Raw genomic sequence first — 56,274 nt, 5'->3', positions numbered from 1 at the left:
TCCGCTTGCCGCATCAATTCTTTGCGGCTAGGAAGGGAGGCCGATGCCTTGTACAAAATCATGTAATATTCGAATGATTGCTTGGCGGCAATATCGAGGCAAACGCCCTTGCCCCCGTGAAAAAGATGAAATCGCTGCACATCGTACGGCACTCCGTCGAGCCTTACTTGCGCGCTTCCGCGGGTCGCATACAAAAAAGCGTTGGCTGGCAGCCGATAGGCGAGCAGCTCTTCGCCGCTTTCCATGCTTCTATGTCGTATATCCATCACTTTGACGGAAGCCTGATTCCACAGCAACAGATGATCGTCCAGTTTCATTCGTTTCGCCTAGCCCCTTCCAACTCCAAGCTCAAGTCCATAATGCTCGTTGCTACTCATTATATTTGATAATAATTCTCAATTACAACGACTATTCTTATAAAAGGAGAAAAAAGATAGGGACCGTCAATGAAATGTCTACGTTGGAAGAGCGGATGACTTTGTTCGGGGAAGTATTCGGAATGCCTGAGCAAGCGAAGGAATTTATCGCACAGTATGAGACAAAACGCGAGGAATCATCTATGAAGATCTGGGGATGAAAGCTCCGGCCATGGTTGAAAAAGAGTTTTTCAACCGAGAGAATCCAAAATCGGAAGGCTACTATTCGCCGATTTCGCTGGAAGTGATTGGGGAATGCTTGTACGATACTTTTGTAAACGCACTGTTGGAACTGCCGGTTGCTCGGAAGTAATTTTTGCCTGTCTTTTGGAAAATAAATCCTGATTGTCAGATAGAAGAAAAAGCAAGCAGTGCCCGCTGTTTTGTTTGTAACCGCGGCTTGGCAGAGAGGGGGACAATCGCCTTTATCGTGTCAAGCCGCTTCTTGTGCGTTCACGCGACTGACTTGCATGTATTATGGATTGCTCAAACTCAACGCATATGGACGTTTCTCTTCACTCCAATACTTGCTAAACTTGCCTACATCATACATCAATTCAATTCATGAGGAGTGAAGAAAATGGATGGAGTGCGTTACAAGGTAAGAGAAGTGTTGGACAAGAGCAAGATTGAGGCATTTTTGCAGCAAGCGCGAATCGGGCATCTTGGCATGGTCGACGGACAGTTGCCGTATGTGGTTCCGCTCAATTTTGTTTGGACAAATGGGAAGCTTTACTTCCATGGAGCCACTGGCGGGAGACGCAATCAGGTGATGAGCGCGAATGCGGAGGTCTGTTTTACGGTTTGCGAGGAATACGGAACGATTACCGATCCGGTGCCAGCCAAGACGGACACAGCGTATATGAGTGTCATCGTTTTTGGCAAGGCAGAACCCGTCGCCGATCTGGATGAAGCGACACACATGCTGCAAGAAATGATTCATAAATACGTGCCTGGTTACTATAAACGGCCGTTGCCCAAGCAGCATGTAGACAAATACCGTTCAGCCGTATTCGGTGGCCCGGTGCAGGTGTATCGAATTGATCCACAGCACATCACCGCCAAAGAAAATCCAATAGAGGAAGAAAAAATGTTCAAACCGGGACTAACGGTGTGACTGGTATGAAAATCCAGCGATTTGTCGTTCAATTGATCGCGGCAATCTCGGAAAAGTAGGAGACAGAGGCTACTCTGCCCGGCGTGGGGGAACGCCTCATCCGAATCTTCATCAGAAAGAAGGCAGGGAAGATGGAAAATCTCGTTGCGGAGAATCTGCAAACTGTACGGCAGCAGATGAAAACGGCTTGCCAAGCCTCGGGACGCAAGCTTGAGGACGTGAAGCTGTTGTTGGCGACCAAAACCGTCCCGCTGGAAAAATTGCAATTAGCCATGCAAGCGGGGGAAACGCTGTTTGGAGAAAACAAAGCGCAGGAGCTGCGCGGCAAATTTCCGCTGATGGAGCAGTACAAGCAGGTGGAATGGCATTTTATCGGGCATTTGCAGACGAATAAAGTGAAGGACGTCGTCAAATATGTGACGCTCATCCATTCTGTGGACCGTCTGAAACTGGGGCAAGCTTTGCACCAGCAGCTCCTTAAAGAGAACAAGACGATGAACATACTGGTGCAAATCAACACGTCCTACGAAGAAAGCAAATTTGGTGCGCCACCGGAAGCAGCACTGGAACTGGTCGAGCAATTGGCGCAGTTTGAGACGCTAAACATAAAAGGCTTAATGACCATCGGAAAGCTGAATGCGACAAACGACGAGACCCGCCACTGTTTCCGACTATTAAAAAGGATTCAGACAGAGATCAGGGAGAAAAAGCTGCCGCGAGTCGAAATGGACATCCTGTCGATGGGAATGTCCGGCGATTTCACGGTAGCGATTGAAGAAGGGGCTACGATCATTCGCGTAGGAACGAAAGTGTTCGGCCAACGTTACTTGCCGGACAGTTATTACTGGAATGAACATGCGCGTCAGGACGACTAGGGGAAAACAGGCGGGGATGCTTGCGTCATAAAAGCATCCCCGCTAGACGTTTTATGCCTGCTGCAATGGCTCGTTCGTCTACTTTGGCAAAACCGAGGACAAAACCTTTCCGGTCGCTTTCCAAACAATACTTGCTGAGCGGATAAACCCGGATTCCTTGTTCGAGCGCCAGGTTCGTCGCGGCTTCTTCGGCAAACGATTGCTCGGCTTCAAGAAGCATGTGCAAGCCCGTTTCCACGCCGCTCAGTGTGAACTGTTCGCCAAGCCCCGTCGAGAGAATCGCTTTTGTCATAGCCTCGTGCCTGCGCCGATACACATTGCGAACTCGCCGCATATGGCGCATGAAATGACCGTGTTCGATAAAATGAGCAAGCGTCAATTGCTCCATGATCGGAAGATGGCGGTAGGTTAATTCCTGAACGCGAGCGAGCTGGCGAATGGCCGCTTTGGGACCAACGATGGCCGACAGGCGAATGCCGGGAGCGACCATTTTGGAAAAACTCATCATGTACAGCGTGTTTTGAGGTCGTTGACTGAACAAAGTTGGAAGCGGATCACCGCGATAGCGAAATTCACTGTCGTAATCATCTTCGACAATCCAGAACCGCCGCTCGGCAGCCATGCGCAACAATTGTTGCCTGCGAGGTTCCGACAAAATGACGCCAACCGCACACTGGTGCGACGGCGTAACAAACACAAGCTTGGACGCAGGGGGAACATGGTCGACGCAAAGTCCGTACTCGTCAACCGGAACGGGAACAACTTGCATACGCCGATACTTCATCGCCATCCAGGCAGCAGGGAAGCCGGGATCTTCTACCGAAACCGTCTCTCCTTCTTGCAAAAGCGCTTGCGCGATCAAATCGAGACTGTGCTGTGCGCCAGAGGTTAACAGGATTTGGTCGCTATCCACATGAACGCCCCGTTCGAGCGACAAATAGCGTTGAATTTGCTCCCGCAGCGGCAAAAATCCATAAGGATCGCCGTAAGCCCAACTGTCCAGGCTTGTTTCTGTGGTAGCCTGCAAAAAGGATTGCCGCCAATTTCTTTGAAAATGCTCATCCAAATACGGCTCGTGGGGAGTGAAATCGATCGCTATTTTTGGATTGTCTTTAGCGCCGAACCAACTGTGCAACTGGCCGACCGCATCGTTTAATAAAGGCAACTCGGGCGGAAAAAGCTCCGGGGGCGAAGCCTCCTCTGCCGGACGAGCTGCATAAATCCATTCGCTCACTCTCGTTCCGCCGCGGCGAGAGGTTACCGTGTAACCCCGGCTGTACAGCTCCTCGTAAACGATCTGTATCGTTGAACGGGAAACGCCAACCAATGGAGCAAGCTCGCGGGACGGGAGCAGCAGCTCGCCTGGCGGCCATTTTCCGGTTGTAATGTTATGAATCGCCTGATCCAAAAGTTGCTGCCAGATGGGCCGGGCGTCATCGCGGTTTACTTTTAGCATTTGTTCACCTTCGCGTGTTTGTACTGTTAGTATGGATTGCACGAGATGCTGGTTTATTGCTGAAAAGTGTCAATCCAATAATTGGTATACTAGCACGACAATCTTTGCTTTGGCAACACGGCAAGGCTATAGAAGAAACATAGCCGACTTTCCCCAACAGGAAGATCGGCTTTTGGAAGTTGGAGCCTCAAGCTGCTCCTGCTGGCGTACGTCTTGTGCCGCTCGGGAGTTGTGGTATAACTAGAAAAGAAGAACTGGCAGCGAAAGAGGTGACATTCCTTTTATGGAAGCAACCCTTCACGTTTGGAAAGAAGGCGGCATCATGCAGTGGGAAAGCACGCAGCCGTCCATCGAGATTACGTGCTTTGCGCCTACGATCCTCACTCCCATGACGGGCCGGATTCGCGTGAACGATGGCAAGAAAACGCTACAGCTGGAGTCGATGAGGATGCTGTTTTTGCGTCCGGGCGACTCGGTTACGTTGGTCCGGGACGGGGCGGAACTTCCGGCTGTCTGCCGCATTTGCTTCGAAAGCTATCGGTTGGCCCAGCACGATGACGACACCATTATGTACCGCAATGATCGCAGCGGTTTGCCAGCGAGCGGCTGGATCACCAACAAACTGCCGTATCGGGCAACTGTGCTCGTGAACGAACTCGTGCGTTTGCAGGCGAATCCGTCTGGGCATACGGCAAAAGCGGAGCGGCACCACCACCTTTTCAAAGAGCTGATGCAGCTCGTTTTGCACTATGAGACGACACCTGAGCTGGATTGGGAGCCTTCCATTCACAGGGCGATCACGTATATCGACGAGAACTACCGAAGCCCGATTACCCGTTCCGAGCTGGCGCGTCTGGCCGGGTTTCATACGAGCTATTTTTCCACGATGTTTGCCAAAAAGCTGGGTTGGGGCTATTCCGAATATTTGAATCGTGTACGGATTGACCGGGCTAAAGAGCACTTGCTGGCGTCGACCATGACGATCAACGAGATTGCCCTTGAAGTTGGCTACAGCAACGGCGAATATTTGAGCCGAAAATTCAAGCAGCTGACAGGCATGTCTCCCGGCGAGTTTCGCAGTCGTCCGGCCCCGAAAAAAATCGCGGCCTTTCAATTCGCAGGGGCCTTGCTGGCGCTCGGTGTCACGCCTGTAGCCACAGATGCCGAATTGGTGCGCGGCTCGCTCCTGTTGCAGGAGGAATTGCGCGATGTTCCGATCATCAAAGGAGCGTACGATGACGAACAGCTCGGCAAGCTGAAACCGGATCTCATTTTGGCGCCTACATACTTTTACCATACGCCGGGCCGGATGAAGCAATTGGAGAAGATCGCGCCTGTCCTCGCTCTGGAATGGGCCAAGCTGGACCCTCTGGCGGAAATGCAGCTGATCGGCAAGCTGATTGGCAGAGAATCGGAAGCACAGCAATGGCTGACAAAATATCAGGCACAAGTTGACGAAGCGAGACAAAGTCTGCGCGCATTGATTGACAGAGGGGAGACGGCAGCCGTCTATGAATGGCGTAGCGACGGCATCTTCATTTGGGACAAAACAGCTCGCGGAGCGTTTAACTTGTACGAAGCTCTTGGCATCCGCCCGCCTGAAACTGTGCGCCGCGATGTACTCGTGCCAGGAAAGCATCTTTGGATAACGGAAGACAGGCTGCCCGACTACATGGCAGACCATATGTTTGTGATCGATGCCCGCGACGACCAGAGTGACGAGGGAGAGCATGTATTGGCGAGCATGCATGGAAAGGGACGGGTGTACCGACTGTCCTTGAACGAATTTTGGAGCAGCGGCGGCATGGCATTGGAGCGGCAACTGCGCATCCAGACGAATTGCCTGATCGCTGGTGAGTCGGAGTGAACATTTATCCATAAAAAGCGGCAACATTATGAAATAGACGGCCTGTGGAAAAGCTTGCTATGATGAGTACGGATTTTAATGATAATGATTATCGTTATTGCTTTGATCTTTTCTCATTATGAAGCAAGAAGGGGCTGTGCAGGATGAACAGAACAAACGAGCGAGTATCCCGGCCGCTGATGAAATTGGCCATGTGGCTGCTGGTCATGACGGTGTTGCTGGCTGCATGCGGCGGTACCGCAGGAACAAATCCGCAACCGGAGGGGCAAAAAGACACGGCTGCTGCGTCTGACGAACCGAGCAAGCCAGCCACCCGAAAAATACAGACCGTCAACGGAGAAATCGAAATTCCCGCTGAGCCGAAGCGGATTGTCGCCCAAGGATATTTGGCTACGTTCCTGGCGCTTGGCGTCAAGCCTGTCGGAGCGCCGTTTTGGGATATCGATTCGCCGCACATCAAATCACAGACGGCTGGCATCGAGGATATCGGAACGATTGACGCCGGCAGCGTCGAGAAAATTTTGTCGCTCAATCCCGATCTGATCGTTACGTTGAGCGATGATCCCAAGCTGTATGAGCAGTTGAGCAAAATCGCGCCGACGATCGTCTTCGTCCATACGACCTTCAAAGACTCACGCGATCAAATTCGGGCGTTTGGCGAGATTTTAGGCAAGGAAAAAGAAGCCGAGGCGTGGATTGCCTCCTTCAACGACACCGTTGCCAAAGCCAAACAAAGAATCAAGGGAGTCGTCGACGAAAATGCGACCGTGGCGATCATGGGCGGGTTTGAAAAGCAGCTGGTCGTTTACGGGCAAGGTCTGTGGCGAGGAGCGGAAGCGATGTACAGGCACCTCGGACTGAAACGGCCGCCACAGGTGCAAAAATTCGTCGATGAGGGCAAGGAGAACATGACGATTTCGCTGGAGCAGGTCAAAGAGTTTTCGGGCGACTACCTGTTTGTCGAGTCTGGCAAGCAGGCGGGCCTTGACCCGGAGAGTCCGATCTGGAATACGCTGGACGTCGTCAAAAAAGGGCATGTCTACCAGATGGACACCGATTATTTTTGGCCGTACGACCCGATTGCTGTCCAAGCGCAAATCAATCTGATTGCCGATATGCTCGTGGAGGGCAAGCACAAATTATAAGCGCAACCCGTATTCACACAACCGCATCATAGTTCGCCAATCGGCTCGTGCCTTTTTCCAAAAGGACGGGCCGATTTGGCTATTCTGAAGTGTTTGCTCCCTGATGAGTGCCGCTGTTTCCGGAAGGGCGATCCGCGTCTGTCGCGCCAGAACAGCGGCGTTTTTGGAGAATTGTGCATGTCCCTTTAGGTTTCTGTGTATTTCCAATTGCGAGCGCCCTTGCTACACTAATTGTCGAGAATGATTATCAATTGGACTCGTCATGAAAGTGCTGCTGCTTTGAGGAAGACAAGGCGGGCAGCCATGGCAAAAGAAAGGGATGATCGGCAGCAGGGGAGCAAACGGAAAGCGCAAGGCCAGGTTTTCAATACAGGAATGAAACGATGCTGGAGGAACCGACATGAATAGATGGACAGGAATCATTTTTTCGCTAGTTTTGCTGATGGGAGTGCTGGCTGGCTGCGCTGGAGGGGGAACGGAGCAGACGCCTTCCGCGAGTTCTTCGTCAAAAGGCGAATGGCCAAGGACGATTACCGACGGTGCAGGTCATCAAGTGACGATCAAGGAGCAGCCGAAGCGCATTGCTGTGCTGCATCCTCTGTTCCTTGACTACTTTTTCGCATTGGACGTGCCGCCGATTGCCTCGGGCAGTGCAGAGAGTGCGCTGAAAGAATACGCGACCTTGCAGCCGTATGTGGGCAAGGCGGAGATTATCGATCTGGGCAGCGGCAAAGATTTGAACCTGGAAGCGATCATTGCGGCAAAGCCTGACCTGATTGTCAGCTTCAAAGGCCATGGCGATGCCCAGTACGACGATCTGTCGAAAATCGCGCCCTTCATTCAAATTGACTACAGTGACAAATGGGAAAACGCCACCATGCTGTGCGCACAGGCGATCGGAAAAGAACAATTGGGCGAACAGCTCGTCAAAGATACGAAAGAGAAGATCGCCAAAACAAAAGAGCGGCTGGGCGATCTGAAAACAAAAACGTTTGCCTTGCTGCGGGTGAGCAGCAAAAACGGTTTTACCGCCCAAGGGACGAAAAATACGGTTTACTACAACGAGACAGAAGGATTTGGCCTGAAAAAGCCAGATCAGTACCCGGAAGAGGGGGGCGAGCTTTCCCTGGAAGCCCTTGCGGAAATGAATCCCGACTACATCATCATTCAGCACAAGCTTGACGCTGCCCAAGCAGCCATCCAGGACAAGCAAGGATCGGCTGTATGGAACTCGTTGAAGGCAGTCAAAAACAACCAAGTTTTACTGTTTGATAACTCGTTGAATACAGGCAGCGTGCTGGCGATCCGCCTGGCTGCCGACAACTTTTCCAAGCTGGCGGGGAAATAGGCGAAACAGCCACCGGAAAAGAAAGCCTTGCAAGCGAGATGGAATGAGAAGCGGACCGAAGCAGCTTTGTTTCGGTCCGTTTTCGCATGTTTATGATTCCCCTGGTTGTCCCAAGCTTTTGCGTCGCCCGTTGATGAACAAGAGAGACAAGGCGAGCAGGAAGAGGACGGCTGCAAAAAGTACAACCCCTTTTGCCTGAAGAATGAGGCCGACCAGTAGCGAGGCGAGGATCGTCCCGGCGTAGCGGGCTGTCATGAACAATCCGGTGGCGACGCCAATGATCTCTTTTGGCGTGGAGCGGAACAAGGCGGCCTGCATGCCTACGCTGTTCAGCCCGTTGCTTACGCCAAACGCTGCCAATGCCACACAGACGCTGATCACCGGGGAGGCAGGATTCAACATCGCGAGCCAGACAGCGCCGAAGAGCATCAAGACAGCAGAGACGAGCAAAGCAGGGCGGGGTCCAGACTTGTCGATCCAGCGTCCGGCTAATGGCGACGCGATCAACGACCCCAAGCCAAGGCTTAACATCAAGAGTCCGGTATGCAGCTCGGAGACGTGACGAACGGTTTGCAAATAAACCGGCAGGCCGAAAAATATCGCGTAAAACACGACGTTGACGAGGACAAATTCGCTATGAACCCATGTCATGGCACGGTATTTGGCGAATGCGCGCAAAGGCAGAAACGGTGACGATACCCGCAGCTCGTGACGAATGAAGACCGCCAAGATCACCAGGCCGATTCCGCCGAGAATGACGTTGCCATAAGCGAGAGGCCCGGCCGACTTCGCCTGGAAAAAGCCGATGAGCAAGGCGACAAGCCCCGCTGTGAACAAGGCAATTCCCGGGATGTCCAACAGCGCAATCCATTGGCGCAAGGAAAGCTGCCGGGTTACGGACGTGGACGGCTCGTCGTGCGGAATCATTTTCCACACGAGCAAAAAACTCGCCAAAGCAAACGGAAGGTTGACGAAGAAGATAGAAGGCCAATCCCACCAATGAATGAGCACTCCGCCAATAAAAGGGCCGATGGCAGCCGCCGTGGACTGGAACAAGGATAACACGCCAAGCGCCGTCCCTTGCTTTTCCGTAACATGATGCCGCACGATGGCGATTCCGACTGCCACGACCATGCTCGTGCCAATCGACTGCCCGATGCGACAAACAAGAAGCCAGCCAAACGTGGCGGAGAAGGGGGCAAGCAACGAAGCGATCCCGGCGATGACCAGCCCGACGAGAAAAATGCGTTTTCGCCCAAACATATCGCTGGCCTTGCCCATCACGGGCTGCGCGATTGCGCTCGTTATGTAGAACGAAAACAGAATCCAGGAAACGGTAGCAAAGTCCAAAGCATACACTTGTTGCAGTCTGGCAATGGCAACGGCGATCATCGATGAATTTAGCGGATTCAGCAAGATGCCCAGTCCGACGGCGACCATCAGCCACTTTTGACGAATCTCCATGTTTGTTCCTCCCATACGTTATTGCTGTCATCGTACGGGAAACCCTTCATTTATTCCAACGCATTTGATGCTATACTTTCATTGATTAAAAGGAATGAATGGAAGGGGGATGGCGGCATGGAACTTTTGCAGTTGCAATATTTTCTCACGGTAGCCAGGCTGGAGCATGTGACCGAGGCTGCCCGAAGCCTGCATGTGACGCAATCGTCATTAAGCAAAACGATTCAGCGGCTGGAAGAGGACTTGGGGGCTCCACTATTCGATAGAGTGGGCAGAAGGCTGCGTTTAAACGAGCACGGCAGCCGATTTTTACTCCGGGCTGAGCGGGCTTTGCTGGAACTGGAAGAAGGCAAACGGGAAATTCGCGATTGGACCCAGGCTGAGTACGGAACACTCAAGTTGGCGGTAACCAATGCGAGCACGCTGCCCGGGATTTTGAGTGAATTTCGGAAACAATGGCCGATGATTCACTTTCACGTCCAAATGGTGACTACGCAAGAGATGCTGGCGGCGCTCAGGCGCGGGGAGGCGGACTTTTGCCTGTCGTCTTTTCCGGTACAGGACGACGAAATCCAATGCCAGACATTGTTTCTCGATCCGATTCTCGTCGCTGTGCCCAAAAACCACCGACTGGCTGGACGGCGAAGTGTCGCTTTGGCTGAGCTGCAAGGCGAGTGGTTTGTCGGAGTCAAACGGGGGTATGCCACACGCGACTTGGTGGATGCGGTTTGCCACGAAGCCGGATTTGAGCCTGCCTATGTGTACGAGGGCGATGAACCTGCGAGGCTCGTCACTTTCGTGGAAGCAGGGATCGGCATTGCTTTTATTCCGTGCACAGGGAGGAGCCTGCACGAACAAGTCCACTATTTGCGAATCGAGGATCAGCGGCTGGCACGAGAGATTACGTTGCTATGGCACAAAAGTCGGTATATTTCCCGTGCTGCGCAACATTTTCGCCGCGTCGTGGAAGCGTATTTCGCCGATGTGACCGGAAATGCCGTGCTGTCTTTTTGCCAAGCCGATTCTCCGCCGGACTGCTCTTGCTGATGCCAGTCCAGGTCAAGCAAGCCGAAGCCATGCTGCCAGCCCGAGTGGAGCATGGCTTCGGCTTTTGGAACTTGGACGATGCATTCACCGGCGTCTTGACACTGGAGCAGTTTCCCGCCATGTGGACATGAAAAACCCCGTTTCCTTGCGAACGGCAAGCTTTTGCCAGACGCAGGAAAGCGGGGATTTTTTTGTGGAAAAAGGCTAGGCAGATGTCTGTTTGCTTGGTTGACTTTGCCTGGTTCGCGCATTCGCCACCAAACTGAGCAAAATCAGCGCGAGGTTAAAGGCCATGGCGATTGTAACTCCTGCGGCCATGGACATTCCGGCGGTTTGGCTCATGGCGACTACGGCTCCGCCGATCCCGACCGCCACGCCGGGGGTAAAGGAGTCCGCGAATTGCAGGTTGCCAGATACTTGACCAGCTTCCCCTTCCCTGACCAGAGTGAAGGCGACTGTTCCGCTTACGGTATGCGCCAATCCGATGCCGATCCCGATGATGACTTCCCCGATCACCGCCATCGCAATCGTCAGGGATGGCACCCACAGCATGACGCCGATCCCGACAAGCATCAGCAAAATCCCGAGCGTGATTCGCTTCGAGCGTCCGCGACCTTGATCGGCTGCGTCCCAGCGAGCCTGCAAAATCGCCACGATGCACCAGCTGAACGCCGCGCTTGCCACGATCAGCCCCGCTTTGTCCGGAGCAAGCCCTTTCGTTTTTGTCAAAGCGAGCACGAGAAAATTTTGCGTGCAGACATAGGCGGCGAAAAAGAGTCCGCGGGAAGCGAGCAGAGCCGACAAGCCAGTTTGAAAAGTAAAGGTTCCTGAGGGCAGCAGCTTGCGGAGAGGTTGAACCATCAAAGCGAGGCCCACGATGATGAGCGCGACTCCCCATGCTTGCGGCAGCATGCCAAGTCCGCTCAAAAACAGCCCGGTTCCGACCGCGAGCAGCACAGACAGGCCGACCACGCCGGATTCGTCTTTCGCTGGAACAGCGGGGATCGTCAGCTTGCGGAAGGCAGGCAGCGTGAGAAGCACGGCAAGAAGCATGAAAGGCAGCACGCCCCAAAAGACGAATCGCCACGAAAAGTGTTCGGCAATCAATCCGGCTACATAGGGCCCGAGCATGGAGGGGAGCACGTAAGCAGTGCCTAGTGAACCCAATATTTTGGCGCGAAGTTCATCGGGATAACTCAGCGAGATGGCCGTGTACATGCAAGTGTACATGGCTCCCGCACCGAAGCCTTGCAAGACGCGCGAACCGATCATGACGTACATGTTGGAAGCGATGGCGGCTGCGACGAGTCCGAGCGCGAACAAAGCGACAGCGATGGTGAAAAGCAGGGCAGGCCCTTTTCGGTCAATCTGACGGCCGACCACGAGCGTACCGACAATTTGCGCCAGCAAATAAGCGCTGAATATCCAGCCGAACAAATGAATCCCTTGCAAATCGCCAGCAATGACCGGAGCGACTGTTGTGACGGCCAATCCTTCGAAACCGATCGCCATCGCTGACAAAATGATCCCAATCGATAAAGCAAGATAACGCGGGCCAAAAATGCTTTGTGCAGACAAGCTGGTCACCTTCCTTCGCGGATTGTAAACAGAGCGGCCAAGTATCCGGATACTTTGTAAAGAAATTTCTTTAATTAACAAATTATACCTGTGCTTTGACTTTGTCAATATTTTTCTTTATAATCTAGACAGTCCGAATTTTGAAGGTGATGGGATTGAAAAAGTCGAACACAAATGCAAAAGACGGGGCAGAAAGAACGAGGCGGTCGATCATCAATCTGCTCAAGCAAAACGGCGCCATGGACGCCAATCAGCTGGCGAGCGAGCTGGGGGTGACCGCCATGGCGGTGCGGCAGCATTTATACGACCTGCAAGAGCAAAGGCTCGTCACTTTTTCCGAGGAACCGCGCTCAATGGGCCGACCGGCCAAAATGTGGGCGTTGACCTCTGAGGCAAACCGCCTGTTTCCGGACGGCTATGCCGATTTGACTGTCAGCTTGATCGAATCGATGAAGGAAGCTTTCGGCGAGGAAGGCTTGGAGAAGCTGATTGAAATTCGCAACCGCAAGCAAGTGCTGGACTATCAGAGCAAGGCGCCGCTTAGCTTGCCGTTGCAGGAAAAATTGCTTGCTTTGGCCAAATCGCGGACGGATGAAGGCTATATGGCAGAGATCATTGCCAACGAAGACGGCTCGTTTTATTTTGTCGAGAAGCACTGTCCGATCTGCGAGGCGGCAAGGGCCTGTTCCGGCTTGTGCAACAAGGAACTGGAGATGTTTCAGGCCGTGCTCGGCGCTGGCTTGACGATAACGCGGGACGAACATATTTTGGCTGGGCATAATCGCTGTGTGTACCGGATCGTTCCTCAGGCCGATTCTGTCTGAATGTTTCGGCACAGCTTGCTGTGCGCTGTTGCTCCACAGGACTCGTAACAAAAGCGGGCTTGGCTACGGGTTACGGGTCTTGCGGGTCTATTTTCGCTATTCTTGACTTTAATTTCACGTGTGTTACAATAAAATGCAGAAAAGAACCTCTGGGCGCAAAGATGAGCCAGAAGTTCGCAAAGCCACTTGCGCTGGCGAGTAGGTCGCAGAAGCGTGCGAGTGGACGTGCCTTTGTTTTGCGGGTGTAGTTCAATGGTAGAACTCCAGCCTTCCAAGCTGGTCGCGTGGGTTCGATTCCCATCACCCGCTCCATAGCGTTTGGCGGTGTAGCTCAGCTGGTTAGAGCGTTCGGTTCATACCCGAAAGGTCGGGGGTTCGATTCCCTCCGCCGCTACCTGATCTGATTGTGTCCATGGCGGTCGTGGCGAAGGGGTTAACGCACCGGATTGTGGCTCCGGCACTCGTGGGTTCAAGTCCCATCGATCGCCCCATACAGCAAAAGGGAAAAGCCCAGCAGGTTCTTGCACGAGCCTGGCTGGGCTTTTTTGTGTTCTCGTCTTTTCGCGGGAAACAGCTTCTCCCAGCTTACGGAAAAGGATGCGGCTGGAAAAAGTGAATCCGGTTGCCAAAAGGGTCTGTCACAGACACTTCATGCGTTCCCCATGACGTCTTTTCCAAACCCGGCCGGGCGTATTTGTACGACTTGCCAGCCAGTGTCTGGTGAAGCAGCTCGATGTCCTCGACCTGCACGCGGATCGCCGCACCCGGGCACGCATCTCCGTGATGCTCAGTCAGATGCAGCACGCAGTCAGGCGAGGAGACTTGCATGTACAGCGGAAAATTGTCCTCATAGCGATGCTCCCAATCGACCTGAAATCCGAGAAAGTCGACGTAAAATTCCTTCGCTTTTGCTTCGTCAAAAATGCGAAAAATCGGCATAACGGCAAGCGTCATCTTTTCACAAGCCTCCTTCATGTAGGAATCGCAATCTCTTCATACCATTCCATGCGACCACCCCGATTTCCTATCAGCTAGAAAAGAGAGAGAACTGTTAACCGCAAGCGCTCACATCCCCGTTCATGCAAAACGTCGAGACGTGTTTCACAGAAAAAAGCGTGCCGAGTCCCCGGTGGACTGACACGCTTTTTCGGTTACATTCCTTTTTTCTCCAGGACATGTGACGGAGCAAACAGTTTGCGCCATTTGATTTGCGGCACGCAGATGGCAGCCAGGATCATCAGAACGCCGCTCCACTGGGAGAGAGTAACTGTTTCATGCAACACGAAGCTGGACAAGAGAACGACCGTCGGCAATTCGACTGCGCTCAAAATCGTCGCAAGCCCGTTGCCGATCCGGGGTACGCCTACAGCCAGACAAAAGATCGGGATGACGGAGCCGAATACAGCGACCAGCAAGCCGAGCGGCAGCAGACCTTCCAGCAGGCGTCCGTTGAGCAAAAACGTTGGCGGATAGACGATGGACAACATGACGGCAGCCATGCTGATCGTAATCGCGCTGCGCAAGTAAGGATTCATGCCGGGCAGGACGCGGCCGCTGAAGAAAATGACCAGGGCAAAGGTAGCGCCAGACAGCAGTCCGTAAATCAGGCCAGTGACGCTCACGTTTTGCAAGCCGCCTTCGCTAAGCCCGCTGGCGAGCACCGTTCCGCCTCCCAGCATGAGCAGCGAAACCCATTTGGCAGCTGACGGCCACTTGCGATCGACCACAGATTCGAGCAAAACCCCGATCCAGGTGAATTGGAACAACAGGACGATCGCGAGCGAAGCAGACACGCGGCTGACAGCCTGATGGTAAAAAATGCTGGTAGAAGCCATCATCAGACTGACAGGCGCGAGGATCAGCAAGTATTTGAACTGGAATCGTTCCCGCGAGAAGAACAAGGCCGCCACAATCATGATCAAGCCGCCGAAAACCAGTTGACTTCCGCTCATTTCATAGGGAGTGAAGCCCAGGGCAAATGCGTGTTTCATGAACAGCGACAACACGCCATAGCTGCATGCGCCAAACAAAACGAACAGAACAGAACGCCAGTATGTCATAGGTAAAAATTCCTTTCTTATGACTAAACTCGGTTGAATAATGCCTATTGTACACCAGTAAGAAAAATGGTACAATGAAAAATTTAGCTTTGCTTTATTGTGTTACTGAGGTAATCAACTATCTAGGTAACTCACTACTATGGTAGCGAAGGAAAGTATCTGAAACGCTTATATTGAGCATGAATACATAGCCGTTTGGCGGCAATTCCGGTACACTACTCTATATGTGTGGCACATGGCAAACTCGGTGGAGGCAGAAAAAATGAAACAGGGGATCTTTTATGCGGTTGCGGCGTATTTTGCATGGGGTTTGCTCCCTCTGTACTGGAAGCTGTTTCAGTCAATGGGTGCATGGGAAATCCTCGCTCACCGCATCGTCTGGTCCGTTCTTTTTGTCGCAATCATTATTCAGGTAACGAAACGCTGGAAGACGATGTGGGGCTCGGTAACCGGGGGGAAGATGTTCGCGGCTCTTGCCATTTGTTCGCTTCTGATCAGTGCGAACTGGCTGATTTACATTTGGGCGGTCAATAACAACCAGATCATGCAAACAAGCCTCGGCTATTACATGAACCCGTTGTTTACCGTGTTGCTCGGCGTCATCTTTTTAAAAGAAAAAATGCACGCAGGGCAGTGGGTTGCGCTCATTCTGGCAGCCTGTGGCGTCCTGTTTGTCACCTTTCAATACGGCGAAGTTCCGTGGATCGCGCTCTCTTTAGCCGTGACGTTCGCATTTTACGGTCTGGCGAAAAAGCTCGTAAAGCAAGAAGCGATGATCGGGCTTGCCTGGGAGACTTTGTTTGTCGCTCCAATCGCTCTCGGCTATTTGCTTATGCTCCAGGCGAACGGAACGGAGACGATCGCGACTCTCGCCTGGTGGCAAATGTTGCTGCTTGCGCTCGCAGGAGTTGCGACTGCGATGCCGCTGTACTGGTTTGCGCAGGCTGCCGTGCGCTTGCCGCTGTCGATTGTCGGCTTCATCCAGTATTTGTCTCCGACGATTTCTTTGCTCACGGCCGTCTTCCTTTATAAAGAACCGTTTACAACCACGCATTTGATCAGTTTTGCCTGCATCTGGTCTGCGCTGATCATTTTTACCGCAAGCTCGATGCGCAAAAAACCGGCCGCTGCTCCGATCAAACAGGAAGTGGCGATCAAAAAGCAGGCGTGAACGTGAACGAAAAAAACTCCTGACCAGTTCCGAGGCATATGCTTCGTCCGGTCAGGAGTTTTTTGTTTGCGCAAAAGCTTAGGCTTGCTGTTTGCGGCGATACGCGCCATGGTCGGTTGGACCGACGTACTGATTGAGGGCAAAGGAGTGGCGAATCGCTTCTGTAATGAAATCTTTCGCGACAGCAACGGCTCCGCGCACGGAGTTGCCTTTTGCCAGCTCGGCACAAATCGCAGCCGAGAATGTGCAGCCTGCTCCGTGTGTAAACGTAGTGTCAATGCGCTCGGACTCAAGCACTTCAACGGATTGGCCGTCATAGAAAACGTCGACGGCATGGCCGCCTTCCAGCTTGGTGCCGCCTTTTACGACAACGTAAGCGGTGCCGAAGTCATGAATGCGTTTTGCCGCTTCTTTCATATCATCAACGCTTTTCAGCGCGCCCATCTCACTGAGGATGCCCGCCTCGAACAAGTTCGGGGTTGCCACAGTCGCACGCGGAAGCAGAACTTCACGCAAGCTGATGGCGATTTCCGGGTGGAGCGCTTCAGCGCCTTTACAGATCATCACCGGGTCAACGACAACGTTTTTCAATTGGTATTGTTCTATTTTGCGGCTAGCAAGCTCTACCAGTTCGGTTGTACCGAGCATGCCCGTTTTTGCTGCGTCTACGCCGATTCCGGCCAGTACCGTCTCGATCTGCTTTTCGAGGATGGCCACATCGATCGGAAACACTTCATGGTTCCAGTTGTTGTGCGGGTCTTGGGCCACGATGACAGTAAGCGCTGTCAATCCGAATACGCCAAGCTCCTGAAACGTTTTGAGGTCTGCTTGTTGTCCAGCTCCGCCGCTGGTATCGGAGCCTGCAATCGTGAGTGCTTTTTTCATGGTCATTTTGATTATCTCCCTTATGTGCAGCAGCGAAGTGAATGCAGATCTTTACTGTCATGCACTGTAATGTCTCCCTCTATATTAAGAGGAAAAAAACGGCGATGTCAATAATATCTCCACAAATAAAAAACCGCTTCCCCGAGATGAGGAGCGGTTGCAGATGTGTGTATGCAATTAATTGGAAGCAGCGTGGTGGAAGGAAAAGCTGATTGGCGTGGACAGAGTGCGGGAGCGCTTGGTAGCGAGCTGTTTGGCTTGCTTCGCTGCTTCAAACATGCTTGGTGCCTTGATGATTTCCACCCATCTGCGCGTTGCGGTTTCAAATAAAAAGCGGTAGATTGTCATCGGTCATCGACCCTCCGTGTTTTCTTCACTCTCTTATTGTAGTACGGATTTGGCAGCAGTTGGTTACGCGTTTGTTACATGATTTTGAAGATCTTGCATCTTTTTTGTAACAAAACAAGGGAAAAATTGTTTTTCAAAAAGCCGTTACGTTTTGAACGTTTTTGCGTCTTTAGTATGAGAAATGAACGAATGAGGTGCTGTAAAAGATGGCCAACACAAAAGGAGAGCTGACAGTAACCGGGGTCAATCACAGCTACGGAACAGGGAAACTCAGGGTGCCCGTACTGTTTGATATTAACCTGCACATCAACCGCGGCGAGTTTGTGGCTCTGTGCGGTTCGTCCGGTTCAGGGAAGTCCACACTGCTGAATCTGCTCGCGGGCCTGACCAAGCCGGAAGAAGGAAGCGTGACGGTAAGCGGAGAGGAGATCTCCAAGTTTAGCGAAAACCAGTTATGTCTGTTTCGGCGCAAAAACATGGGCTTCATTTTCCAGTCGTACAATTTGCTGCCCAACCTGACTGCGCTGGAAAACGTGGAGCTTCCGCTGATCTTCGCGGGCGAAAGCGTCAAGAAGCGTCGGGCGAAAGCGACGGAGATTTTGAATCGCGTCGGGCTGGATGGGCGGATTCATCACCGTCCAAACGAGCTGAGCGGTGGTCAGCAGCAGCGTGTCAGTATTGCGAGAGCGCTGGTCAACCAGCCGGATATCATTTTGGCTGACGAACCGACGGGGAACCTCGATTCGAAGACGGAGCAAGAAATCCTTCATCTTATGAGGGAAATGAACAAGGAAAATGGGACTACGTTCATCATCGTTACCCATGAGCAGGAAGTAGCAGAACAGTCCGACCGCGTGATTTACTTGCAAGACGGCCGGGTTGTACAAAAAAGGACGAGACCAGCGTAGGCGAGGGTATGAGGTGAACATATTGTGAAGGTAATAGATTCGTTTCGCATCGTCTGGAGAAATCTGTGGCGAATGAAGCTGCGGACGGCTCTGACGTCCGTCGGTGTAATGATCGGAACGGCGGCCATTGTCGCCATGATGGCGCTCAGTCTGGGCCTGAAGGAAAGCGCTGTGAAAAGCTTGGAAAACTTCGGGAACCTGACGGAAATGGACGTCGAGCCGATGTATTACAATCAGGAAAAGGACGAGCCGATCCCGGATGACCAGCGCAAGAGGCTGAACATGGAAGCCGTGCAAGAACTGAAAAAGATCCCGGGAATCGCCAGCGTCATGCCCGTCAAGCGGCTGAACGAGCAGGCGAAGCTCAAAGTAGGCAGGCGCGAGGGCTACGTGGAGCTGGTAGGGGTAGACGTGAATGAATCGGCTGCCTACCGGAAAAACGATGTGGAAAAAGGGAACTATTTGACAGGCTCTCCGCAGGAAGTTGTTGTGGCATACGATGTTCCAAGAGAAATGCGCGATGTGGAAAAAGAAAAACGCGAGGCGCGCAGACGAAATTCCGGAGGCGGCAGGCAGTCCGACATGCCGCCGGATATGATGGGCGGCGGTGGCGAGGGAGCAGCCTTCAACATCGTCGACAAAGCGGCCACACTCGTTTTGACGCGGGAATACCGCATCGACGACGAACCGAAGTTTGAGAAAAAAGAACTGCGGGTGAGAGTCGTCGGACAGTTGCGCAAATCGGAAAACTTCCGATACTCCAGCGCTGTGTACGTGCCGCTCAGTGTCGTCAAAGAGCTGAACGATTGGGTCAACCGCAGCCGGGGCAACGAGAGCGATGAAGGCTCACCGCGCCGTACGCGCGAGCAAGCGAAGAAAGACACGTTCGAATTTGACCAGATGACCGTCAAGGTGGAATCGCGCGAGCAGGTAGAGAGCGTCGTCAAAGCCTTGAAAGAAAAAGGCTACGAAGTCTGGTCGCCAGCGCGCGAGCTGGAAACGATCAACAAATTTTTCTTCGTGATTCAGATGGTCTTGGGCGGTATCGCGGCGATCTCCTTGCTGGTAGCCACGATCGGGATCGTCAATACGATGATCATGTCGATTTTGGAGCGAACGAAAGAAATCGGCATCATGAAAGTGATTGGCGCAACGGTATTCAACATTCGCTGGCTGTTCCTGATGGAGTCGGGCTTTATCGGTCTGATCGGTGGATTGGCCGGGCTTGGCATGGCCTGGGGCGCTGTAGAACTGGTGAATTATTTCGGAGCCTCGGGCGGCATCATGGACAGTTTGAACATGGGGTATGGCGGAGGCGGACCGGAAGGCGAACCGAGCAAATTGGCAGTCATTCCAGCCTGGCTGGCACTGTTTGCCATCGGCTTCTCCTTTGTTATCGGTTTGCTCGCAGGGATTTTCCCGGCTATTCGGGCTTCCCGTTTAAGCGCACTTCAAGCGATTCGATCAGAATAAGAAATGTGGGGAACGAAGATGAACAAGAAAAAATGGATCATACTGGCAGCAATCGTGGTCGTTCTGGGAGGGGGCGGCTACGGTGGCTACGCATACTACCAGTCGCAAAACACGGTGGCAGAAGAACCGCCGGCAGAAGAGCCTTCCTTCCCGACGGCTGTCGTAGATGTAGGGGAAGTGAAGAAAACGATTTTCTCTTCCGGGACCGTGGAAGCAAAAGCGCGTGAGGAAGTCCGGTCCGAGAGCAGCGGCAAGGTGCAGAAACTGCTCGTGAAAGAAGGACAAGCGGTGAAAAAAGGCGACGTGCTGTTTACCGTAGACAGCATGGACGCCCAGCTTGAATTGCAAAAGCTGGAGCTGGGGATCACCCGCTCGCAAAAAGAGTTGAGTGAGCTGAAAAACAAGAAAGACCGGATTGTCTCCAACAAAGCCGGGAAGGTGAAAGAGCTGCTCGTGAAAGAAGGAGACTCGGTTACTCCTGACACGGTTGTAGCGAAGCTGGTCAACACCGACAATTTGAAAATTGTCGGGAAGTTTACGGCGTTTGAAGCGGATCAGTTCCGCGTCGGCCAGCCTGTGAAGGTGTTTGTCACCGCCTCCCTCTATTATGTGGATGGAGTGGTGACGAAGGTCGACAAGATCGGGAAAAAGGAAAAAGGCGTGGGTGGCGTTCACGACGTCGAAGTGCTGGTCAAGAAGCCGGGTGCACTCTACGCAGGAGATATCGGGCAAGTTCAGTACACAGACCCTAAAGGGGTGCTGTACATGAGTCAGCAAGCCACTCCGTTTGAATTGTCGGATGAAATGGAGATTTTGGCCGGAACGCATGGCAAGATCGGAAAAGTGGAGATTGACAAGGAAGACGAAGTCAAAAGCGGACAGCTTTTGTTCAAAATGGATTTGACCGATTCCGAGCTGGAACTGAAAGACAAAGAGCTTTCCTTGAAAGAAGCGCTGCTGAACCTGGAGCAGAAAAAGCGGGAAATCGCCAAAAAGCAAGTGGAAGCGCCGATCAGCGGGGTCATCACGAAGCTGAATGTCAAAGAAGGCGAAACCCCTGGTTCTGAGCCAGTTGCCGTTATTATGGATACTTCCTCTGTTTACTTTGTAGCTGCGGTAGATGAGATGGATATTCCAGCGATCAAGCTCGGCCAAAGCGTAGATGTTTACTTGAATGCTTTTGGCAACAAGCCGTTCAAAGGGAAAGTCACCGAGCTTCCGAAAGAAGGGACAAAAGAGGACAAGTCTGTTCGCTTCGCCGTCAAGGTGGAGTTGAGCGAGGCTGCCGATATGAAGCACGGCATGACGGGTGATTGCGATATTTACGTCGGGCAAAAAGACAACGTGAAGCGATTGCCGCTGAATGCCGTTGAGGTCATGGAAGCAGGACATGCAACCGTCATGGTCAAAGACCCGTCGTCTGGAGAGCCGACACCGAAAGAAATTGAGATCGGACTGGAAGGCGCGGACTTTGTAGAGATTGTCAATGGCCTGAATGAAGGCGAAGAAGTATTGATGATGAATCCGGAAGGCATGTAAGAATTACAGCACGAGCATGCAACGAGAAAAGACAACAGCCTTGTGTACCCGTCTTGCAAACGGATCGCGTTGGCTGTTGTCTTTTTTAGCGATAGCGGGTCAATGAAAGTCTCTCGCAGACGTTTGAGGTCAAGCTTTTCAAAGGATGAGCCACCAGCTGGCCTGTCTCGCGGCTGAACTGCTCAACTGCCGGACCCATGGACAGCTGCGCCGCTGCCAAGGCTATACCAGGGCGGGCAAGTTGAAGGTGATGGAGCGCTTCCTTTATTTTGGCGCAGTATGCTTCTTGTCTGTTTGCCATCAGCAGGTCAAACGAATTTTCGATGATGTGAAGCTCGATTGCGGGATCGCTCCCGGCTGCTTGCGCGTAGCTCCGCAAGCGGTTCATGGTCGGCTCGACTGTGGCCGGGTTGCTGAACAAAAGCAGCTTCGCACCGGGATCAAGCGACAGCTCCTGAAGAAGCGGGCCGTCTATGGTGAAAATGGGAACCGCGAAGCTGGCCTCGTCTTCTGGGGTTAGGTAAGAAGCGTACTGGGTGCAGGTGATGATCACGGCGTCTGCCGAACATTGACTCATCCACTGCAAATGGTCGCGCAGTTTCGCGTGCGCCTGCTCAATTGCAAGGGCAACAGCTCCTGTGCTTTGCAAAAGAATGCCCGGATCGACGAAATGAACAAGTTCGACGTCGAGCGCGGCGAAGGCATCGGCTAAAAGCGCAATATTCGAATGGTGCGCGTGCAAGCAGGCAATTCGCTTCATCGGCTGGCATCCGGCTGCAAAGAGGTTGGCGTGGCTTCCTTGCGGGCGATGAAGCGCAGTCGCTTGTAGTCCATGACCCAGCTGCCAGCGTGGAAAAGCGCCGGGCGCAGCAGCTCCGTCACCTCTTCGCGGATGTCCGTCCTCGCTTGCGCGGACAGTCCCGCGAAAAAAGGGCTGCAAAAGGAATCCAGCCAATGCTGTAATCCCTGATCGCCATCTGGCAGGGTGGTTGGTCTGTCGAAGTGGGAGGCCAGTGTGACGCGGAAGCCCTGCTTTTCCAAAAGGGCAGTGTACTCGCCGATGCTTGGAAAATACCAGGGAGAGCGCTCATCTGCCGAAATATTGTGCCGACTCAATGCGATCCGCAAAGCTTGGAGGATGTATTCGCAGTTGCCTTTTCCGCCAAGCTCGGCAACGAAGCGTCCGCCGGGAACGAGCAGCTGCCAGACAGACTGAATCACTTCCTGCGGCTTTTTCATCCAGTGCAGCGCCGCATTGGAAAAAACAGCGTCATACAGCTCGTTTGATTGATAGGAGTGGGCATCGGCTACGGAAAAGGCAATCTGTGGATATTTTTGTTTGGCTGTCTCGATCATGCTTGCGGAAAAGTCGATGCCTGTCACCTTGGCGCCAGCCTCTACCAGTTGCGCGCTCAAATCCCCGGTGCCGCAGCCTACATCGAGAATGTTTTCGCCGGGCACGGGGGAAAGCCACTCCAAAAGTCCTTTGCCATAAGCGGACACAAAACTCATCTTGTCATCGTAGAGCTTGGCATTCCATTGATTCGTGAGACTCATCTGTCTCCCTCCTTTTCTCTTGTTTTACCAGTTTTATAGGTATAAATCAAATCTATAAAAATGATCAAACGAATAGTTTTTACCTATGTGCATGGCGCGGAATTTTTTCAAACGGCACAGGAAACTAGGCTCATTTTGTCGAAGAAAGACGAGTGGAAACACTACAGCGAATGCAAAGAAAGGTAGAGAATATTCCGTGAAAAAATGGGTTGTAAAAGCACTTCTTGTGTGTCTGGCTACTGGCACCTTTTTGTCGGGAGTATCGGCTCCGCCAGCCATGGGAGCAGGGGCTGCAACATCTATGAAGAAAAACAGCCAAGTAGCAAAGCCCGTTTCGCAGCCTGTTCACAATATGATTATCTTTAACGACTATCAAGTGGCTGGCCAGGATTCAGGAGGGTGGAACTGGGTAAAAAATGACGAATTTATCCTTCCGCCAGATACTCCTCTCGATATCGACCTGCTGCAAACGACGTATGGTAGCGGCACGAACCTCAATAAAAGCGAGGTGATGCTTGACGGTGTTGCCATGCCGGAGTACCAGGCCGAACAGCAGTCTTCGCAAAGCACGTTCCGTTGGCAAGTTCCCCGCTTTTCCATTCCGGCTGCCAAATTGACGGCTGGCCTGCATACACTCACGTTTGTCGTATCAGATGCCAAAGGGCAGAAAAGCACCGTGCATGTGCGCTTTCAAGTAGAAGCGCAAAACTACCCGAGCGTTTTTGAAGGGGAGAAGGCTGAGGGCGAGGAAGTTCCAGCCGGCCGTCAGACAGTTATTTTCGGCATGATGGGCTCTACGAATTTTGCCAGCACGGTTCCGGGAACGTGGAAAATGACCAACAAAGCAACAGGTGCCGAGCTTAAAGCGGTACCGGGAACCGTTTTTGCGACGGGAACGCTGGCAAATGGAGAATACGATCTCGTGTTCACTCCCGATGACATGAGCATGAGCATCTGGACGACAAATATTCGCGTCGGCATGGCGGAACTGTACATGGGAACGGACGCCAATGGTCAAAAGCTCTCGCAAGGCCAGCAAATCTCTGCCCCTGCGGCTCCGGGAGTGGTTCCGCTGTATTCTCCCGTTGCCGGACGCTGGTCGGCGAATGGGACAGGACAGACTTTGACCGACTCCCAGCATTTCGAGGTGGCGATTCCGGAAATGATGGCGGGAATGACGATGACGGTCACTTTTGAGCCGAATCAGACAACCAATCCTGACAACATCTGGGGCAGCTCAGCAACGGAAGTAAAAATTCAGGTTCCCGGTGCGCCCAACTCGTGTGATTCAGCGAGTGCAACTGCGACGATGGATGTGCTGATGCAGCAAAATGCGCAATCCTCGATGATGGTCGAGCGGGAAAATTTGTCCTCGTCCGATATTACCGTGAAGCTTTACCAAAGACCTGTACATGTGATCTGGCTGGCGACAGCGGCGGAGCATGTGGAGCATGGCAGTGAAGCGTCAGACGACGAAGGGCCGGGCTTCTGGGCCGTTGACAACGTGGTGGTGGATGAATCGAAGCTGAACTGGGATCATACAGCGCTCCTGCTGTCCAGCTACAAGCCAGGCCGGCTCAAGGTGAACTATTACAGCAAGCGGGAGCCTCGCCAGTCGTGGTGCGGCTATATTCAAGTAATTGAAGATGTCCGGCCAATCCCGGCTGTCCCCGCCTGCGACAAGGATGAATCAGGCTTGGCTCCTACCCAATCGCCGCTGCTGTTGATCAACAATCGCGGCAAGGAATATCGCGACGGGCAGACCATTTCAGTCAATTCCTTGGCAGAGCTGGACAATGACAGAGAGCTGCGGCTAAAAGCTACGTACGCAAAACGCAGCGGAAACAAAAAGCTGCGGGATGGAACGGGGCGCAACGGCACGGCTTACTACATGCCGAACCTCGTCTGGACGTACGGAGAGACGCCAGTTGGCTCCAATCAGACGACTGTTGGAGCGACGATTTCATCCGACAACACGGTTCAAGTGTTTTATGAAGGACAGGAAATCGCGCTTTTCGAGTCAGACCCGGATGATGAATACGAAGATGAGGGAATGTCATCCCTCGATTTGCGGCAAATTATCGAGGACAACGACGGAAAAGCAGGCGTCTACACAATCAAGGTGACCAACCATCTTACGTACAAGACTTGCTCGCTTGTGCTAAAAGACAAAAAATACGTGAAAGACTTGAACGTCCAGGAACGAAATGAAACCATGTCTCTGAAAGTAGAAGTGAAATAAGCAAACGTCCCCCTTGCAATTGGCAGGGGGGTTTTTGTTGGGAAAAGTGCTCAAAGGGGAGGGCAAGCGAGATGACCAGTGAACAGATCGCCATTCTGAAACAGTTCGGTTTTTGCATCGAAGGGGAGCAAGTGAAACATTTGAAGCTGGGAATCGTAACAGACAGTAAGGAATTTGTACGCTTTTCCACGCCTGAGCAGTTGCGGGAGCATATCAAACAGCTGCTTCGCAATCAGTGTTTATGGAAGCAAAAGCGCGGCGAGCAATAGAAACAGAAGAGCGGAAAGGTGTGGGAGGGATTGGGACAGATGGAGTCGAGAGCATATTTGCAGCAGGAGCTGGCAGCGGTAGAAGCATGGGAGAAAGATCAAAACGACTTGTGGTTTTGGGAAAAGCTGGGCAGGCTTCCTTTCGTCTGGCTGGATAAAATAACGCCCAATTTCGTCAGGGATAAGCTGGGAACGGCAGTAGACGAGATGGCGGCATTTCTTGAAACGGGAGGGACGTATCTCGTTTCGGATGCGGCGATTTACAGCAAGTTCGCTCAGCGGCTTGAGCAGGAGCAATCCGGTTCGAGGCAGCCGCGAGCAGAAGAGGTCGCAGGAGCGCCGCTTGTGCTCATGGATGAAGTGGCTCTTAATCTGAAAGAGTCGCGGGCGACTTTTGCCACGGTGCAAGGTGCGACGACGGGGATCGGCGGAATTTTTACATTGGCTATCGACATTCCGTTGCTTTTGGGCACCTCGTTGAAAGTATTGCAAGAAATGGCCCTCTGCTACGGATATCGGCCAGAAGAAAAGCGAGAGCGCCTGTTCGTGGTCAAGTGTCTTCAATTTGCTTCCTCGGATATTGTCGGGAAAAAAGCGATTTTGGCTGAGCTTTCCCGGTTTGACGAGCCAGCTGCGCAGAAAGACGTCATCGCGCAATTGCAAGGCTGGCGGGAGGTCGTCGTGACGTACACCGAAAATTTCGGGTGGAAAAAGCTGTTTCAGCTGGTACCGATTGCGGGTATTTTGTTCGGAGCGTACTTGAATCGTTCAACCGTACAGGATGTCGCCGAAGCGGGGAGAATGCTTTACCGCAAGCGGCGAATCCTGGAGCGATTGCGGGCACAAGAAACAGCGCAGCGTGATTAAGCCAGGTCTTCGGCTGTCAGCGCGAAAATCAGATGATCTTCCCACACGCCGTTGATCTGCAAGTAGTGCAAGGACAACCCTTCCTTGCGAAAACCGTTTTTCTCCAAAACGCGAATAGAGGCCGTATTGCGAGGCATGACAGCGGCTTGCACGCGGTGCAAACCGGCTTCTTGAAAGGCGAAAGCGAGAGCGAGCCTGACGGCGGCTGTCGTGTAGCCTTTTTGGTTGCAGCTTTGATCCATGAAGTAACCGATGGTTGCGTTTTGCCAGGCGCCGCGTACGACGTTTGACAGGGCAACACGGCCGATCATGTCGTCCGTTTCGCGCAGAAAGACGCCAAAAGCGTAGCCTGTGCCAGCGGCAAAGTCTTTTTCCGCCTGGGCGATTTGTTCCTGTTGGCCCGTGAGCGTCAAAAAGGAAGACGACCGAATCGGTTCAAAAGGTTGCAAAAAAGCATGATTACGCAGCCGAAGCTCAAGAAGCTCGGCTGCGTCGTCCATGCCCAGAGGTCGCAGATAGACCGTTTCTGTATGTAGCGTCATGATATCAATCCTCCCTGGAAAAAGTCGGATCGACATTGTACCATGACTTGATTTAAGTGGAAAGGCTTTTTCTTTTCAGCGGCCTTCTGGTCTTAGCCCAGCAATTCGGAGAAAGAAACGCCAAACGCCTTGCAGGTTTCCACTTCTTTCGCTGTAGGGGACAGCTCGATTTTCAAGCCTTCAAGTGGTGTTTCCGCACCGCGCTCGCTCGCTTTTTTCAAGAGAGTATCTACGGCAGCGCCAACGTGCTCGTAAGCGGAATCGCAGGAACCGAATGCGACTACTTTTTTGCCAGTCAGATCGATGTCGTCCATCTCTTCGTAGAAGTCCAGGCACTCGTCCGGAAGATCGCCGTCGCCCCAAGTGTAAGCGCCGAGCAGGATGCCATCGTAGTCCTCAAGTTCCTTGGCTGTTGCGTCCATCACTTCTTTTATCTCCAGCTCTTTTCCTGTGGATCGAATACCCTCAGCAATCGCTTCAGCAATCTCTTGTGTGTTTCCAGTCATGCTTGCGTAAACCATCAAAATGCGGCTCATAAGGTTGAAACCCTCCAAATAAGATAATGAAAATCATTCTCACAAAAATAAGATAATGAAAATGATTCTCGTTGTCAATGATTTTTTTTCTTTCTATAAAGCTGTTGCCACATGGGAATGATTTTGGTAGAGTTAAATGAAATTATAATATTGGAAGTCTAAATAGAGGTGCGCCGAAGAATAGTACATCTTTTCGTCATCTGCCGGGGGGCGGGAAAAGGAGGAAAGGCTAAAGCGCCGAAGCGGTTGTTGTTCCCCTCGAACAGCAGCGGCTGGGGTGGCTCATGAACAATGAACATCCTGTCACAAAAGACGATTGTCTTCTTGTGGAGCGCTATTTACGATTTGCTTGGGCAGTTTGGAAAGCAATGAGATAGCGAATGCACTCATTGCTTTTTTTAGTCAATTTAAACAAGGCAAGGTTTTGACCAAAAAGGAGGATTTACCTGTGAACATGATGGATGCAAATGAAATTATCGCGTTTATTCAAAAAAGCGAAAAGAAAACACCTGTGAAAGTATACGTGAAAGGCAATCTGGAGGGCATTGACTTCGGTGCCAGCGCAAAAACGTTCATCACTGGCTCTACTGGCGTCGTCTTTGGCGAGTGGAAAGAGATCGAGCCTGTTTTGGCTGCAAACGCCGACAAAATCGAGGACTACGTGGTAGAAAGCGACCGCCGCAATTCCGCGATTCCATTGCTCGATACAAAAGGCATCCAGGCTCGCATCGAGCCGGGCGCGATCATCCGTGACCAGGTTACCATCGGAAACAACGCGGTGATCATGATGGGAGCTTCGATCAATATTGGCGCGGTAATTGGCGAAGGCACGATGATCGACATGAACGTGGTTGTAGGTGGACGCGGTACAATCGGGAAAAATTGCCACATCGGCGCTGGTTCTGTCATTGCAGGCGTTATTGAGCCGCCTTCCGCACAGCCGGTTGTTGTCGAAGACGATGTCGTGATCGGTGCCAATGCGGTTATCCTCGAAGGCGTTCGCGTAGGAAAAGGCGCGGTCGTAGCAGCAGGCGCGGTCGTGATTGAGGATGTGCCGCCATACGTGGTTGTTGCGGGCACACCTGCTCGTGTCATCAAACAAATCGACGACAAAACTCGCTCCAAGACGGAGATCAAGCAGGAGCTACGTCAGCTGTAGGGGAGAGAGCTCACATGGACTGGCGTACGCTCGACGAACAATACATCGTCTCTTCTTATAAACGTTTGCCTATCGCGATCGCCAAAGGGGAAGGAAACTACCTGTACGATACAGCGGGCAACAAGTATTTGGACCTGTTTACGGGCCTGGCAGTCAATGTGCTGGGCCACTCCCACCCGGGGATTGTTCAGGCGCTGCGCGATCAGGGAGAACGTTTCCTGCACATTTCCAACGTATTTTTGAACCAGCCGGCGATCCTGTTGGCCAAGCGGCTGGTCGAGCAGACGATCCCGGGAAAAGTGTTCTTCACCAATTCCGGCGCAGAGGCGACCGAGTCCGCGATCAAAATGATTCACAAATGGACGAAGACCGACGGAGCGGGACGCGAAGGGATCGTCGTCCTGCGCAACAGTTTTCACGGCAGGACGCTGGGCGCCGTTCGGCTGACCAGGCAAGCGCACGTCTATCAAGATTTTCCGCAGCCGGATTTTCCCGTGTACGAGCTTGATCCGGAGGACACAGCCGGATTGCGCGCCATCTGTCGCGAGGCAAAGCCAGCAGCCGTCCTGATGGAGCCTGTTCTTGGCTCCGGGGGTGTCGTGCCTTTGTCTGTAGACTTTTTGCGCGAGGTGGCGACCATTTGCCAAGAGGAAGGCATGCTGTTTGCCATGGATGAAATCCAGACAGGCATGGGACGGACGGGAAAACTGTTTGCCTACGAGCACGCAGGCGTGACGCCAGATTTGATCCTGTTTGCCAAAGGAGTAGGCGGCGGACTTCCGCTCGGTGGCGTCATTGCCGGGACGAAGCTGATGAACCAGTTCAAGCCGGGAGATCACGGCACGACTTTTGCGCCGTCTCCGCTTTCGGCTGCTTTGGGCAATGTCGTGCTGGACGAACTGCTCGATCCCGCATTTGCAGCGAGCGTAGACGAAGTGATTGCCTACCTGTGGGCTGGACTGGAAGCACTGCGTGAGCGCCTCCCGGAACAGCTTCAGGCGCTGCGCGGCAAAGGCATGATGGTGGGAATCCCGCTCAGTGCTGCTCCCGAAGAGGTCAGCCGCTTGCAGCAAGCCATGCTGGATCGGGGAGTTCTCGTGGATGTGACGCAAAAAACGATTGTTCGCTTGCTGCCGCCGCTCACTTTGACCAAGGAAGACGTAGACCGTTTCCTGGAAAGCTTTGCAGCGGAACTGGCTGAGCTTCAAGGGGCAAAAGGGGAGGCGTAAGCGATGACGACATCTTTGTTTACCCAAATTCGCCGCGATCTGCACCAAATTCCCGAGCCGGGCTTTCAAGAGGTAAAAACGCAAAAGTATTTGCTCGATTACCTAGAGAAGCTTCCGCAAGATCGGCTGGAGATCAAGACGTGGCGCACCGGGATTTTGGTCAAGGTTGCCGGAACCAATCCGAAGCGGACGATTGCCTGGCGGACTGACATGGACGGCTTGCCGATTGCAGAGGAGACGTCCTATCCGTTTCGCTCGTTGCATGAAGGGTATATGCATGCGTGCGGACACGACATGCACATGGCGATTGCTCTCGGGCTGCTGACGCATTTTGTGCAGCAGCCGATCGCAGATCACCTGCTGTTCCTGTTTCAGCCGGCGGAAGAAGGGCCAGGCGGCGCCCTGCCGATGATGGAGAGCGAAGAGTTTGCGCTCTGGCGGCCCGACTGCATTTTTGCCCTGCATATCGCTCCCGAGTACCCTGTGGGGCATATTGCTACAAAGCCGGGCATTTTGTTTGCGAACACGTCCGAATTGTACATCGATTTGGTCGGAAAAGGCGGACATGCGGCGTTCCCGCACAAAGCAAATGACATGGTAGTTGCCGGGAGCCATCTGGTGACGCAGCTACAGTCCATCATTTCGCGCAACATCGACCCGCTCGATTCCGCTGTCGTGACCATCGGCAAGCTGGAGGGCGGAACCAAGCAAAACATCATCGCCGAGAAGGCGCGGCTGGAAGGGACGATTCGCACGTTCTCGACAGAGTCCATGGCTCTGGTCAAGGAGAGGATTGAATCGCTAGTAAAAGGGATCGAGGCCGGTTTTGACTGTACAGCATCCATTGACTACGGCGTGGGCTACTGCCAGGTGTACAACGAAGAAAAGCTCACGACAGCGTTCATGGACTGGGTGCGCGAGCATGGGGAGGATGTGACGCTGATCGCCTGCAAGGAAGCGATGACCGGAGAAGACTTCGGCTACTTCCTGCAAGAGATTCCCGGCTTTTTGTTCTGGCTGGGCGTTCATACCCCCTACGGCTTGCATCATGCCAAAATCGAGCCGAGCGAGGAAGCGATCGAAGTCGCGATTCGTCTCGTCTCCCGGTATTTTACCTGGCTTTCGCAGCAAGACTAGCGTGCGACGGCAAAAGAAGAGCGGCTGTGCTGGCCGTTCTTTTTTTATCGGCCAATACCAATAGTGTGCGGACGGCCATATGCCCGCATTGTCAAGAGTCCGGAGTGGTTATTCACAAAATGGTGAACAAGTCTTTCTTCCTGTGCGGCCGTTGCTTGTGGATTCTGTGGATATTGTTGAAAAAACTTGTCTTTGCACCACAACTATTTGCCGTTTTTCACGTATAAACTAGAGAGAAGAAATTCCGGAAGAACAAGCGCTGCCGCGCACACATACAGGAGGATTATGACATGAAAAAAGCATGGTTATCGGCCTTGTTGGCGCTGACTGTAGCGGGAGTCGGGACTACCGCTGCTTTGGGAGAAGGTGCGTTGCGCGTATTTGTCGGCTCAGAAACGATTGCGAGTGACATGCCGGCTTCCAAAGCTGATTCGATTGAATCGTTGGTCAATAAGCTTGGCGGATTCGTCGATTACGATCAGAAAACAGGAAAGCTGCAAGTAGTCAAGCCCAATGTAAACATCATTGTCCTGGAAGGGATTCAGCAGACACGCAACAAAACAATCGTGTTCAGCAACCCGATCAAAGGCTACAGTGACAAAAATGTTCCGCGCACCTTCAACGTCTTTGTCGAAGTGGACGAAGCTCCCGTCGCCAAAGACTTGCGTATACAACTGGTTCTGATCGGACCGGATGGCAAAGAAGTAAGCAGAGGAAAAGAGCTGAAGTATTCGACGCAAAACGCGAACAGCTTCTATTTCGCCGAGCCGTTTGTTTCGACCAAGCTGGAGGACTACGGCAATTACAAGGTGCAAGTCCAAATGAAGTCGGAGAAGTTCCCTACGTATGTCGTAGTAGGCGAAAACACTTTTACGGTAGGGCGATAAATTAAATGGCTTGGAAACGTTCCCACTTGGCTTGGTCACATGGTATAATAGACTGAATAAACCAATATACATGTTGAAAGCAAGTACATGAAAGAAAGGAACGATGGGAGCAGATGGAGACAAATCCCCCGCGATCGTCCACGGATGTAGAAGGCCCGAGTATACACATTGCCTGGAAAGATGAGCATTCGATTCAGGCAGAGTGGAGTATGACGAAGGAGTTCGAGCAGGAAGTGGAGAAGAAATTTGCGATACCTTTTGCCGAACTGCCGTTTGTCCTGCGCCTTTTTGACGTGACTGAGCGCAAAGAGATCCGTAACGATGGCACAGACCTTTACACTGATTTTGATATTAATCACCGCTCTTCCGAATGGATTTTGTACGGAGTCACGCAAGGATTGGAATATTGCGTCGATCTCGGCATTCGGATGGTGGATGGAAGGTTCTATTCGCTGTCAAGATCTCAAATGATTTGATCAACGTGCTCGTTTGATTTGGCTGTTTGGATGTGTGATCCAAGGAAGCCGCATAGGAAGTAGTACCCGTTTTCTTATAAGGAAAAAGCCCCGCTGGCCCACGTTTTCGTGTGGCTGGAACGGGGCTTTTATTTTTGCGGCGGATGGCTTATGGCACTTGGCGCTGTTTGTCCAGCAGACGAAGCGCGATAGCGAAGACCGCCCAGGCAGGCAGCGGCTCATCCAGCTTGCCGAGCCATTCCGGCGACGTAATCAAACCTTCGCGCAATGCCCGTTTGCCGAGATCGAGCTTCCAGGGGGGATAAGGGGATGGCTCTTCAGGCGTAAATTGATCGTAGGCGCTCAAATTGTAATTTTGAATCAAACGAATCAGCTTGTCGGCGTACTGCGGATCAGTGGCATACCCGGCTTTTGACAGCGCCTGGGCAGCTTCCTGCGGCGTCTGGGCCATCAGCACTTTTTTGTATGCGGGCTTGAGCAGAAACTGGGCGTGATCGTCGATGGATTGTTGATAGTTGTAGTAAGCTTTGAACTCGGATGGGTGGGACACGGTTTCCCCGTTTACGACTTCCTTGCTGACGGTGGTGACCGATCCGGCGGGGCCTGTGCCTTTGATGCCAAACAAATTGTAGGAGGAGCGGCCTGTCGTCGAATCAACAGGCACTTTTTGCCCCCAGCCTGATTCCAAAATGGCTTGCGCAATCGTGATGGAAGGGAAAATGTGATAATTCAAGTAAGACTGCCTGGCGGAGCCTGCCACCAGCTCGATGAATGCTTGCGGCTCCATACGCTTTTCACCTCTTTCGTCGTCGCTGACCTCTGGCGGTGGGTACTGGCAAATTCGGCTATCTGTACCCATGTTATGCCGGGCGCAGCGAAAAAAGCTCCGCGAGGAAAGCAGCGCACGCATGCAGACGTAAAAAAACAGCAGGTCAGAGCCTGCTGCTTCATGGTTACGGTTTGCGAGGTTGAAAATATTGGACGCGTTTGTTGAACAAATGCAGCTCCGCCTTGTAGTCGCGGGCCAAGTAACGACAGTATTCGTTGGCTTTGTTCATGTCTCCGTTCGTGGCAGCTTCCGGGAGCGAAATCTGGATGTAATGCTTCTCGGTGCCATCTTCGTTGGCGCTGCCAACTCCGACCACGATCGATTTGTACATGCTCGGGTCTTTTCCCTTGAGGAGGAACCACGATTCCTTGCCTTCCGGACGTTCTTCTATGGTGTATGGAAACGCTGCCTCTTGATAGGACCAGCCGAGTTGCTGCCCTGTTTTAGCGGTCATGTCCATATATCGCGTAAACTTGGCTTTCACGTCTTCAATAGTTGCAGATTGGGCGGTAGAGCCATTCACAAAATAGATGTAGGCCGATTGAAGTTTCACGATTGCACCCTCCTAGTACCGGGAATATCTGCGTTTAGTGTAGCATTGCTTCCACTCTTTGGCAATGAGACAGTTGCGAAACGAAAACAATTGCGCGTCTTTTCTGAAAAGTGTAAAATATAAATACTATTTATATAGTCGATAAGTGAACGATAAAGGATCATGGAGGAGTAAGCCCATGCAGGAGGCCTCGATTAGACACGTATTTGAAGCATTGAACACGATGCGCGCCATTGATGTGGTAAACAAGGAAGACTGGGAGCGGGCGGCGAAGGAAGCCGAATTGGATTCCTCCGTGCAGTTAAACATTCTCTGGATCATTTACTGTTATGAAGGAGTGCGTGTCACCCAAATTGCCGATTGGACTTTCTGGCACCCGTCTTCGATCGTCATTCACATCAAAAAGTTGATGGAGAAAGGGATGGTGACGATTGAAAAGTCTGAGCTGGACGGACGGGTCGTCCATGTGTACCCAACCCAGCGAGGCAAAGAAGTTTTGGAAGAAAGCAGAAGAAATGTCCCATCAATTTTCAGATTGACGTATGCCCTGGAGAAAATGGAGGAACGATACAGTACAGCAGTAGTCGAATTGTTCTTCGAATGCCTCTCCTTTGTCGCCCAATCGCTGCACGGAGCGGAGAAGGTGAGATGGATTCAGGAGGGCGAAGATCGCGTGATGAATCCTACTCATCTGATTAGTTAAGGAGCAGAGGGTGGCAAAAAAGCCGATTTTCGTGTATACTGTTAAATACTCCGAATATTTTTGAAATATTTCCGGAGTGAAAACCAAGATGAGGAGGGATTGCTGATGGAGCACTACGAACACTTATACGACGTTTCTGAGAACGCGAATGTCCGTTTTCTCGGATTTGTTTCTGAGGGAACCAGACACGACTTTGGGATTGTATTTACACACAAGTTTTATGGAAAGCCGTTGGTGGTCTGTATGCAAACGGGGCAATCAACCCTTCTCTGTTCAGAGGATGCGGTAAAGCCGGGATATTTGCAAAAAGTTTTCCGACTGGACTCGGAAAGCGAAGCCCAGGCGCTCGCTGAATTTTTCCAACAGTACCTACCGACCATTTCATTTGAAGAGAATCAGTACTAGCAGGCGGGCAGAAGTTTATCTTCTGCCCGTCTTTTTTGCTAGAGCGCCGTGGCTGTCTCGAAAGCAAGCGGAGTACCCTGTTTACGAAGGCGGGCGACCCGGCTTACAATCGGGATAAGGAACAGGAGGCCAGATCGATGAACGTACATAAATGGGCGGCCAGCGAGCCGAGAGGAGCAATCGTGCTGGTGCATGGAACAGGAGAACACCACGGGCGGTATGAGCATGTCGCCGCTTTTTTGAATCAGCAAGGCTGGGATGTGTATGCAGGAGATTTGCCAGGCTGGGGGCGCTCTCCGGGAATCAGGGGGCATATCGACTCGTTTGACGATTATTTGCAAAGGGTGCGGGAGTGGACGGCGTTTGCCCTGCAAGACAGCGCCGGAAAGCGTCCCGTCTTTTTGCTCGGGCACAGCTTGGGCGGATTAATTGCGACTCGCTTCGTGCAGGAAGAGAAGCTCGCTCGTGAGCTGACGGGACTGATCCTGACTTCTCCGTGCCTTGCGCTGAAGCTGGCGGTTCCGGCGTGGAAGGCGCGGGTGGCGAGTCTGCTCGACCGCGTTTGGCCGACGCTTGCCATCGCCAACGGGATCACCCCTGACATGGTTTCGCGGGATGTGGCGGTTCAGGCTGCTTACAAAAGCGATCCACTCAACTATCCAAAGGTCAGTGTACGGTGGTTTCAGGAATTGCACAAAGCGATGAACATGGCTTTTGCGCAAAGCGGACAGCTTGCGGTGCCTGTGCTGGTGCTCCAGGCAGGTGACGACTCTCTCGTCGATGCCGATGCTGTCGAGCGCTTCGCCGAAGGCATACAGGGAAACAAAACGTTTCGGCGTTTGCCAGGCTTGCGCCACGAGGTGCTGAACGAGCCGGAGCGCGAGGATGTACTCCGGCAAATCGGCAACTGGCTGGATGAAATCGCCAAAACGAATATGACATACTAATTAAATTCAATTTGTGTGCAATTACCGTATTGACTCCTAATGGCGTGGCATATTAAGATGAGAGTACGTTGAATTGAAGGATATGTGTTATCACATTTCATGAGGAATCCAATGCGGAGGGGACACAGATGGGAACTATCGTATGTCAGACTTGCGGGACCATCATCGAGCATTTTGAGAGCAACTCAGTGAAAACGCTTTATGCGGCTTGCAACTGCGAGTGCCGACCTGATCAGAGACAGGAAAAAGAATAGGATAAAACGCGCAGGCCACTCAGTTCGGGGCCTGTTTTTTTTGACAACCTTTTCATATTGAAGGATAATGGGGAAGTGTGATAATCGTTGCAAAAGGAGGAATTGTTTCATGAAACGAAAGCCCATGCAAGGACTGATGGCCGCAGCGCTACTGGTCAGCTCCTTGTGGACCGGGACGCCAGCGTTCGCTAACAGTGTCGGAGAGGAAATCAAAATAGACGCTAGTCAACCTGAAATTTCTGAGGATGGTTTCGACATTTCCAAAGATTATGCCGTATGGAAAGTGGAAGGCGAGAAAACACTCACCCTGTACAACCTCAGCAAACAGACAGAATTGAAAATCGGTGATAAAAAGTCCGACAAAACAAGCCCGAGAGTGGACGGGAAATACGTCGTCTGGATCGACTCTCGCAACGGAGGCTCCGATGTATACCTGTACGATATCGCCAAAGACGAAGAGATCCGTTTGACAAAAGACGCTTCGGTAAGCGGTCTGGAAATCACAGGCAAGCAAGTCGCCTGGGCAGACAAGAGCGATGAAGGCACAGACATTTATTTGTACAACATCTCGACAGGTGATACGACACGCGTGTCCACAAGCGGGAAAGCCGAGTCTCCAACCGTGGGCGACAGCTATGTAGCTTGGGCAGACAAGAGAGAAGGCAACTACGACATCTACTACTACGACATCGAGCGCGGAGTAGAAAAAGCGGCAGTCTCCGGAAAAGGCGATCAGATCGAGCCAAGCATTTACAGCGACAAGATCGTGTACGAGAACAGTACGAGCCAACAAATTTACCAATATTCGATCAGCGGCGGTAAAAACAAACAGCTTACAGATAGTTCGGACAGCAAGGGATTCGTACATATTTTCAAAGACAGAGTCGTCTATTTGGAAGATGACGATTTGGTTTACCACCAATTAAACAAAACGTTTGGCAAAGAAATCGTCAGCAACATTTTTGACGAGGTCGGTCCTCGCCTTTACGAAGACTACGTGCTGTATGCCAAGAAGGACAACAACAAAAAACTGCGCTTGAGTCTGTACGACCTGGACGAACAAGAAGTCATTCCGCTCGGGACCACTTCCGGCAAGCCGATTCAGCCAGACGCTTCCGACCGTTATGTCGTGTACGTGGCAGAAGCCAAAAAGGGCAATGCTGTCATTCTGTATGATACAGAAAAAGGTACAAGCAAAACGATCAGCAGCGAGGACTCCGATCCGGAAAGAGCCGTTGTAAGTGGACGCTACGTCGTCTGGTATGACCAGAAGGAAGACGCGCTGGTTGCCTACGATATTCGCAAAGGGACAACCAAACAGATTACGGACGAAGATGAAGATCAGGAGCCGAGCGACAAGCTGTACGAAGTCGATGGCGACAACCTTTTCTGGGTGAACATCAATCGCCGGGCTGATCTGATGATTACCGATTTGGCGACAGAAAAAACAACAGAGATCGAGAGCTTGAAGAGTGAGCCGCTCTCCATCGATATTTACGGAAACTACGCTGCCTGGGTGGCAGAGACTGGCAAGAAAACGGCGAGCGTTTATTTGTACGAAATCGATGAACAAGACACGACAGAAATCCGCAAAAATGTTAACGTGCAATCGGCGCAAATCGGTGACGATTTTGTCGTTTGGAGCGAAACAAGCGACAAGTCTAAGACTGGCTGGGATTTGTACCGCTACAACATGGATCGCCAACGGACCGATTTGCTGATGCGTTTCAACGATCGCGATCAAAAAAATCCGCAAGCTTCCCGCAATATGGTGTTGTTTGAAGACAACCGCCTGACGAAGAAAGACAATGATTTCTACTATGAGCTGTATGATGCAGAAGACGGTTCGTTCAGCGACGTCGAATGGAACGAAAAAGCGGAAATGTCCAGTGCGCGAATCGGCGGCAACCGCGTTGTTTGGATCGATGAGCGCGATGGAGATCCGGTTGTGTACACGATGGCATTTGCGAAACCGCAAGATAGCGATGAGGAAGAGGAGCCAGGGGAAGAAAAGCCGGAGCCTGGTGAAGTAAAAGAGTTCAAGTATGTCGACTTGCTCAATAACAACACTTTGGGCAAACTGCTCAAAGAAGTCGGCTACAACAATTTTGTGTATGTGTTCTTTGCAGGAACGGACGAGGAAGTTACCATGACCATGCGCGAGGTCGTAAACGACAAGAGACGTTTTGACGATTACATGAAGCAAAGCGACGTGGACGAAGTCGTGGTGCGCGTCACCTACTAGAAGGAATGCGCAAGCAAAAAGCAGACAGTGGACATTTTCCAGCTGTCTGCTTTTTTGCGTGCAAACCGTTTTGCACTGCGCGAGCGCTTCTTTGCACAGATAAGAATTGATCAGATGCTTATCCAGTATAGGTGCAACCAAGACTGCGCCAAAGGCTTGGCGCAGCCAGGTTTTCTAAGCAGGGGGAGTTGCTGGAATTTGGCATAAATACGGCTTTGTCAGCAGTAATCCGGCCAGAAACAAAAGGACGGCCACATAAGCGGGGAACAAATGCCAGAAGTCGACGTAGCCGACGGCAAAGTGAATCCCGATGCCCGCAGCGAACCCCGGTATGCCAGCGAGGAACAGTGTCCACCACACCCATGCTTCCCCGCGGCGGAAGCCCCACAAGCTGATCAAGAGGACAGCGAGACCGTCCGATACAAGTGCACCGCCAAAACCTGCCCTGTCGTGAGCGATCAGCGGAATCAGCTTTTCGTTAAAGGCGTTCAGCATTTCTGCGGATACGCAAAGAAAGACCAAATCGGATGGAACGAAGACGCCAGTAATCCCGATCAGGGAAATGATCAGTCCAGCTCCCGTCAGGCTAAAGCCGATGATGACAAAAAGCAGCTGCCCCCACAAAGCCATTTTCCACGTCCGGTCGTTATGTACGTCTGGCGGAAGGGCAGGCATATGTCTGTTGGCTCGCGTACGCAGAGCAAGCAAGAACAGCGGGAGCAAAAGCAGCGCCAGAATCGCGTGCATGTAGTCAAAATAGCCGTAGCCAATAAACAGGAAAAAGCTGGAGAATCCGACCGCTCCGGAAGCGAGCAGCACGGCGCGCGTCCAATGAATGTCGTTGCGCAAGCCGTGATACGATAGCTGCGCATACATGATGCCGATCGAGATCATCGTTCCCGCCAGGCTGATCCGGTCGTGAGCCATAAACGAAAGCAGCTGCGGGCTGATCAAAGCAAGTTGTTCCGCGCTCATTTGCAAAAAACGTTCGTCGTACGGGAGGATGACGCTGGCAACGGCAACCAGCCACGCCAGTGCGCCGCCGATGATCATCCCGATGCCCAAAAGCAGCCCGCAAAGCCAGGAAGGAAGCCACAAGGCAGATCGTTCCTGTGGCTTTTTCGTAGTCGTGGTCGTTTCAGACACTGCCGCTGCTTCCTTGTCCATGTCCGGGAGCGGACAGTCCAGCGAAGCGCATGCGCCGAAACGGGATTGCAAAATCGCTTCGTTGATTCGCTTCGGCAGGCCAGGACCGGAGTAGACCAAACCGCTGTGCAACTGGACAAAGTCAGCGCCAGCGTCAAAAAAAGCAAGAGCGTCTGCCGGTTCCAGGATGCCGCCAGAGCCGATCAAAAGGCATTCAGGCCAGGCCGCTCTGGTGCGGGAAACAGCTTGGAGAGAAGCTGTGTGTGACGGCTCGCCTGTGACGTATGCAGCAGTATGCACATTTTCCGCATCCCGCTCCCGCTGCTGTACGCCTACGCCTCTGACGCCCCCGCATACGATCACGCCGTTCAGCCCTGCTTGCCGGGCCAGGCGGAGCAGACGAAGCCACTGGTTTTCCTCCAGGTCAGGCGGGAGCGCCAGCAGGACGGGCAGCTCGGTAGCTTGCCGCAAACAGGCCAGATGATGCTGCCACTCGGCGTCACTCCACGGGTTGTCTCCCTCCATGGCGCGGCAGTCCAACGAAAAAAAGGCGCAGTACGGCTGCAAACGGGCCATCAGCTGTTCTCTCTCCGTTGTCGCTTCCTCTAATGTTGCCCCCGGACGAAACCCCAATCTGGCTCCGAGCGGGATCGCTGACGGCGTGGAAGTGGATTGGCGCAAACGGCTTTCTACGGCTTCGATTCCCGGATTTTCAAGCGGTGTCCTGTACGTAATGGCGGAAGTGCCCACGTTCCGAGCCGTCTGCCCGGAATCGGCAAGCGGCGCAAGCGTAACTGGCCCCAGCTCGATGTAGCCAAAACCGAAGCGCGACAATGCTCCAAGCGCTGTTCCAGCCGGGTCTAGACCAGCTCCCAGGCCAACCGGAGCAGGGAAGGTCAGTGCGCCGACTGTTTTGGATAAAGTTGCAGGCGGATGCATATGGCCCATCAGCTCGATGATGGACGAGCCGCCAGGCAGCTTTGCCAGCGTGCCGATGGCGGTGAGGGTCAGGCTTCTGGCGCGTTCGGCTGGCAGCAGAAAAAGCAAGGGCCGAAACAACGTTTGATAGGACCAGTCTGGCAAAAGGATCAACACCTTCCTGATTTTTCCCATTTCTATCTTATCTCAAAAGGTTCAGGCGATACATGCCCAAAAAAGCAAAAAGCCGTTGTCTCCGCAGAGGCAACGGCTTGGGATGCAAGTTCGGCGAGCTTATCCCGAAATGGCGGTTTGGCGTTTGATGACTTTGATCGTTTTCAGCGATTCGTCTTCCGGGCCTTGTACAGGAAGTCCGACACGAATGTTTTCCTGGATGTAGGCGATGTTTTCTTCGGTGATGACTTCTCCCGGCAAGAAAATCGGAATGCCTGGCGGGTAGACCATGATAAACTCGGTAGTTACGCGGCCTGCCGCTTCCACCAGCGGAATGGTTTCGGTTTCGGCATAGAACGCATCGCGTGGTGTCGTGGACAGCACCGGGATGTTCGGCAGGGAGATCGTTGGCTTTTCTTCTGCCTGCACGTGGGAAAACTCCACTGACAACTCACGCAGAGCGTTGACCAGCGCTTGAACGGAGTCTTCCGTATCCCCGGCGGTAACAAAACAGAGCACGTTGTACAAGTCGCTCATTTCCACTTCGATGTTATACTTGTCGCGCAGCCAGTTTTCCACTTCCCAGCCCGTAATGCCAAGATCGCGGACGTGAATCAACAGCTTGGTCGGGTCCATGGCGTAGGTGGCAGGCTTCCCGAGAATTTCTTTGCCGACACAGTAGATGCGCGGAATCTCATTGATCATGTCGCGCGCTTTGTTCGCCAGCTGCATGGCCTGGTCAGCCAGCATTTTGCCGTTGAGCGCCAAGTGCTGACGGGCCATATCGAGCGAGGCCAGAAAAATGTACGAGGTAGACGTCGTCGTGAGCATGCTCAGCACTGTCTTGACGCGGTCGACATCGACCAGTCCCTCGCGGACGTTGAGAATGGACGTTTGCGTAAGCGATCCGCCCAGCTTGTGAACGCTCGTTGCCGCCATGTCAGCCCCGGCTTGCATCGCTGAAATCGGCAAATCAGAGTGGAAGTGGATATGCACGCCGTGTGCTTCATCCACCAACACCGGAATTTCGTAGTTGTGGGCCGTGCGCACGATTTCGCGCAAGTCTCCGGCAATCCCGAAATAAGTAGGGTTGATGACCAGCAGGGCAGCCGCGTCAGGGTGGGCTTCCAGCGCTTTTTGCACGGCTTTCACTGTAATCCCGTGGGAAATCCCCAAACGCTCGTCCATCGCTGGATGAATGAAAATCGGTACCGCTCCGGCAAAAATAATCGCCGACATGACGGATTTATGCACGTTTCTCGGCACAATAATTTTGTCTCCAGGGCTGCACGTCGCCATAATCATCGCCATAATCGCGCCGCTCGTCCCTTGAACAGAGAAAAATGTATGGTCAGCGCCGAATGCTTCGGCAGCCAGTTCTTGCGCTTCTTTAATCATTGCTTTCGGATGGTGCAAGTCATCCAGCGGGGCAATGTTGATGAGGTCTATCGAGAGAGCGTTCTCCCCGATGAACTCGCGAAATGCCGGATGCATGCCCATACCTTTCTTATGGCCCGGAATGTGAAATTGAATCGGGTTCCGGTTGGCGTGCTCCAACAACCCGCTGAACAAAGGAGTTTTCATTTGTCTCACTACGATCGCCTCGCTTTACGAATCAAGAATAAAGGGGATAAAACAAACAAATTGAGTATAGCAAAATAGGGGGGGAAAGCAAGCGAATTTTTATTCATATTCGCGTGTGGCAGCAGGAGTTTCCTCTGGTAGCCGAGAAGCATAACAAAAATGGGGGGATGGGGATGAAAACAAGAGTAACGGAACTGCTGAAAATCGACCATCCGGTAGTTCAGGGCGGATTGGCCTATCTAGCATACGCAGAATTGGCAGCAGCTGTGTCAAATGCGGGAGGATTGGGACAGGTCACCGCGATGTCGCTGCCCTCGGCAGAAGCGCTGCGCGAAGAAATTCGCAAGGTGCGGCAGTTGACGGACAAACCTTTTGGCGTCAACTTCGCGATTGGCCAATACAACCGCCCTTATGAGGAGGCGCTGGAGGTTGCCATCGAGGAGGGCGTAGCAGCCATCTCCGTGACGGGAGGCAATCCCGAACCTCTTTTGCGCAGGCTGGACGGTCATCCGATCAAAAAGCTCGTGCTGGTCGCTTCCGTGCGGCAAGCGCAAAAAGCGGAAGCGATCGGGGCAGACGCGGTCATGGCGGTCGGACAGGAAGGCGGCGGCCACCTTGGACGCGATGATATCGGTACGTTCGTGCTGATTCCGCGCGTCGTGGACTCTGTAAACATTCCGGTGCTGGCAAGCGGCGGAATCGGTGACGGTCGCGGGCTTCTCGCCGCGCTCGCTCTCGGTGCCGAAGGGGTGGAGATGGGAACACGCTTCATCGCCACACAGGAATGCGTGCATGCCCATGAGGCGTACAAGCAGGCTCTATTGAACGGAACCGAGCAAGATACCGCCGTCATCAAAAGGACGCTGGGAGCCCCGGCGAGGGTCGTGCGCACGCCAGGATCGGACCGCATTTTGCAAATGGAAAAAGCAGGAGCCGGCTATGAAGAGCTGAAAAGCTTCATCAGCGGCGAAAATAACCGCACCTTTATTTACGAAGGCGACTGTGACAACGGCTTTGGCTGGGCTGGTCAAGTCATCGGCCTGATCGACGACATCCCGACCGTGCAGCAGCTGTTCGAGCGGATGCTGCAAGAGGTGGAAGGCGGACTTGGGCGATTGAACAGTCTTCAGGGCAGATAGGCAGGTAAGCGAGCCTATTTTAGGATGCCCGTTATTGTGCCGTCAGGGTGTGCCAAAAACAAAAGAACAGGCAAGCGCTTTTCAAAAGAAAGCGGACCTGTTCTTTTGCATATACCTTAACCAAATGCCAGGGAGGCGATAGATGAAAGCTTAACGACCGATTGTATACAGCTTGCCGAGGACGGTAAACGTGTTTTCGAGGCGTTCCAGCAAGGCTTCCGGATCGGCGAGCACGGGATCATGGCGATCAATCGTAATGCCGCAGAGCAGCTCCGCCTTTTTTACTTGAGCCAGCCTGTCCACCAGCTTTTTCACGCCGTCTCGGCCCAGCTCTGCCTGAGAATGGCTCGTTGGCTCCGTGTGGTCAGGCGACCAGTGGAACGTATCCGGCACGAGCGTCATGACCTCGTCGAGTTTGGACTGGAGCGACTGGCTGATCTCGGTTTTCGCCGGCGCTTCGTAAATCACGGCATACCAGACAAACAGGTGAGTCTGCCATAGCCCGATTTGAAAGTGGGGATGCTTTTTGTACCCGCGTTTGTCATTGGCCCAGGCAACCCACGTATCTTTTGGCGGGTTGACGGTACGGCGAGCGTGCTTGGCTACATGAAAAAACATCTCGTCCCCGGTTTTAAGCGACAAGACAGGCGCGAAATGATGGCCAAGCGCTTCAAGCTTGGGACGAACAATCGTTTTGATGGCGTCCATTCGCTGGTCGAGTCCATCAATGGCAAAAACGTCAAAGTCTTCCTGGTGAAAGCCGGAAAAAGCAGTCATGAAACAAACACCTCAATTTATCCATGATCGATCGCCATGCAAAAGAAAAGGGCGAACGTCCTTGTCAAGGGAGCTTGGAAACCTCCATATGATATCATACCACGCAGGAAAAAAATACTTGCCGGGATATGAATAGCAAAACCGAAGCGTGAATAATATGATATACCACTCACTCCCTTACAGCGAAAGTGAAATCTGAGTATTCTGTCAACGGGAGGGGCCTGGATGAATCTCGGCATGGAGTTGGAGTATTACAATCTCGCGGTTTGGTTTGATCGCAAAACATTGCACGCGATGGTGCAGGCCCTGGTGGAAGCGGGGGTGAGCGTCACGTGGAAGGAATCTCCCGAGCAGTTTCACCTCCTCGTGAATACCACAGACGGCCTTTCCGACTGGAAAATGCAGCGATTAAACGGGTCTTACAAGCTGCAAGTGGCAGGTGTTCCGGTGCATGACTCCCGCGTGGCGCTGGTGCTATACCGCTTCGTGGAGCAGGCCAAGGGGCACGCCATCATCAAGGTCACGTTTGAAGACTGCATCTTGGTGAAGCACGTCCAGTACGGCGAAGTCGTCAGAATAGTGGAAATTAAAGGAGCTGAGAAAACAATGATCTACGAAAAATTTTGCAACGTGACGATGGACCAGGTGATTGCTGCTTTGAAACGACGCGACTCAGAAGAACGGATTCCTGTCTTGCGCCTGGAGCTTGATTACGAATTGGCGACGTTGTTTGATGCGATACAGGCAGAAGATCAGACGCAAATTGGCAAATCCATGGAAATACTAAAACAGCTTCGTCGGGAAATGCTGCTGCTGGAAGCGTAGGTAGACTGGAGGATAACCATAGGACGATGAGTTTGACACATAGGCGCGCGAATTAAAAAAAGCGACATCTCACAATGGAGAGTGTCGCTTTTTTTGGTTGCGCAAATTTTAGTAATTCTTGTTTTGCCCAAGACTTTGTTTGAACGCCAGGCAATGCGGAGGTACAATAGAGGAGGTTTTGACTGCTTATACGCACGCACGTATCAGAAAGGAAGAAAATGTTTTGGAACCATTCCTATCCCAGACTTCCAATGTAGCGATTTTGCTCTTGGCGGTCATCGCGCTGACCCTGATTTTGCTGCTCGTCATCATCCTGCAATCCGTTCGCATCAACCGGATGCGCAAATCGATCAACAGGCTGATGACAGGTACCGGAGGAGCCAACCTGGAGGAAGGACTGCACAGATTGCTTGATCAGGTGGATGAAGTGAAAAAGCTGCAAAGTGATCAGCAGTTTACGATCAATCGCCTGTCGCAGCGCATTGCAGCCCAATGTGGCAAAGTAGCGATTATTCGCTACAACGCTTTTGGAGATGTCGGAAGCGATCTCAGCTTTTCCATGGCGATTTTGGACGATGCCCAAAACGGCGTGGTGATCACCAGTATTTTCGGCCGGGAAGAATCGCGCGTGTATGCCAAGCCGATTGAAGCGGGCGCATCCACTTACCATTTGTCCGAAGAAGAACAGGCCGCAATCAAAAAGGCGATGACTGCCAATCCTGGATTGTAACTCCTAGCGAATTCTTTTGAAACCGCAAGCATATGAATGATTCAGGGAGATCCTTTCGTCTCCCTGCGCTATATTGCAGATATTCGTTATTTTTGCGCAAATTCATCTGCTTTTTCATCAAGACTTTTGAGGGCGCCTGTTGTATAATAAAGGTGTCAAGGATGGCTTTTTTTCGGAAAAACAAAAAGTAGGTGATCCGCCTTCATTACCCAAATCGATTTTCGATTCGCGGGGCAAGGCCAGGTTCTACAGCGTTCCTTCGTTGACACTTAGCGTATCTCCTCTACATTTGGACACAGTTTGGTCGTAATCGGCCCACGGAAACCAAAAGAATTGAGGAGATATTTATGGCACAGCGTTTAGCAACCAACTACGCCAAGGCCTATTTTACGGTGAATGAAGAGGAGCTGAACCAATTCGTCTCGCTCTTCACCAATGAACACATTTCAGTCGATGTCAAAGTATGCGACAACGGCGACCGCGACGTGATTCTGACTGACCATAACGGCGAAATTCAACTGAGTTTTTGCCGTGCGGGCAACCGCTATTCCTGCGATAGCTCCTATCTCATTCGGGACAGACAGCTGGCAAACGCGATGCGAAAAGCGATGAAAACGTTTCGGGGCTACGGAATCGTCCACAGAATTTACGAAGGCTTCACCATGGTCTACCATTACGACCAAGGTTCTGTTGTAAGCATTCAGGAATTGTCTGGGGATGAGGAGACGTCCATCTTTGAAAATACCTCTCTGAACGCGGCGAGCGAGCTGGAGTCGTTGTTCCAGCAAGAAGGCAGCGAAAGAGAGATCGAGTCCTTGCGTCAGGAGACGGACCGCTGGCTGGATTTGCGAAATTGGGCAAAGGGAGCTGCGCCTGAGAAGCTTCCAGCAATCGATGCACGCTTAGTGTCATTGTCGCAGCGGCTGTTTGAATTAGAAGTGTAGGAACGTTCGACGAAAACGGGTGCCAGATGGTGCCCGTTTTTTTCTTGGACTTTTTCTTGAAAAGGGTATTGTCAAAGTAGGCAAATACATGGTATTGTTGTTTTCGTTGGAAACAGGATTAGGAACCAGGATTCACTTCAAAGGGTGGATAACAAGAGGGAAACCGCCCCCGTTAGTGAATGACGCAGGTCCTAGCGATGTTTAACATTACACTCGTTAGGAAGGGGGAACCGAAAGATGGAATACTCGACTTTCGGAAGACACGTTGCTGTTGACACATGGGGAGTTCAGTTTGACTTGTTGAACGACGCAGAATTTTTGAAAAAGGAAATGATTGAAGCTGCTGAGGCATGCGGAGCTACGGTGCTTAGCGTGCAAGCAAAGCAGTTTTCTCCTCAGGGTGCTACCGTACTGGTTCTTCTCTCGGAAAGCCACCTGTCCATTCATACTTATCCTGAGCGCGGTTTTGCTGCTCTGGATTGCTACACTTGTGGCGAGACAGTCGATCCGCAAGTTGCTATCGACTACTTGGTATCCGTGCTGAAGCCGGAGAAAACCTACGCGAAGAAACTCGTTCGCGGAATTGGTGAACTGCAAGTGATTGAGCCAGAAATCAAAGTGGCTGAAGTTGTGAGCAAGTAACAAACGGAAGAGTATTCAAGAGGTGCGGAACCACATTCCGCACCTCTTTTACGTGAGTGAGCGACATCATTACGGCTGTTTGACGGTCGCGCCCATATCGTGCAGGAGTCTGGTGAACTCCGTCGAGGTGTTCATCACTTTTTGTCCGGCCGTACCGCCTTCGTGCAAAAGATCGTTGGTGCGATTGGTGGCTTCCTGGTAAATTTGCGCATTGATCGCGCGTACCCGATCAAATACGGATGGCTCGGATGATACTTGCAGCTGCAAGGCAGGGGAAACTGCGCGGCAAGCCGAGTGCACCTGTTGCTCAATCACTTCTGCCTGGGGCTGGGCGAGGTTGTCGCGCACTTTGACGCCTATGACGGCGTCGTTGCCGCTGACGACCACTGTGGCCCGATCTACGCCGGGAACGTCGTCTGCCGCTTTCGTCAGCTGTTCAGCGAGGTTTTGATTGAAGCCGTTTGAGGTGTAGCCTTTCAGGTAGTTTTGCGCGTTGATTCCTTGTGTATAAGCGTTATGATCGTGCGCGATGCTGGATCGCGTCAGCGGTGTCTTTGAATACGAGCTGCTTTGCGTCTGCGCTCCTGTGTCGGGACCTGCTTTGGAAGTTGCGCACCCGACCAGCGCTGCTGCAATCAAACATAAGCCTGCTAGATAGCTCGGCCCTTTTTTCCTCATGGCAGACCACCTCCTGTCTATAGTATGGCGCTTGTGGCACATGCTAATCAGGAAGTGCTTTCCGTCAAAAAATGCCCATTGTGCCGGGTTTCACGACCTGTTAATATGGAAGGTATGCATAACAGAGGAGGTTCACATGAAGCGTCTTGACATACGCAACATCGCGATTATTGCCCACGTTGACCACGGGAAAACTACTTTGGTTGACAAGCTTTTGATTCAATCGGGCACATTCCGCAGCAATCAGCAGGTAGAGGAGAGAATGATGGACTCCAACGACCTGGAGCGGGAGCGCGGGATTACGATCCTGGCGAAAACGACATCCGTGAAATACAATGAGTTCACCATCAACATTTTGGATACCCCGGGCCACGCCGACTTCGGTGGCGAGGTAGAGCGGATCATGAGCATGGTGGACGGCGTTCTTTTGATTGTTGACGCATTTGAAGGCTGTATGCCACAAACGCGTTTCGTATTGAAAAAAGCGCTCGAAGCAAAAGTTACCCCAATCGTTGTCGTGAACAAGGTAGACCGCGACAATGCACGCCCTCAAGAAGTCATCAACGAAGTGTACGACCTGTTTATCGATCTCGACGCGACGGAAGATCAGCTGGAATTTCCGATCGTTTACGCTTCCGGTCTGCAAGGTATCGCAGGCATGGAGCCAGATAAGCTGGAAGGCGACCTTCGTCCACTCTTCGACACCATTGTTGAGCATATGCCTGCACCTGATGCCGACGAAGCGGCTCCACTCCAAATGCAAGTAACCATGCTGGATTACAACGACTTTTTGGGTCGTATCGGGATCGGCCGCATTTATCGCGGAACGATGAACGTAAATGAAATGGTATCTGTTACCACACGCGAAGGCGAAGTGAAAAAAGCGCGGATTCAAAAGCTGTTTGGCTTCTCCGGCTTGCAGCGCGTGGAACAAAAAACAGCAAGAGCGGGCGATATCGTAGCGATCGCAGGGATTGACGATATCAACGTCGGGGAAACGGTGTGCCATGCAGACCATCCAGACGCATTGCCATTGCTGAAAATTGACGAGCCAACGCTGCAAATGACTTTCCTGGTGAACAACAGCCCGTTTGCAGGTCGCGAAGGCAAGCACGTAACATCCCGCAAGCTGCGTGATCGCCTGATGGCGGAATTGGAGACAGATGTATCTCTTCGTGTCGAGGAAACAGATTCTCCAGATGCTTTCATCGTATCTGGGCGCGGCGAATTGCATCTGTCCATCCTGGTCGAAAACATGCGTCGCGAAGGCTTCGAGCTGGGCGTATCCAAGCCGGAAGTTATCGTGCGTATGGTCGATGGACAAAAAATGGAGCCGGCAGAGTTTCTCGTGATCGACGTACCGGAAGAGTACACCGGGCCAGTCATGGAGACGCTTGGCCAACGCAAGGCTGAGATGGTCAACATGATCAACAACGGCTTCGGTCAAGTTCGCCTGGAATTTATCATTCCATCCCGCGGTTTGATCGGCTACCGGACAGAGTTCTTGACGATTACTCGCGGCTACGGCATCCTCAACCACTCCTTCGACAGCTATCGTCCGCTGGTGCAAGGCGCGGTAGGTGGACGCCATGCCGGGGTGCTCATTTCCCATGAGACAGGCACAGCGACCACGTACGGACTGATGTCTGTAGAGGATCGCGGAATCATGTTCATCCAGCCTGGTACGGAAGTATACGAAGGCATGATCGTGGGCGAGCACAACCGCGACAATGACCTGACTGTGAACGTCTGCAAGGAAAAGCATGCGACAAACGTGCGTTCCGCAACGAAAGACGAGACGGTAAAAATGAAGACGCCACGTCTGCTGACGCTCGAAGAAGCTTTGGAATACTTGAATGACGACGAGCTGTGCGAGGTAACTCCGCATTCCGTTCGCCTGCGCAAAAAGTATCTGAACAAATCGGATCGTGAGCGCTATGAAAAACAAAGACGCTGGGAAGCACAACCGCAAGCCTAAGCGTGAATAACAAGAAAGCCGCTTTGCCCTGACCGGGACGAAGCGGCTTTTTTGACTTTGGTTGATCTACAAAAGACTTTCGATGTCGGCTGCAAGCTCTTCCGGTTGCACGCGGGCGCCGATGCGCTTGACCACCTGTCCGTCCTTGTCGACGAGAAATTTTGCGAAGTTCCATTCGATATCTTCGCTTTCGCCTTCCGGTGCGTGTGCTTTCAGGTGCTGGTACAAAGGATGGGTGCCAGGGCCATTGACCTCGAGCTTGGCAAACAACGGGAAGGTCACGCCGTAGTGACTTTCGCAAAAGGAAGCGATCTCTGCTTCGCTGCCTGGTTCTTGACCCGCAAACTGGTTGCAAGGAAAGCCGAGCACGGCAAAGCCTTTGTCCTTGTATTTTGTGTACAGTTCCTGAAGTCCTTTGTACTGCGGAGTCAAACCGCACTGGCTGGCCGTGTTGACGATCAGAAGCACTTGTCCTTTGTAAGCGGCAAGCGTCGTCTCTTCTCCGGAAATCGTTTGGACGGCAATATCGTACAAGCTCATTGGATTCCCACCTTTTTGGCATACTTGACTTGTCCATCATAGCATGTTCGCCCAAAAATAGGCAGTAACTGGCGCGCGCCAAAGTGTGTGCCGATCTATTTTGACAAATGAAACGGTTACCTGATAAAGTAAAAAGGATACATAAAAATGTGGAAACAGAATAAGAGGATGCAAAAGAAACAGTCGATTCCCGCATGTGAAACGAGAAATCCTTTTGCGTTACAGGAGAGATCAGGATGGACTGGATACAGCTTGCTTCAACTTACGTACCCGCCAACCCGGATCAGCTCACGGCGTTTGACAGCTTCCGCCTGTGGGCAGACCATAACCGGGCTTGGATCTTGTTTGTGCAATTGATTATCGTGTACTACCTTGGATTTGCAACCCGCATTCGCATGCCGATTTTGAAAACATTGCTTTTGTACATTTTGCTGTTCGCAGGTGCGCTTATTTTTGCCATTCTGGATGTCCAACTGCCGGTGAAGAGCGCGATGCTGGTTGCCATTGCGATTTTGGTCGTTGTGAAATTGCGCATCAAGCCGGAGCAAACAGAGCGAAAGTGAGGATTTCTCATGAAGCGTGAAGATGCCCTTTTTAACTGGCTGCAAATTCAGGTTGTGGCAGAAGCCCGCCCCGACGATCAGTCTGCGCTCGACACTGCCGCGTTTTTTGCCCAGCTGTTGCTGGAGGATCATGCCATCAGCGAGCTTTCGTACCGGGTGGAAAACGGCTGGTATCATTTGTCGGGCAAGCAGGAAGCGGGTGCGGTAGATAACCGCTATCCCGCGGAAGCGGTGGAGAGCCTGCTGGCTGCGATTGAAAACGAGCCGAAATTCAACTGTTGATGAGCGAAACAAAAAGACTCCCGAAGCCTTGGGGACGAATCCGAGGCTTGCGGGAGTCTTTTTTAATCCAGGTGCGGGTGATTAGCCTCAAAACAAACTGGTTCTGCAAGCGGAAAATGGGCCATTAGGAGTGGTTTTCTTCCGGATGCAACTTTTGAAAAAAATGCGCCGTCTGTATGGTTGCCCTGGGCACAGAGGGAATGACTGGCAGAATAGAGGGGGAACAACAATGAAAAAAATCATGACCAGGCCCGTTTTGGCTGTCGTAACAGCGGCGGGACTCATCGGTTGCCTGACACCGCTTCTGGCGGACGCAAGCTCGACAGGAGCAGCCGAAACATCTAAGGTAGTCATGAATGAGCAAGGACAGAAAGCGACCCGATATCAGCTCAAGGAGCTTGTCCAAAGCGATCCGGCTACGCTGAACACGCTCCTGAAAACACAGGCAGACCATCTGTACATTATCGTCGATAAAATTAATTTGAACGTAAAGTTGCAATCGTATATGGAAACGAACAAGGCGGAATGGGAGCGGATTTATCGCGACTACTACAACGACATCTGGCTGGAAGTGCGCAGCCCGAAAGCGGATGAGCAACTGGTCAGCGTGAGCGCCCAGACGAAAAGCGACAAGGTGTACATCAAAGGTCTTGTGACACCGGACGTGACCAAGGTGGTCGTGACCAAGCCGAACGGTGATATCATCGAGACGGTGCCGACCAGCGAGCACTCGTTTACCGTCAGCTTCCCTGCCGTCGGTACGTCCGCCGAGCAGTATGTGACTGTTCAGGCTTTTGCGGGAAGCGTGCTTGCCGACACGGAGAAAGTAAAGCTCGTAGCGCAAACGGAAGAGGACAAAAACAGGCTGCTCCATATGTTCACGGTTTATGACGCGAAAAAAGCAGAGTGGCAAGTCAAAGGGATTGTCAAGCACGGGGCGGAGCGGGTTGTCGTCACGTATAACGGCGTGCGAAAAGAGGCCAGCCTGAAAAAGCTGCTCGATAACGTTGACAGCTTCAGTGTGACTTTCGAGAATCCGACGACGGATGCCAAGAGCAGCAAGGCTGTGATCGAAGTGTATGAGGCCGGGAAAAAGGTGGACGAGGACTCGATTGCGATTGAGCCGAATAAGACACCGGACAACAATCCGGCAGTAGACTACAGCATTGCGGGCACAGCTGTGCACGACATAAAGAAAAAGCAGATCGAACTGAAAGGTACCGTCAAGGGCTGGGACAAAAAGCAAAAGGCGAAGCTTTTCGCGATTAAACCAGACGGCAAGAAAAAAGAGATCAAGCCCAATGACAAGGGCGAGTACACGCTGGAATTGACGTACAAAGATCGCTCGTACACGGCCAAAGCGATTCAGCTTGAACTGTATGTAAAAGACAAGCTGGTCAAGCAAGCAGACATCGTCCTGAGCACGAAGGTCATCGTCGCGCCGCCTAAGCATGATGAGGATGAGAAGAAGCACAAGCATCCGAATGGCAAAGCGTACGGCTTCTGGAAGAAACACGATGGCAAATGGGACGATGACGATCGGGACGACGATGACCGCGATCGTGACGAAGATGACGACGATCGTGACAAAAAGAAAGACAAGTAGCTGCTGTTACGGCTGTTTGTAAGTCTGGACGTAATCGACCAGTTCGCGGATGTAGTCGCCGAGGATCGGGATCGAGAGAAATTGTGTCAGTAGCGAACCGAGCAGTGCGAGAACGATAGCAGTCCCAATCGTCAAACCAAGACCCCGGGCAAGACCTGCGAGGAAATTGATCCAGAGCAGCTTGCGCGGGGCTGTGTAATTTTGGATGACATCAGCAAGCCGGATATCCTCCAAAAACATGGCGATCTTATCCATGCGCTCGTTCATTTTCCGCACTTCCTGAAGCTCGTGGAGGACTTGATCTATTTTGTGCATGAGCCGATCTGTAGGCGTAGGAGCCACTTGTTTCAACCTCCTTGTTCCTGGAAGCATTGTTTTCTACCAGTTTAGGGAAAAAGCCGACCAGAATCAAGGCGGGGAGGAAAGGTTTGCCTCCGGCTTGCGGGAGGGGTACAATAGACGTACAAAAGTATACGAGGAGGCATCCGAATGGCTGAAACCGTATCCCAAACCTTATCGGAAGAACTGTTCGCGCTCCTGCAAAAAGAGCGCTTTGTGACGTTGGCCACAGTCGATCACGAGACAGGTGCGCCATCCGTCAGTTCCTTGTCCTGGACTTTTGCTGTGAACAGCGGACTCATCCGTTTTGCTGTAGACAGCCGCTCCCGCATTCTCGCCAATATCGCCAAAGAACCGCAGGTCGTGCTGCATTTGATCGGGGCAGGCTCTTCTTTTGCGATCAACGGGCGCGCCGAGCTGAAGGCAGAACGGCTGGAAGGGGTTCCCCTGAAGCTTGCGATGGCGGAGATTGCGATTGACTCTGTCAGAGACGTGATGTTTTACGGTTCGCGCATATCCGTAGAGCCTCAGTACGAAAAGACATACGACAAAAATGCCGCAGCGAAGCTGGACAATCAGGTCATGGACGCCTTGAAAAAAGCGTAGGCGCGGTTGTCACACTCTTGTGGAAAATCTTGTTGACAAGAAACAGCGCTATCCTTTAGTATTAGGTCATTCAAATTGAATAGCAAACTTCTTATCCAGAGAGGCGGAGGGACTGGCCCGATGATGCCCGGCAACCAATCACCTGTATGTTCGTTCATACGGGGAGATAATGGTGCTAATTCCTGCAGAGTTTTTTAACTCTGAAAGATGAGAAGGTCTTGCTTACGGCGACGTAAACAAAGCCTTCTTTCAGAGGAAAGGGGGCTTTTTTCATGCCCCTCGACATCATTGGAGGGAGAGAATTACGGTATGAGACTGGAAACAAAATTGATTCAGGCAGGCGTAGGCAAAGATGAGAAAACGGGTGCGGTGAGCTTCCCCGTCTACTACGCTACCGCTTATCGCCATCCGGCGCTGGGACAGAGCACAGGTTTTGACTATACGCGGACGGCGAATCCTACCCGTTCTGTTTTGGAAGAGACAATCGCTGAGGCAGAGGGAGGCGATGCCGGCTTTGCCTGCGCGTCCGGGATGGCGGCAGTCCATACGGTAATGGGGTTGTTTTCCCAAGGCGATCACCTCATCGTATCGCTCGATTTGTACGGCGGGACGTATCGCTTGTTTGAACAAGTGCTTTCCCGTTACGGGCTTGCTTTTACTTACGTAGATTTGCGCGATCTGGAAGCGGTGAAAAAGGCGCTGCGCGCAGAGACGAAAGCGATTTTCGTCGAGACGCCGACCAATCCGCTCATGCAGATTACAAATATTCGTGAAATAACCAGCCTGGCCAAGCAACACGGGCTTTTGACGATTGTAGACAACACGTTCATGACTCCTTATTGTCAACGCCCGCTAGAGCTTGGGGCTGATGTGATTTTGCACAGCGCAACGAAGTATTTGGGCGGACACAACGATGTGCTGGCAGGGTTGATCGTTACAAAGGGCGAGGAGTTGTCGGAAAAAATCCGGTTTTTGCACAATTCGATCGGCGCGGTGCTGGGGCCGCAGGATAGCTGGCTTCTGGTGCGCGGCATGAAAACGTTGGCGCTGCGCATGGACAGACACCAGTCGAATGCGCTCGCGGTAGCGAAAAAGCTGAAAGAACATCCAGCCGTTGCCGAAGTGTTTTATCCCGGACTGGAAGAGCATCCCGGGCATGAGATTCAGGCGAGCCAGGCGAGCGGATACAGCGGCATGGTTTCGTTCCGGGTACGCTCCCAGGAGCAGGTGGGCTTGTTTCTGCAAAATTTGCGCGTCGTCTCCTTTGCGGAAAGTCTTGGCGGGGTAGAGTCGTTGTGTACGTACCCGGCGACACAGACTCACGCAGACATCCCCGAGGAAGTGCGGGCGTATGTCGGCGTGTGCGATCGATTGCTGAGGCTTTCGGTGGGGATTGAACATCCGGATGATTTGATCGCTGATTTGTTTCAAGCGCTGGATGCAAGTCTCGTCGTTGGGGGGGCTGTTCGATGAATTTCGCGACAAAAGTTTTGCATGGCTCCACAGGCATCGATCCGTTTACAGGTGCGTCGTCGGTTCCGATTTACCAGGCTTCCACTTTTCATCAGTTTGATATCGATCAGCCGGGCACATACGATTACGCCCGCTCGGGGAACCCGACGAGACATGCGCTGGAAGAAGCGATCGCCGCACTCGAAGGCGGAGCGCGCGGGTTCGCCTTTTCTTCCGGCATGGCGGCCATTTCCAGTGTGTTCATGCTCTTTTCGGCGGGCGATCATATCGTGGTCGCGGAAGATGTGTACGGCGGCACTTTCCGTTTTCTGACGAGAGTGCTGTCGAGAATGGGAATCTCTGTCACGTTTGTGGATGCGACACAAACGGAAGCGGTGCGCGCGGCGATCACTCCGGCTACCAGAGGGGTCTATCTGGAAACTCCGTCCAATCCGACGTTGAAAGTGACCGATATCGCTGCCGTTTCCGCCATTGCGAAAGAGCATGACCTGCTCGTCATCGTGGACAACACGTTCCTGACGCCGTACTATCAGCGGCCATTGGAGCTGGGGGCGGATATCGTCATCCACAGTGCAACCAAGTTTATCGGCGGCCACAGCGACGTTGTTGCAGGTCTGGCGGTAACCCGCGATGAAGCGCTCGGCGAACAGCTGTACCTCATCCAAAACGGCATGGGAGCCGTTCTCGGCGTTCAGGATTGCTGGCTGGTCATGAGAGGGCTGAAGACGCTCAAAGCGCGTCTGGATGTCAGCACGAAGTCTGCCGGAGTTTTGGCGGAATGGCTTTCTTGCCACCCCGAAGTGAGCCGCGTCTACTATACAGGCTTGGCTGAGCATCCGGGACATCTCGTTCAGCAAAAACAGGCGAGCGGCCACGGCGCCGTATTGTCTTTTGACGTCGGGAGCCGCGAGCGGGCAAAAGCGTTGTTTGACCGCGTAAAGCTGCCGATTGTAGCGGTCAGTCTTGGCGCGG

At 52.4% G+C, this 56,274-nt stretch carries 58 protein-coding genes, 3 tRNA genes and 2 riboswitches (2 of these 63 only partly in view); of the genes, 41 read left to right on the top strand and 20 right to left on the bottom strand.

Features of this window, described 5'->3' with window-relative positions:
- A protein-coding gene (locus HP435_RS18655) for an AraC family transcriptional regulator (RefSeq protein ID WP_173599307.1) crosses the window boundary here: on the bottom strand, positions 1-317 show its 5' end (the start). Its footprint begins 1,663 nt before the window's first position; 317 of the gene's 1,980 nt are visible here — the first part of the coding sequence; the start codon lies at positions 315-317; the stop codon falls past the left edge of the window.
- Between the two features lie 134 nt (positions 318-451).
- Between HP435_RS18655 and HP435_RS29125 the strand changes: the two genes are divergently transcribed.
- The 3 genes from HP435_RS29125 (at position 452) to HP435_RS18645 (ending at position 2,408) form a co-directional block, all read left to right on the top strand.
- Positions 452-577 (top strand): hypothetical protein, encoded by a 126-nt coding sequence (locus HP435_RS29125; protein WP_255679100.1) that lies wholly within the window; start codon positions 452-454, stop codon positions 575-577.
- 419 nt (positions 578-996) lie between these two features.
- Positions 997-1,533, top strand: coding sequence for a pyridoxamine 5'-phosphate oxidase family protein (locus HP435_RS18650; RefSeq protein WP_122964922.1), 537 nt, complete (start codon positions 997-999; stop codon positions 1,531-1,533).
- A gap of 131 nt (positions 1,534-1,664) precedes the next feature.
- Entirely contained in the window at positions 1,665-2,408 is a 744-nt protein-coding gene (locus tag HP435_RS18645; RefSeq protein ID WP_122965465.1) for a YggS family pyridoxal phosphate-dependent enzyme, read from the top strand.
- 25 nt (positions 2,409-2,433) lie between these two features.
- On the opposite strand, the gene HP435_RS18640 is transcribed toward HP435_RS18645, so the two are convergent.
- Entirely contained in the window at positions 2,434-3,864 is a 1,431-nt protein-coding gene (locus HP435_RS18640) for a MocR-like pyridoxine biosynthesis transcription factor PdxR (RefSeq protein WP_173599306.1), read from the bottom strand.
- 283 nt (positions 3,865-4,147) lie between these two features.
- On the opposite strand from HP435_RS18640, the gene HP435_RS18635 reads away from it, so the two are divergent.
- The 3 genes from HP435_RS18635 to HP435_RS18625 all read left to right on the top strand — a co-directional run bounded on the left by HP435_RS18635 (position 4,148) and on the right by HP435_RS18625 (position 8,224).
- Positions 4,148-5,731 (top strand): helix-turn-helix domain-containing protein, encoded by a 1,584-nt coding sequence (locus HP435_RS18635; RefSeq protein ID WP_173599305.1) that lies wholly within the window; start codon positions 4,148-4,150, stop codon positions 5,729-5,731.
- A gap of 143 nt (positions 5,732-5,874) precedes the next feature.
- Positions 5,875-6,876: an ABC transporter substrate-binding protein gene (locus HP435_RS18630; protein ID WP_173599304.1), complete on the top strand. Its 1,002-nt coding sequence runs from the start codon at positions 5,875-5,877 to the stop codon at positions 6,874-6,876.
- 400 nt (positions 6,877-7,276) lie between these two features.
- Entirely contained in the window at positions 7,277-8,224 is a 948-nt protein-coding gene (locus HP435_RS18625; RefSeq protein ID WP_173597001.1) for an ABC transporter substrate-binding protein, read from the top strand.
- A 90-nt stretch (positions 8,225-8,314) separates the two neighbouring features.
- On the opposite strand, the gene HP435_RS18620 is transcribed toward HP435_RS18625, so the two are convergent.
- Positions 8,315-9,688 (bottom strand): MFS transporter, encoded by a 1,374-nt coding sequence (locus tag HP435_RS18620; protein WP_173599303.1) that lies wholly within the window; start codon positions 9,686-9,688, stop codon positions 8,315-8,317.
- Positions 9,689-9,805: 117 nt separating this feature from the next.
- Here HP435_RS18620 and HP435_RS18615 point away from each other — a divergent pair, with 117 nt between their 5' ends.
- Together HP435_RS18615 and HP435_RS29120 are read left to right on the top strand one after the other, a co-directional pair.
- Complete coding sequence (locus tag HP435_RS18615; RefSeq protein ID WP_173597003.1) at positions 9,806-10,735, top strand: LysR family transcriptional regulator; 930 nt, start codon at positions 9,806-9,808, stop codon at positions 10,733-10,735.
- Positions 10,735-10,866: a hypothetical protein gene (locus HP435_RS29120; RefSeq protein ID WP_255679099.1), complete on the top strand. Its 132-nt coding sequence runs from the start codon at positions 10,735-10,737 to the stop codon at positions 10,864-10,866. Before HP435_RS18615 ends, HP435_RS29120 begins: the two co-directional genes overlap by 1 nt.
- Before the next feature lie 73 nt (positions 10,867-10,939).
- Here HP435_RS29120 and HP435_RS18610 read toward each other — a convergent pair whose 3' ends face one another.
- Positions 10,940-12,322, bottom strand: a complete 1,383-nt coding sequence (locus HP435_RS18610; RefSeq protein WP_328139757.1) for an MFS transporter — start codon at positions 12,320-12,322, stop codon at positions 10,940-10,942.
- A gap of 146 nt (positions 12,323-12,468) precedes the next feature.
- Between HP435_RS18610 and HP435_RS18605 the strand changes: the two genes are divergently transcribed.
- The 4 genes from HP435_RS18605 (at position 12,469) to HP435_RS18590 (ending at position 13,628) form a co-directional block, all read left to right on the top strand.
- Positions 12,469-13,137: a helix-turn-helix transcriptional regulator gene (locus HP435_RS18605; protein ID WP_122964929.1), complete on the top strand. Its 669-nt coding sequence runs from the start codon at positions 12,469-12,471 to the stop codon at positions 13,135-13,137.
- A gap of 238 nt (positions 13,138-13,375) precedes the next feature.
- Positions 13,376-13,449: transfer RNA gene (locus HP435_RS18600), tRNA-Gly, on the top strand.
- 8 nt (positions 13,450-13,457) lie between these two features.
- Positions 13,458-13,531: transfer RNA gene (locus HP435_RS18595), tRNA-Met, on the top strand.
- 21 nt (positions 13,532-13,552) lie between these two features.
- A tRNA-His gene (locus tag HP435_RS18590) sits at positions 13,553-13,628 on the top strand.
- A gap of 94 nt (positions 13,629-13,722) precedes the next feature.
- Here HP435_RS18590 and HP435_RS18585 read toward each other — a convergent pair.
- Positions 13,723-14,091 (bottom strand): glyoxalase superfamily protein, encoded by a 369-nt coding sequence (locus tag HP435_RS18585; RefSeq protein WP_122964930.1) that lies wholly within the window; start codon positions 14,089-14,091, stop codon positions 13,723-13,725.
- Positions 14,092-14,288: 197 nt separating this feature from the next.
- Positions 14,289-15,197, bottom strand: a complete 909-nt coding sequence (locus tag HP435_RS18580) for an EamA family transporter (protein ID WP_122964931.1) — start codon at positions 15,195-15,197, stop codon at positions 14,289-14,291.
- A 262-nt stretch (positions 15,198-15,459) separates the two neighbouring features.
- Between HP435_RS18580 and rarD the strand changes: the two genes are divergently transcribed.
- Entirely contained in the window at positions 15,460-16,368 is a 909-nt protein-coding gene (gene rarD / locus HP435_RS18575; protein ID WP_173599302.1) for an EamA family transporter RarD, read from the top strand.
- A gap of 78 nt (positions 16,369-16,446) precedes the next feature.
- Here the strand turns inward: rarD and pdxK are convergent, their stop codons facing one another.
- Both pdxK and HP435_RS18565 read right to left on the bottom strand, forming a co-directional pair.
- On the bottom strand, positions 16,447-17,259 hold the full coding sequence (gene pdxK, locus HP435_RS18570) for a pyridoxine/pyridoxal/pyridoxamine kinase (RefSeq protein ID WP_122964933.1): 813 nt from the start codon (positions 17,257-17,259) through the stop codon (positions 16,447-16,449).
- 171 nt (positions 17,260-17,430) lie between these two features.
- Positions 17,431-17,601, bottom strand: coding sequence for a hypothetical protein (locus HP435_RS18565; protein WP_167470319.1), 171 nt, complete (start codon positions 17,599-17,601; stop codon positions 17,431-17,433).
- Between the two features lie 206 nt (positions 17,602-17,807).
- Between HP435_RS18565 and HP435_RS18560 the strand changes: the two genes are divergently transcribed.
- The 3 genes from HP435_RS18560 to HP435_RS18550 are packed head-to-tail and all read left to right on the top strand — an operon-like array spanning position 17,808 to position 21,521.
- Positions 17,808-18,509 (top strand): ABC transporter ATP-binding protein, encoded by a 702-nt coding sequence (locus HP435_RS18560; protein WP_122964934.1) that lies wholly within the window; start codon positions 17,808-17,810, stop codon positions 18,507-18,509.
- A gap of 24 nt (positions 18,510-18,533) precedes the next feature.
- Entirely contained in the window at positions 18,534-19,982 is a 1,449-nt protein-coding gene (locus tag HP435_RS18555) for an ABC transporter permease (RefSeq protein WP_122964935.1), read from the top strand.
- Positions 19,983-20,000: 18 nt separating this feature from the next.
- Positions 20,001-21,521: an HlyD family secretion protein gene (locus tag HP435_RS18550; protein WP_173597005.1), complete on the top strand. Its 1,521-nt coding sequence runs from the start codon at positions 20,001-20,003 to the stop codon at positions 21,519-21,521.
- Positions 21,522-21,606: 85 nt separating this feature from the next.
- On the opposite strand, the gene HP435_RS18545 is transcribed toward HP435_RS18550, so the two are convergent.
- Positions 21,607-22,281 (bottom strand): hypothetical protein, encoded by a 675-nt coding sequence (locus tag HP435_RS18545; protein WP_173599301.1) that lies wholly within the window; start codon positions 22,279-22,281, stop codon positions 21,607-21,609.
- Positions 22,278-23,078, bottom strand: coding sequence for a class I SAM-dependent methyltransferase (locus tag HP435_RS18540; protein WP_122964938.1), 801 nt, complete (start codon positions 23,076-23,078; stop codon positions 22,278-22,280). Before HP435_RS18540 ends, HP435_RS18545 begins: the two co-directional genes overlap by 4 nt.
- A gap of 196 nt (positions 23,079-23,274) precedes the next feature.
- Between HP435_RS18540 and HP435_RS18535 the strand changes: the two genes are divergently transcribed.
- From HP435_RS18535 to HP435_RS18525, 3 genes are all read left to right on the top strand, one after another.
- Positions 23,275-25,320 carry a hypothetical protein gene (locus HP435_RS18535; protein WP_173597008.1) on the top strand — a complete coding sequence of 682 codons (2,046 nt, stop codon included), beginning with the start codon at positions 23,275-23,277 and terminating at the stop codon, positions 25,318-25,320.
- Between the two features lie 71 nt (positions 25,321-25,391).
- A complete protein-coding gene (locus HP435_RS18530) occupies positions 25,392-25,589 on the top strand; it encodes a hypothetical protein (RefSeq protein ID WP_173599300.1) in 198 nt (65 codons plus the stop codon).
- Positions 25,590-25,628: 39 nt separating this feature from the next.
- Entirely contained in the window at positions 25,629-26,456 is an 828-nt protein-coding gene (locus tag HP435_RS18525; protein ID WP_173599299.1) for an EcsC family protein, read from the top strand.
- Here the strand turns inward: HP435_RS18525 and HP435_RS18520 are convergent.
- Positions 26,453-26,998, bottom strand: coding sequence for a GNAT family N-acetyltransferase (locus tag HP435_RS18520; RefSeq protein ID WP_173597010.1), 546 nt, complete (start codon positions 26,996-26,998; stop codon positions 26,453-26,455). The genes HP435_RS18525 and HP435_RS18520 overlap by 4 nt on opposite strands.
- Before the next feature lie 92 nt (positions 26,999-27,090).
- Positions 27,091-27,534 (bottom strand): flavodoxin, encoded by a 444-nt coding sequence (locus tag HP435_RS18515; RefSeq protein ID WP_063229726.1) that lies wholly within the window; start codon positions 27,532-27,534, stop codon positions 27,091-27,093.
- 155 nt (positions 27,535-27,689) lie between these two features.
- Positions 27,690-27,879: riboswitch (Lysine riboswitch) on the top strand.
- A gap of 103 nt (positions 27,880-27,982) precedes the next feature.
- On the opposite strand from HP435_RS18515, the gene dapD reads away from it, so the two are divergent.
- The 5 genes from dapD to HP435_RS18490 all read left to right on the top strand — a co-directional run bounded on the left by dapD (position 27,983) and on the right by HP435_RS18490 (position 32,422).
- Positions 27,983-28,693 (top strand): 2,3,4,5-tetrahydropyridine-2,6-dicarboxylate N-acetyltransferase, encoded by a 711-nt coding sequence (dapD, locus tag HP435_RS18510; protein ID WP_173597011.1) that lies wholly within the window; start codon positions 27,983-27,985, stop codon positions 28,691-28,693.
- 14 nt (positions 28,694-28,707) lie between these two features.
- Positions 28,708-29,922 carry an aspartate aminotransferase family protein gene (locus HP435_RS18505; RefSeq protein WP_173599298.1) on the top strand — a complete coding sequence of 405 codons (1,215 nt, stop codon included), beginning with the start codon at positions 28,708-28,710 and terminating at the stop codon, positions 29,920-29,922.
- Between the two features lie 3 nt (positions 29,923-29,925).
- The gene (locus HP435_RS18500; protein WP_173597013.1) at positions 29,926-31,059 is read left to right on the top strand and encodes an N-acetyldiaminopimelate deacetylase; all 1,134 of its coding nucleotides are present in this window, start codon (positions 29,926-29,928) and stop codon (positions 31,057-31,059) included.
- A gap of 290 nt (positions 31,060-31,349) precedes the next feature.
- Entirely contained in the window at positions 31,350-31,946 is a 597-nt protein-coding gene (locus HP435_RS18495; RefSeq protein WP_173597014.1) for a hypothetical protein, read from the top strand.
- A 113-nt stretch (positions 31,947-32,059) separates the two neighbouring features.
- Positions 32,060-32,422: a DUF4912 domain-containing protein gene (locus HP435_RS18490; RefSeq protein ID WP_063229721.1), complete on the top strand. Its 363-nt coding sequence runs from the start codon at positions 32,060-32,062 to the stop codon at positions 32,420-32,422.
- 148 nt (positions 32,423-32,570) lie between these two features.
- Here the strand turns inward: HP435_RS18490 and HP435_RS18485 are convergent, their stop codons facing one another.
- Positions 32,571-33,209 (bottom strand): glycoside hydrolase family 73 protein, encoded by a 639-nt coding sequence (locus HP435_RS18485; protein ID WP_122964947.1) that lies wholly within the window; start codon positions 33,207-33,209, stop codon positions 32,571-32,573.
- A gap of 166 nt (positions 33,210-33,375) precedes the next feature.
- Positions 33,376-33,804: a DUF1885 family protein gene (locus HP435_RS18480; RefSeq protein ID WP_122964948.1), complete on the bottom strand. Its 429-nt coding sequence runs from the start codon at positions 33,802-33,804 to the stop codon at positions 33,376-33,378.
- Positions 33,805-33,982: 178 nt separating this feature from the next.
- Between HP435_RS18480 and HP435_RS18475 the strand changes: the two genes are divergently transcribed.
- The 5 genes from HP435_RS18475 (at position 33,983) to HP435_RS18455 (ending at position 38,358) form a co-directional block, all read left to right on the top strand.
- Positions 33,983-34,507: a MarR family winged helix-turn-helix transcriptional regulator gene (locus HP435_RS18475; protein ID WP_122964949.1), complete on the top strand. Its 525-nt coding sequence runs from the start codon at positions 33,983-33,985 to the stop codon at positions 34,505-34,507.
- Positions 34,508-34,612: 105 nt separating this feature from the next.
- On the top strand, positions 34,613-34,912 hold the full coding sequence (locus HP435_RS18470; protein WP_063229717.1) for a DUF3055 domain-containing protein: 300 nt from the start codon (positions 34,613-34,615) through the stop codon (positions 34,910-34,912).
- A 137-nt stretch (positions 34,913-35,049) separates the two neighbouring features.
- Entirely contained in the window at positions 35,050-35,859 is an 810-nt protein-coding gene (locus HP435_RS18465; RefSeq protein ID WP_173597015.1) for an alpha/beta hydrolase, read from the top strand.
- Between the two features lie 128 nt (positions 35,860-35,987).
- A complete protein-coding gene (locus tag HP435_RS18460) occupies positions 35,988-36,113 on the top strand; it encodes a GapA-binding peptide SR1P (RefSeq protein WP_083955739.1) in 126 nt (41 codons plus the stop codon).
- A 109-nt stretch (positions 36,114-36,222) separates the two neighbouring features.
- On the top strand, positions 36,223-38,358 hold the full coding sequence (locus HP435_RS18455; RefSeq protein ID WP_173597016.1) for a TolB-like translocation protein: 2,136 nt from the start codon (positions 36,223-36,225) through the stop codon (positions 38,356-38,358).
- Between the two features lie 174 nt (positions 38,359-38,532).
- Here HP435_RS18455 and HP435_RS18450 read toward each other — a convergent pair whose 3' ends face one another.
- Both HP435_RS18450 and HP435_RS18445 read right to left on the bottom strand, forming a co-directional pair.
- Positions 38,533-40,587, bottom strand: a complete 2,055-nt coding sequence (locus tag HP435_RS18450; protein WP_173597017.1) for a dihydroorotate dehydrogenase — start codon at positions 40,585-40,587, stop codon at positions 38,533-38,535.
- A gap of 129 nt (positions 40,588-40,716) precedes the next feature.
- The gene (locus HP435_RS18445; RefSeq protein ID WP_173597018.1) at positions 40,717-42,189 is read right to left on the bottom strand and encodes an aminotransferase class I/II-fold pyridoxal phosphate-dependent enzyme; all 1,473 of its coding nucleotides are present in this window, start codon (positions 42,187-42,189) and stop codon (positions 40,717-40,719) included.
- A gap of 164 nt (positions 42,190-42,353) precedes the next feature.
- Here HP435_RS18445 and HP435_RS18440 point away from each other — a divergent pair, with 164 nt between their 5' ends.
- A complete protein-coding gene (locus HP435_RS18440) occupies positions 42,354-43,319 on the top strand; it encodes an NAD(P)H-dependent flavin oxidoreductase (protein ID WP_173597019.1) in 966 nt (321 codons plus the stop codon).
- A 150-nt stretch (positions 43,320-43,469) separates the two neighbouring features.
- On the opposite strand, the gene HP435_RS18435 is transcribed toward HP435_RS18440, so the two are convergent.
- On the bottom strand, positions 43,470-44,096 hold the full coding sequence (locus HP435_RS18435) for a YktB family protein (RefSeq protein ID WP_063229713.1): 627 nt from the start codon (positions 44,094-44,096) through the stop codon (positions 43,470-43,472).
- Between the two features lie 225 nt (positions 44,097-44,321).
- On the opposite strand from HP435_RS18435, the gene HP435_RS18430 reads away from it, so the two are divergent.
- The 4 genes from HP435_RS18430 (at position 44,322) to speD (ending at position 47,237) form a co-directional block, all read left to right on the top strand.
- A complete protein-coding gene (locus HP435_RS18430; RefSeq protein ID WP_122964953.1) occupies positions 44,322-44,921 on the top strand; it encodes a hypothetical protein in 600 nt (199 codons plus the stop codon).
- A 223-nt stretch (positions 44,922-45,144) separates the two neighbouring features.
- Entirely contained in the window at positions 45,145-45,651 is a 507-nt protein-coding gene (locus tag HP435_RS18425) for a DUF4446 family protein (RefSeq protein ID WP_122965469.1), read from the top strand.
- A gap of 347 nt (positions 45,652-45,998) precedes the next feature.
- Positions 45,999-46,595 (top strand): hypothetical protein, encoded by a 597-nt coding sequence (locus HP435_RS18420; RefSeq protein WP_063229710.1) that lies wholly within the window; start codon positions 45,999-46,001, stop codon positions 46,593-46,595.
- Between the two features lie 237 nt (positions 46,596-46,832).
- Positions 46,833-47,237: an adenosylmethionine decarboxylase gene (gene speD / locus HP435_RS18415; protein ID WP_063229709.1), complete on the top strand. Its 405-nt coding sequence runs from the start codon at positions 46,833-46,835 to the stop codon at positions 47,235-47,237.
- Positions 47,238-47,306: 69 nt separating this feature from the next.
- Here speD and HP435_RS18410 read toward each other — a convergent pair whose 3' ends face one another.
- Entirely contained in the window at positions 47,307-47,915 is a 609-nt protein-coding gene (locus tag HP435_RS18410; RefSeq protein ID WP_122964954.1) for a YhcN/YlaJ family sporulation lipoprotein, read from the bottom strand.
- A gap of 136 nt (positions 47,916-48,051) precedes the next feature.
- On the opposite strand from HP435_RS18410, the gene typA reads away from it, so the two are divergent.
- Positions 48,052-49,893 carry a translational GTPase TypA gene (gene typA, locus HP435_RS18405; protein ID WP_173597020.1) on the top strand — a complete coding sequence of 614 codons (1,842 nt, stop codon included), beginning with the start codon at positions 48,052-48,054 and terminating at the stop codon, positions 49,891-49,893.
- A 66-nt stretch (positions 49,894-49,959) separates the two neighbouring features.
- On the opposite strand, the gene HP435_RS18400 is transcribed toward typA, so the two are convergent.
- Positions 49,960-50,433 carry a glutathione peroxidase gene (locus tag HP435_RS18400; protein WP_173597021.1) on the bottom strand — a complete coding sequence of 158 codons (474 nt, stop codon included), beginning with the start codon at positions 50,431-50,433 and terminating at the stop codon, positions 49,960-49,962.
- 236 nt (positions 50,434-50,669) lie between these two features.
- On the opposite strand from HP435_RS18400, the gene HP435_RS18395 reads away from it, so the two are divergent.
- The 3 genes from HP435_RS18395 to HP435_RS18385 all read left to right on the top strand — a co-directional run bounded on the left by HP435_RS18395 (position 50,670) and on the right by HP435_RS18385 (position 52,884).
- Positions 50,670-50,996, top strand: coding sequence for a YlaH-like family protein (locus HP435_RS18395; protein ID WP_122964958.1), 327 nt, complete (start codon positions 50,670-50,672; stop codon positions 50,994-50,996).
- A 9-nt stretch (positions 50,997-51,005) separates the two neighbouring features.
- The gene (locus HP435_RS18390; protein ID WP_173597022.1) at positions 51,006-51,278 is read left to right on the top strand and encodes a hypothetical protein; all 273 of its coding nucleotides are present in this window, start codon (positions 51,006-51,008) and stop codon (positions 51,276-51,278) included.
- A gap of 229 nt (positions 51,279-51,507) precedes the next feature.
- The gene (locus HP435_RS18385) at positions 51,508-52,884 is read left to right on the top strand and encodes a hypothetical protein (protein ID WP_173597023.1); all 1,377 of its coding nucleotides are present in this window, start codon (positions 51,508-51,510) and stop codon (positions 52,882-52,884) included.
- Positions 52,885-52,890: 6 nt separating this feature from the next.
- Here the strand turns inward: HP435_RS18385 and HP435_RS18380 are convergent, their stop codons facing one another.
- Positions 52,891-53,199, bottom strand: a complete 309-nt coding sequence (locus HP435_RS18380) for a DUF5665 domain-containing protein (RefSeq protein ID WP_173597067.1) — start codon at positions 53,197-53,199, stop codon at positions 52,891-52,893.
- Between the two features lie 174 nt (positions 53,200-53,373).
- Here HP435_RS18380 and HP435_RS18375 point away from each other — a divergent pair, with 174 nt between their 5' ends.
- From HP435_RS18375 to HP435_RS18365, 3 genes are all read left to right on the top strand, one after another.
- The gene (locus tag HP435_RS18375) at positions 53,374-53,829 is read left to right on the top strand and encodes a pyridoxamine 5'-phosphate oxidase family protein (protein WP_122964962.1); all 456 of its coding nucleotides are present in this window, start codon (positions 53,374-53,376) and stop codon (positions 53,827-53,829) included.
- 88 nt (positions 53,830-53,917) lie between these two features.
- Positions 53,918-54,043: riboswitch (SAM riboswitch) on the top strand.
- 95 nt (positions 54,044-54,138) lie between these two features.
- Entirely contained in the window at positions 54,139-55,302 is a 1,164-nt protein-coding gene (locus HP435_RS18370; RefSeq protein WP_122964964.1) for an aminotransferase class I/II-fold pyridoxal phosphate-dependent enzyme, read from the top strand.
- Positions 55,299-56,274, top strand: partial view of a trans-sulfuration enzyme family protein gene (locus HP435_RS18365; RefSeq protein WP_122964966.1) — the 5' portion only. The gene runs 215 nt beyond the window's last position; only the first 976 of its 1,191 coding nucleotides appear in the window; it begins with the start codon at positions 55,299-55,301; the stop codon falls past the right edge of the window. The genes HP435_RS18370 and HP435_RS18365 overlap by 4 nt, the downstream gene beginning before the upstream one ends.

This window comes from Brevibacillus sp. HD3.3A (genome assembly GCF_013284375.2).
GTDB lineage: Bacteria > Bacillota > Bacilli > Brevibacillales > Brevibacillaceae > Brevibacillus > Brevibacillus parabrevis.
The sequence above is the reverse complement of the archived record's forward strand: the minus strand, read 5'-3'. Positions and strand labels throughout refer to the sequence as shown.

Coding starts and splice junctions, on each gene's coding strand:
- HP435_RS29125 (WP_255679100.1), top strand. CDS start 452: ATGTCTACGTTGGAAGAGCGGATGACTTTGTTCGGGGAAGTATTCGGA.
- HP435_RS18650 (WP_122964922.1), top strand. CDS start 997: ATGGATGGAGTGCGTTACAAGGTAAGAGAAGTGTTGGACAAGAGCAAG.
- HP435_RS18645 (WP_122965465.1), top strand. CDS start 1,665: ATGGAAAATCTCGTTGCGGAGAATCTGCAAACTGTACGGCAGCAGATG.
- HP435_RS18640 (WP_173599306.1), bottom strand. CDS start 3,864: ATGCTAAAAGTAAACCGCGATGACGCCCGGCCCATCTGGCAGCAACTT.
- HP435_RS18635 (WP_173599305.1), top strand. CDS start 4,148: ATGGAAGCAACCCTTCACGTTTGGAAAGAAGGCGGCATCATGCAGTGG.
- HP435_RS18630 (WP_173599304.1), top strand. CDS start 5,875: ATGAACAGAACAAACGAGCGAGTATCCCGGCCGCTGATGAAATTGGCC.
- HP435_RS18625 (WP_173597001.1), top strand. CDS start 7,277: ATGAATAGATGGACAGGAATCATTTTTTCGCTAGTTTTGCTGATGGGA.
- HP435_RS18620 (WP_173599303.1), bottom strand. CDS start 9,688: ATGGAGATTCGTCAAAAGTGGCTGATGGTCGCCGTCGGACTGGGCATC.
- HP435_RS18615 (WP_173597003.1), top strand. CDS start 9,806: ATGGAACTTTTGCAGTTGCAATATTTTCTCACGGTAGCCAGGCTGGAG.
- HP435_RS29120 (WP_255679099.1), top strand. CDS start 10,735: ATGCCAGTCCAGGTCAAGCAAGCCGAAGCCATGCTGCCAGCCCGAGTG.
- HP435_RS18585 (WP_122964930.1), bottom strand. CDS start 14,091: ATGACGCTTGCCGTTATGCCGATTTTTCGCATTTTTGACGAAGCAAAA.
- HP435_RS18580 (WP_122964931.1), bottom strand. CDS start 15,197: ATGACATACTGGCGTTCTGTTCTGTTCGTTTTGTTTGGCGCATGCAGC.
- rarD (WP_173599302.1), top strand. CDS start 15,460: ATGAAACAGGGGATCTTTTATGCGGTTGCGGCGTATTTTGCATGGGGT.
- pdxK (WP_122964933.1), bottom strand. CDS start 17,259: ATGACCATGAAAAAAGCACTCACGATTGCAGGCTCCGATACCAGCGGC.
- HP435_RS18565 (WP_167470319.1), bottom strand. CDS start 17,601: ATGACAATCTACCGCTTTTTATTTGAAACCGCAACGCGCAGATGGGTG.
- HP435_RS18560 (WP_122964934.1), top strand. CDS start 17,808: ATGGCCAACACAAAAGGAGAGCTGACAGTAACCGGGGTCAATCACAGC.
- HP435_RS18550 (WP_173597005.1), top strand. CDS start 20,001: ATGAACAAGAAAAAATGGATCATACTGGCAGCAATCGTGGTCGTTCTG.
- HP435_RS18545 (WP_173599301.1), bottom strand. CDS start 22,281: ATGAAGCGAATTGCCTGCTTGCACGCGCACCATTCGAATATTGCGCTT.
- HP435_RS18540 (WP_122964938.1), bottom strand. CDS start 23,078: ATGAGTCTCACGAATCAATGGAATGCCAAGCTCTACGATGACAAGATG.
- HP435_RS18530 (WP_173599300.1), top strand. CDS start 25,392: ATGACCAGTGAACAGATCGCCATTCTGAAACAGTTCGGTTTTTGCATC.
- HP435_RS18525 (WP_173599299.1), top strand. CDS start 25,629: ATGGAGTCGAGAGCATATTTGCAGCAGGAGCTGGCAGCGGTAGAAGCA.
- HP435_RS18520 (WP_173597010.1), bottom strand. CDS start 26,998: ATGACGCTACATACAGAAACGGTCTATCTGCGACCTCTGGGCATGGAC.
- HP435_RS18515 (WP_063229726.1), bottom strand. CDS start 27,534: ATGAGCCGCATTTTGATGGTTTACGCAAGCATGACTGGAAACACACAA.
- HP435_RS18505 (WP_173599298.1), top strand. CDS start 28,708: ATGGACTGGCGTACGCTCGACGAACAATACATCGTCTCTTCTTATAAA.
- HP435_RS18500 (WP_173597013.1), top strand. CDS start 29,926: ATGACGACATCTTTGTTTACCCAAATTCGCCGCGATCTGCACCAAATT.
- HP435_RS18495 (WP_173597014.1), top strand. CDS start 31,350: ATGAAAAAAGCATGGTTATCGGCCTTGTTGGCGCTGACTGTAGCGGGA.
- HP435_RS18490 (WP_063229721.1), top strand. CDS start 32,060: ATGGAGACAAATCCCCCGCGATCGTCCACGGATGTAGAAGGCCCGAGT.
- HP435_RS18485 (WP_122964947.1), bottom strand. CDS start 33,209: ATGGAGCCGCAAGCATTCATCGAGCTGGTGGCAGGCTCCGCCAGGCAG.
- HP435_RS18475 (WP_122964949.1), top strand. CDS start 33,983: ATGCAGGAGGCCTCGATTAGACACGTATTTGAAGCATTGAACACGATG.
- HP435_RS18470 (WP_063229717.1), top strand. CDS start 34,613: ATGGAGCACTACGAACACTTATACGACGTTTCTGAGAACGCGAATGTC.
- HP435_RS18465 (WP_173597015.1), top strand. CDS start 35,050: ATGAACGTACATAAATGGGCGGCCAGCGAGCCGAGAGGAGCAATCGTG.
- HP435_RS18460 (WP_083955739.1), top strand. CDS start 35,988: ATGGGAACTATCGTATGTCAGACTTGCGGGACCATCATCGAGCATTTT.
- HP435_RS18455 (WP_173597016.1), top strand. CDS start 36,223: ATGAAACGAAAGCCCATGCAAGGACTGATGGCCGCAGCGCTACTGGTC.
- HP435_RS18440 (WP_173597019.1), top strand. CDS start 42,354: ATGAAAACAAGAGTAACGGAACTGCTGAAAATCGACCATCCGGTAGTT.
- HP435_RS18435 (WP_063229713.1), bottom strand. CDS start 44,096: ATGACTGCTTTTTCCGGCTTTCACCAGGAAGACTTTGACGTTTTTGCC.
- HP435_RS18430 (WP_122964953.1), top strand. CDS start 44,322: ATGAATCTCGGCATGGAGTTGGAGTATTACAATCTCGCGGTTTGGTTT.
- HP435_RS18420 (WP_063229710.1), top strand. CDS start 45,999: ATGGCACAGCGTTTAGCAACCAACTACGCCAAGGCCTATTTTACGGTG.
- speD (WP_063229709.1), top strand. CDS start 46,833: ATGGAATACTCGACTTTCGGAAGACACGTTGCTGTTGACACATGGGGA.
- HP435_RS18410 (WP_122964954.1), bottom strand. CDS start 47,915: ATGAGGAAAAAAGGGCCGAGCTATCTAGCAGGCTTATGTTTGATTGCA.
- typA (WP_173597020.1), top strand. CDS start 48,052: ATGAAGCGTCTTGACATACGCAACATCGCGATTATTGCCCACGTTGAC.
- HP435_RS18400 (WP_173597021.1), bottom strand. CDS start 50,433: ATGAGCTTGTACGATATTGCCGTCCAAACGATTTCCGGAGAAGAGACG.
- HP435_RS18395 (WP_122964958.1), top strand. CDS start 50,670: ATGGACTGGATACAGCTTGCTTCAACTTACGTACCCGCCAACCCGGAT.
- HP435_RS18390 (WP_173597022.1), top strand. CDS start 51,006: ATGAAGCGTGAAGATGCCCTTTTTAACTGGCTGCAAATTCAGGTTGTG.
- HP435_RS18385 (WP_173597023.1), top strand. CDS start 51,508: ATGAAAAAAATCATGACCAGGCCCGTTTTGGCTGTCGTAACAGCGGCG.
- HP435_RS18380 (WP_173597067.1), bottom strand. CDS start 53,199: ATGCACAAAATAGATCAAGTCCTCCACGAGCTTCAGGAAGTGCGGAAA.
- HP435_RS18375 (WP_122964962.1), top strand. CDS start 53,374: ATGGCTGAAACCGTATCCCAAACCTTATCGGAAGAACTGTTCGCGCTC.
- HP435_RS18370 (WP_122964964.1), top strand. CDS start 54,139: ATGAGACTGGAAACAAAATTGATTCAGGCAGGCGTAGGCAAAGATGAG.